Consider the following 44502-nt stretch of genomic DNA (forward strand, 5'->3'; position numbering starts at 1 on the left):
GGGCGGGTTCTGGGCAGCAAGAACTTTTTCCCGCAGGTCGGGATCGAGGAAGACGTTGCCGAAGTCATGGCTGCGTTTCTTGGCCAGTATTTCATCAGCAGCCCCGAGCGGGATTTGCCAAGTGAACTGATCGTCAATGTCGTTCATGAAGACTTTCCCACATTGATCGAAGCGATCCAGGAGCTGCGCGGTCGCGAACTGTCCATCAGTCATCGGGTTCGCGGTACAAGGGCGCGCTGGCAGCAATTGGCCGTGACCAACGCCGAACAGGCGCTGGGCGCGAGGCTGGCCAATCGTCAGCACGTTGCGGCCCGTTTCGAGGCATTGGCCGAGGTGCTGAAACTGGACGAGCCACCACAGCGTCTGGAGTGCTACGACATCAGTCATTCCAGCGGCGAGGCAACCGTTGCGTCCTGTGTAGTGTTCGGGCCGGAAGGGGCAATCAAATCGGATTACCGCCGATACAACATCGAAGGCGTGACGGCGGGTGATGATTATGCCGCCATGCACCAGGCGTTGACCCGGCGCTTCAGCAAGCTGAAGGACGGTGAGGGCAAGTTGCCGGACATTCTGTTGGTGGACGGCGGCAAAGGGCAGTTGTCGATGGCGCGCGATGTGCTCAACGAACTGGCCGTGCCGGACCTGATCCTGCTGGGTGTAGCGAAAGGTGCGACGCGCAAGGCTGGGTTCGAGACTTTGTATCTGAATGATGCCGCGCACGAATTCACGTTGCGTGGCGACTCTCCGGCGTTGCACCTGATTCAGCAGATTCGTGACGAAGCTCACCGCTTTGCGATCACTGGACACCGTGCGCGCCGTGGCAAAACCCGTCGTACGTCGACGCTGGAAGGCGTGGCAGGCGTGGGGCCGACTCGGCGCAGGGACTTGTTGAAACATTTTGGTGGATTGCAGGAGCTGTCTCGTGCAAGCATCGAAGAGATCGCCAAAGCGCCGGGGATCAGCAAAAAGCTAGCAGAGTCGATTTATGCAAACCTGCATAGTGAGTAGAATGCCCATTCACCTCGTAGCCAGTTGTGCCGATGAATATCCCTAATCTGATTACCGTTCTCCGTGTCCTGCTCATCCCGATCTTCATTTTGCTGTTCTATCTGCCTTACCAGTGGAGTTATCTGGCCTCAAGTTCGGTCTTTGCCTTCGCAGCGGCAACGGACTGGCTGGATGGTTATCTGGCGCGACGCCTGGAGCAAAGCACTCCGTTTGGAGCGTTTCTGGATCCTGTCGCTGACAAACTGATGGTTGCTGTTGCACTGGTGTTGCTGGTGCAGGAACACGGCAACCTGTGGCTCACGTTGCCGGCGGCCGTCATCATCGGTCGCGAGATCGTCGTTTCGGCGTTACGTGAGTGGATGGCCGAACTTGGTGCGCGGGCTCATGTGGCTGTATCGAACCTGGGCAAATGGAAAACCGCTGCGCAAATGCTTGCACTGGTGATCCTTCTGGCCAACCCCAAGGTTTTCAGCTTCTGGGTTTTCATCGGTTACACGTTGCTGATGGTTTCTGCAGGCCTGACCTTGTGGTCGATGGTTCAATACCTTCGGGCTGCCTGGCCGCATCTGAAGACCGATGTTGAAAAGAAATAAAACTTTTTTGAATCAAGGGGTTGACGGCGCTTCTGATTTCTATAGAATGCGCCACACCAAGCGGGAATAGCTCAGTTGGTAGAGCACGACCTTGCCAAGGTCGGGGTCGCGAGTTCGAGTCTCGTTTCCCGCTCCAAGTTTTACAGCGTTTGTTGTTGCGCTACTGACAGCAAATGTTTTTGAGGCCGAGTAGCAAAATGGTTATGCAGTGGATTGCAAATCCACCTACGCCGGTTCGATTCCGACCTCGGCCTCCACTATAAATAAGCTCCGTAGATCCATGATTTACGGAGCTTTTTTTATTGCATCGTGCTGAAAGATTTAGTCTTTAAAACGGCCTTTGCCAACTTGCTTCACGGGGGAGTGATGTATATATTTCCCCCTCTGCTGTACGGGCAGCAATCTGTCAGGATTGTGAACCGGCATCAGGGCAATGCAGTACCGCGCTACCGCCCGAATGGCGAAACTGGTAGACGCATGGGACTTAAAATCCCCCGCTCGTAAGGGCGTGCCGGTTCGATTCCGGCTTCGGGCACCATCTTGAATCAAGGGTTTGCGGGCGAAAGCTGATGCAAACCCTTGTTTGTTTCTGGGTCGCAATTTTGACATTGGTCCGCAATTCACTTCGTGGGCATGATCTCTTTACTCCGGCGATTCCGAACGTACGACTCGGTTACTACTGCAGTAATATTCCTAAATTGATCCTTGGTCTGCATGATGCTGCCAGTTCGCCCCTGGCTTCGATATTTCGCTTGGCCTCCGTCTTCCCCTGCGGAACTCTAATTAGCCACGCCACGTGGAATGGGGAGTTGCTCGCAAGCCATTCAACGGCCACCTGAAGAAGCGTCTGGAGTTCGTGCCAATTGCAGTGGTGGAAGTGCATTGCTGCCAGTTGGTCTTGCTTTTGACGTCAGGGCTCACTTGTAACAAGGGGGGTATCTTCTATAGTGCGAGCGCAGAGCACACCGCGCTCGTGCATCACGAACACTCATGGCAGATTAGGTGATGGAGTGGCTCCTGGTCGTAAGGTTGCTTGCTACGCCTGGAAAGTTTTGCTCAGCGGAATCGAGTGTCTGATCTCGAAAAGGAAAAATGTTTACAGGTGTACTACTGTCTTCTACATGGATGCAGGGCCTGAATCAAATATCAGTTGGATTGGTTCATGACAGACTACGCTACAGACAGCTAACTAGCCTGCAATCAGGAAGATCACACGGTGTGCGATAAAAGGTGGAGGCATGAAAAGGACATCACGTTTTATCGCTTTGGTGGCGCTGGCGAATGCGTGCGCAGTTTCTCTGTTGAATTTGCTTGGGGCCCAGCAGTTTGCCTCCCCGCGTCGGCAATCTGGAGCGTCCTGTCGACTGATAGCGCGACCCGTTCGGCTTTTCTACGCCGCGCGAATGGAGCGATATGCAGATTATCGGCAGAGGCGACATCAGCCTTGGCCTATCCGCAGTCACTTTTGCGCGGCGCCCGACGATCCTGAGGGAGTTCGTATCCTAATTGATCACCTTGCATTCTCTGCCGTTGGGGATGAGTTCCAGCTGCCATTTAACAGATTGTGTGCCGACATGGCGCCATTGAATCCCGATAAAGGCACCGGAATAGTCTGGTCGATGTTTGTACTGACCCCGATGCCTACAGTGTCGAACTCACCACATCATCCGTCCAGCAACGCTCTGCCGTAGCTGCTGTCATCTCGTTCATGATGGAGGTTTTATGCCAATCCTTCACGATCAAATCGCGTACTGCAAGATCTATCCCCCTGTGGGCATCGCGCGCGTAGGCAACAGCATGGCCGCCGACGGCGTTTTCATTGCTCCGGAGAAACCTGGTGGCGAGCCCCATATTTTTGGTATGCCTTCAGGTACACCTTTCAGTTATAAGGACGCGTCTGGAGCCATACGCCGGCAAGCCGCGAAGTTTCATGTCTATGCCTTCGACAGTGCGGGACGGTCGCTGGGGGAGCTGTGCGGCGAAGGTGTGGAAATCACCTGGAGCGTCGAGCTCGCCAACAAGAAGGCGGCGTGGTTCAACTTCTCGGGAGCTCACGGTGCGCTTTCGGCCTTCGAGGCTGTCGGATGGCCAGAGAATAACTTGGGTCGCAAGCTAAGGCTGCGCAACTGCGAACTTGATGGCGACGACGACTCCGGGTCGGGATTAATGGCGCTCGTCGAGGGAGGACCTTGTGGGCGCAAGTGGGTGGCCAGTATGGCGCACGCCAAAGAGTTCGAAATTCATAGTCCGGAGCGTTCTGTTTGTGGCAGTAACCGGCGACATCAGCCCGACAAGCAGAACCTGAGTTTCATCGGCAAGTTCCGCCACAATCACGATGTTTATCTTGGAGAACTTGCTACAGATGAGCAGGGGTGCCTCGTTGTAATGGGCGGTCACGGTGTTTCCGCACCGGTTGATGCACACGGCAGGGCTCTTGACGATCCCTACGAGGCCTGGATTACTCACTATGCGAACAATGATTCCTGGCACGACGATACCGCGGACGGGCCTGTCAGGGCCAAAGTGGTGCTTTGCGCAGAAGATGGGGCGCGCCATTCGGTGGAGGTTCAGGGCGCAAGTTGGGTAGTTGTCACTCCGCCTGATTTCGCGCCAGACACTCGCGACTTGGTGACGTTGTTCGACGTGATGGAGGAAGTGGCACACGACCACCCCAGGCTGTGCAACAAGACCACCCCACGCTTGCGGGACCCGGACCGGCCTGATCTTCGAAAGGATGTATGGCCGATATTTGACCGCATGGGGGGATACCGGTGGGTAAGCAAGCTCGGGCTTAGGGGGCACGGTCAGGGCCGGCCTGGCGACATCCTTCGCGGTGAGTCATACGACTTCGAGCAATTCGAGAAGGCAACGTCCGGTAAAGGGCTCTCGATGATTGGTGAAGCGGTGATGAAGGTGTTGCGCAAGCCTTCTTATCGTCGCCCAGGCATCCACATACCCAGCGACGAAGAGATGGAGGCTGCTGCCCGTATGGCCACCAGCCTCTATATGCCGCCCCTGTCCGGCGACGAAGGAACGCGCAGCGATGGTGAGTCGGGAACGTGGCTTTCCCTGACCTATTTGCAGACGAGGCGTCTGCAGGCATGGGCCGCCGGGCACGCTACCACCACAGCTGAAGGTACGGCAGCTGTCTACATCTGCAAGGACGAATCGCAAGACGAGGAGGGCAACTGTCTTCCCGATGATTCAGAACCGGAGCTACTGACTAGGGCTGTGCTCGAAGGCTGCTGCGGGGGCGCCTTCTTTCCCGGTATCGAGATCACCTCGATTGTTCGCGAAAGCCGGCTCTACTGTGAGGCTTTCCGATTCGATGACCGCGTGCTCGAAGCGGGAGACATCAGCAAATATATGGCGCTGCCATGGCAGGCGGATTTTTTTGAATGTCAGCAAAACTGGTGGCCAGCGCAACGACCAGACGACGTAATCCATGAGGATACTTTCAAAAAAGTATTCCAGGAGTTTACGCGTGCTGATACGGCCGACCTTGCGAGTGCGCTGGAGAGAATGCTTGGTGAGCGCCAACGGTGGGATCGTGGCGTCGGCACGTCGCAACCTCGGCCACCCGGTGCGTTCCTACTCTCACAAATGCTTCCGGAACCCAAGGAAGGCGAGAGCTGCTTTAGTTACTTGGACAAGGTCGCAACGATCTGGGCGAAAGCGATTCTCAGCGGTGCTACCCTCGAAGATGGGGTCAATCCGTGGCGGCAAATGTACTTGTTGCAGGAAGCCTGCGACCGATTTGCAGGTAGATGCTTTTTGCCTCGGCTACCGCAGCCGGAGGCGGTTCTGACGATCAAGGATATCCGCAAGGATCACCCTGTACTCGTGCGCGCCTATGCAATCGATTCGCTTGCGGACCTTCACGCCGTGTGGAGTGACGCAGCGCAGAGTACAAAGAATAAAGTCGCTGCGAGCCTGCAAGCGATTGTGCAGTCGTACTCCGAATATGCACAGGGCAGCCTGCAGGACTATTTCAAGACTTGTGCAGTGCGCAGTGAATGCGGTGACTCGACCACAAGCCCTGCGACCGCCGTGTCCTTCAGGCAGACACTGAATAGCTTTCCCTGGTCCACAGATGAAGTCGATAAGCGGCAACGAGGCGAGGTGCTTCGCGACAGTCTCGAATATTGGCAGTATGCCCTGGTGGAGTTCAGGGACGCGGTATTTGATGCCATGTATCTCACCCACACTGGAACCAACGGCGACAATGCAATGGTGACGGCGTGGAAGGACCTCGGCTTTGTTGAAAAGCGTCACCAGGTCTTGCGTGATGGCAGCTCGTTAGTGGTGCACGTAGAAACGGGGCGCGATAAATTTCATGGTGCGAGCTTGCGAGACTGCTTTTACTGGCTGATGAACATCCACAATCATCAGGATTTCGTCTCCAGCGCGCTGGACATGGCGAACAAGTTCCTCGACTACGCGCAATCTGTTATCGATCAGACGGGTATCTTGGACGAGAGCCACCCGGAGACATTCGTTGAGTACAGTAAGGAGACGTTCCAGGCGAAGCTGGACGAGGTATACGAGATAATGCGGTTTCGGGCACAGAACACTGATATCTACTGGCTGGCTCGCACGCAAAACCGCGATACGGAACTTCAGGTACTTCGGGACAGGGGGCCGTTCAATCAGAGCGACGGTGTGTGGTTGCGCAATATTTCCGCTGCGGGGGCAGGGGACAAGGTTCGCGCACTCCTGTTCGAAGTCTGGAGCGACGAGATCGGTAATGGCAACCCCGCCTTGCACCATGGCAATCTCTACACGAGCCTAATGCGAAGCGTCGGTATCGAAACCTACCCCTTAGCTGCTCGCGAATATGCGAATGACCCGCAGTTCCACGAATCCATGTTCGCGGGGGCGGTGTTCCAACTGGCCATCTCCCAGCATGCCGATCGCTTCCTGCCCGAGCTACTGGGTATGACGCTGTTTCTGGAGTGGGAGGTGCTTAGCTTAGTACCGAGTATCAAGCGGCGTGACTATCTGGGCATCGACAGTCACTTCTGGCAGATGCACGTGGGTATCGACAATGCCTCCAACGGTCACGGTGCCAAGGCCCGGGACGCAGTCATGCTTTACCTCGACGATGTTAGCCACGACGGCGGCGATGCGGCCGTTCAGGCACAATGGAAACGCATCTGGCGCGGATACGTGGCATTTGCTGTAGCCGGAAATGACATGTTCGGCGATGACCTTGGCGTCTCTCGTCGCCGAACGGGGAGCGCGGCTGCGCGACTTGACGAGATGATCATGCGCAAAGCGACCTATGGTTCACAGAACCACATGCAGCATCGTATCGGCCAATACCGGATCAATGACCTTTTCGACGATCCGGAGCTGTTTCGCAGCGTGCTCGCTCAGTCGAAATGGCTCGTGGCGGGGCAGCCGGACGCCAGCCAGTTTCTGCAGCACCTCACCACATTTAATGGGCCGATGTACCAGGTTTTCAATGTCGAAGATCTCGCAATCTGGCGCGACTGGATTGAATGGTTGGGGCGGGAAGGGGATACACGGACCGCCAAACGCTACTTCGAAAAAGGCGAAGCGATGGAGGCCCTGCTATACGAGATGAAGTCGATCGCTGAAGGCGTTCATGCACATACGCGCTACCTCGCGGATGGGAATGGTAGTCCGAGCATCGCAAAACTCTTCGAAGGCGACGATATGCGGGAGCTGATGCGCAAGCTCGTCGGTACGTGGGTCATCCCGGGTGACCCGTCGGCTAGCCCACTCGTTGCGGACATGCTTCGAGGCGACAAGCCGATGGGTAAGGCGCTCGACCGCCGCTTCCCCCGCATTAACAATCGCATCGGCCGACAGATCGTGATTGAGTGGGTGATTGCGGGCTGTCCCATCCCTGACGAAGGGGCTCTGGGCAAAGTGGCTGCGCCGCTCAAGACTCTGGGGCCGAGGTTGTACATACACACCCACGGCATGGGTGCCGTGCACTGATGGTCCTATGCTACTGATTGTCGGGGCGGGTTTTGCGGGACTCTCGGCCGCACTGCGGGCACGCCATTTGGGCGTTGCAGTGACTGTTGTAGCCGGCCGGGAACGAGCCTTTGATGCGCCAGAGTGCCTGAGTCTGGAGGGCGTGCGGGCACTGCACGACTGCGGCCTCGACGCCCGTCAGCTCCAGCTACCGCCAGTTCGCGAGTACATCTCACGCTGGGGTGAGTCTCCCATGCTGAGTCGTGCGCCCCCTCCCGGTATTCCGAAAAACATAATGCTGGGCAGGGTGCAGCTGTTGCGGGCGTTGCGGGCTTGCGCGACGGAAGAGGGGGTTACCTTCGTCGAGGCCGACGAACTGTATCGCGTACTCCCGACGAGACAGGGGCTGCAACTTCAGTTCACCGGACCAGTGCAAGAGCTCGTGCTTGACGCCAGTTTCGCGATCGATGCATCGGGTCGAGCAGCAGTGCTTGCGCGCAAATTAGGTGTCGGCCGTCGGACGTTCGACCACCTTGTCGCCTACGGCGTGAGGGGGCCGGTTCATGGCTTGCCCGAGGGAGTTGTCCATACGTTTTCAGTCGCGGATGGTTGGGTATTCGCTGTCTCGGATTCACCCGGCCAGGCACATGTGTGTTTCTACACCAACGGCCGCCTTGCAGGTCGGGTGACCGAGGCTAAAATCATGGAGCGAGTTCCTTACCAGATCCGCTCGCTGATGTCAGATGAGGACATGTGGCTTGCCTCGGGCGTAAGCGCGGCCAATGCGTCCACATCCCTGCTGGACGTCCCCGGTGGGACATACTGGTTAGCTTGCGGTGATGCGTTGCAGACGGTGGACCCGCTTTCCTCAAGTGGCATCACGACAGCGCTTCAGCAGGGCGCGGCGGCGGTATCCGCGGCTGTCGCTTCTTTAAGTGGGAACTTGGAGCCGATGAGGGCTTACTGGCTAGAGTCCAGAGCGCACTTCGACAGTTATGTCCGCAATCGCAACAGTTTCTATGGTTTTGGAGAGTCGGCATCATGAGTACCATCCTCGATCTCTGCTTGACTGCGAATCTATTGCACTTATCCGCATCTGGTTCGCCGTTCGTTGTAAGCATCAAGGACGGTACTTTTGGCCCGATGGAATATCTTTAAAGATACATCAGCGTCAATTTTCCCGATAGTCCAGGGTAATACAGGCGAACTCTAACAATGTATTTTCGCCCTTTGAAGAGTTTGTAGGTGATTGTTGAGTTTCGATCCTCGCCGCTATCATCGTCTCCCGCTAAGTATCGTGGGTCTCCTTTAATTTCTTCGAACAAAACAAGCAGCGAATCGGAGGCGCCCTTCGTTTCGATACGGTAACTTCTGGATTCTGTAGGTTCGATGGTGTAGTCAATCTGTTTTCCGGCGGCGAGCGCAACGGTTACTGGCTCTGCATGGGCAAGTTGTTTCAGTTTTCCCGTCAATGGTGGGTACCACTTGCGAGTCCACTCCTTATCTCCATTCGAAAGCACGCCCGGAGGAGTAAGCCCGCTGATGTCGTATTGTTGCGGTTCGTCGATTAGACCTGAATCGAACTCGTACTCCATGATTGAGTCAGGGTCCCACGTTGAACCATTGACTTGCTGCGGCGTCAATTTTTCCAATATGTTGTGATACGTAGTTGCACGGTCCCAATTGTTTGGAGGGCCTCCTAATGAGTCATAAACCGCCTGCTCATGCCATTTGATTCCCGCAAAAGGGTTTTGATGTTCATGTTCCATGCCGAGCACATGCCCGAGCTCATGAAGTGCGGTTCCACGTCCGTAGGGTGTTGTGAGGTCCCATCCATACACAGTTGTTGGCTCGGTGAGCGGCACATTCAGGAGGTCGCGACCGACTGCAGAGGCAGAAACCCCGTCGGCGGTCGAATAGCCAATTCGGACTTCGGCTTCACTCAGTTGACCAACCTCCATGAACTCAAGACCTATGCCGACCGCTTTCCAAGTCTTGAATGCATCACGTATCGCATCCGCCTGAGCTTTCGGAACCGCATAGCGAGATCCTTTGTTAAAAAAACAATAGTGAAGAACCGTTCCGTTAGCCCATTTGGTGAATGTCGCCAGAATGGCAGCTTTCCTGCGCGGGTCTACAGTCACGGAGGGGGAAAGTTGTCGCGCAGTTCGGGGTAGATTTTGGCAGAGCGGTTTAGACGTGTTCTGTGTTTTTTTCGGGGTGGACGACTTGGATCTTGGTGCACGGGCCATAGGACTTTCCTTATCAAGATGATTGGGACAGGTCTGTACCGCTTTTCTGACTCCCCGACTCTCGAGGCACAGCGTCAGATTATTTAAAGGCCAGGAAAAGCCCCCAAAAAATGTGCAACTGTTGACAGGCAGGCTTGAGAAATCTCGCTTGCAAAAATAACACTTGCATTGAATCTATAGACTGGGCGGCAGAGCGGTGCTGGACATAGTTGCTATAGGAGTTATTACTGATTTTGCTAAAGGCCTTATCCAGTTGTTCGGATTAGCTGGTCTGGAATGGCTTGATTTGGCTGGATTGGCAGAGCGCGGACGTCTACCCAGGGGAGGCAATGTTGCACAATGCAGATCGGGGATGATTTATTAAGATGTCTTCGTCTTTATCGATGCGGCGGTTGATTTTGAAAGGTAGGCTGCACTTCAGTGGGCGTTTGCCGAAGAATTTATCTTATAAATGTCTGTTGAGGCGCTGGCGTGGTCTAGAATCATTGAGTTGGATCAATTACTGGAGTGTGAAATGGATGAAGAAGTTAGTCTAAATGAGAAAGTAGTGTCGTTGGCGCGCCTTAAGATTGAGGTGGACTTGCTTAAGCGTGATGGGCGGGACCATGTCAGGTACACCCTTCTGGAGAGTAAATACAATGAAAACTATAAAGAGCTTTCTTTGGTGGTGGATTGCCTGAAAGAAAAGCTTAAGTTGGAAGTTGTCCGCATTCAAGGCGGGGTGGCCGAGGAGGAAGTGGCTGAAGGGTGTCGAAGGGATTCAGAAAAAGTATTATTGCAGGAGAACAGGTTGGCTAATGTTGAGGGTAGGCTTGATAGCATAGATGAAAGTCTTAAAAAACTGCTGGATTTGGATTCTACTGCTAAGGCTTCCGGAAAATATAAATTAAATTGGGCAGGCTGGTGGAGTTTGACTCCTGAGGATAGGTTTTTGGCATTTTTGTATTTATTGCCTGCTATTATTGTTCTTCTGCTTTTGTGTTCTGCTATTTATAGAGTGTTGCTTGCAGACTCTGTTGATATTAGTGTTGAACTAAATATTGCCGAGCTGATAGGTGGGTCGTTAGTCGGTTTGGGAGCAACACTGGCGGGTGGTGCATATGCGATGAAAGTATATAAAGACACGAAAGCTGAGTAAGTCTGACCTTGACCTCTTCTTTTTCCAAGATTTCAAAGGCTGATTTTTTTTGGGGGCGCTTGGTCTGGGAAGTCGAGCAGTTGCGGACTTATGCCGAACTGCCGTACCAGGCCCGGATGAAATATCAGCTCCGCGCGCTCGGCGACCATATGACTCATATCTCACTGAGTCCGCGCAATCACTTCAGCCCGCTGACTTCTCTAGTTTCTCACTGCTGGGGTAGTTTGTTGTCACTTACTGAAAAGGGCCGACTGAACCGGCCCATTTTTTCGTGCTCAGACAAACGCCTGCCCGGCAAATCCTCTCGGCAAGCGCTGAAGGCCAGCCATCGCGGTCAGTCGCTCGATCCACTCCGAGCGCCAACTGGATGCATGGTGCGTTGCTTTTGCATGGCGAGAGAGCCGGCGCGCAGCATTACGTTGGTCTTTGCGTGCGTTTTTATAAGCATCTGTGTTGCGGCAGCTGCGGCATTTGACGCGATTGAGCTCGGGGCTGGCACTGAGGTTGTTACCCTTGTGACCACAGGCCAGATGCCCGTCGACTTTGAAGTGAATGACCATGAGACGCCTCCTTGGTGACGTGTAGAGGTTTGACCTCTCAGCACCAAGGACGTTCTTTTTTGCAGCATTGCGCCAATCAGCGGATCACCTGAAACGTGGCAGCGGCCGATCTACGGGTTTGAGCGACGACAGGGTGCTGCGAATCAGCGGAGCATCCTTTTCGATGTCGTTCAAACGATCGCGAATGCGCAGGGCGGTCGGGTGCCCGCCTTGATGATCGACCCAGTCGGCGATCTCTTTGCAGGCCGCGGCGAGGCGTGCCTCCCGGGCATCGAGCAAGGTGAGGAGAGTGGTGATGGACTCTCTTTCGGACATGGAACACCTCCGTTCAACAAACCGCTCTGTGGCAGCAAAAAGCCCGCGAAGCGCGAGCTCTCTGCCGTTGGGGCGCTGCTCCTTCAGCTGGTTTGAGTATAGACCCGTAAATGACAGCTATCAGCCCGAAGACTCGCTGACCGTCACCCGCGAGCTGGCGGCGTTAAGCCGCAGGCATTCTCGCCGGGCGTCCTCTTCCAGATCGTAGCCATCCCCGATGAAGCCGCCGGTACGCGTGTCATTGATGCGATACCAGCCAGTGGCTTCGGCAGGTTCATGGAGACTTTCTCCAGCGCGGCGACCGTGAATGATGATCTTGTTGCAACGCTTCACGACGAATATGTCTTCCATGGCGTCACCGCAGTTGATTCGTGTCAGATCAACTATAGAAGCCCTGACAAATCGTGCAAAAAATAGGCAGGTCAGTTCGTCGGTTGCAGACGCTCAGGTCAGGGTGGTCATCCGTTCCAGGAACATGGCCAGTGCAACTTCCTCGGCGCGCAGCCCCTTGCGCACCCGAGGTCGTGGCAGCTCGGCCAGCGCGCCCAGCATGAAATGCTCCACCACGGCCGGGTGGATATAACATTTACGGCACACCGCCGGCGTGTTGCCCAGTTGCCGCGCCACACCCTTGACCATCTCCACCACATGCCGCCTGGCTTCGGTTTCCGACTCCCATTGCAACTCCCGCAACACTGCCAGGGCGAGGGCGCTGCCGGCCCAGGTCCGGTAGTCCTTGGCGGTGAAGTCCGCACCGGTCAGGGTTTGCAGGTAGGTGTTGACGTCTGAAGAGCTGACGGTGTGCCGCTCGCCATGTTCATCCAGATACTGGAACAGATTCTGCCCCGGGATTTCCAGGCAGCGCTTGATGATCCGCGCCAGGCGTCGGTCCTTTACCGTGATCTGATGTTCGACACCGCTTTTGCCGCGAAACTGGAACAGGATCGCGCTGCCGTTGACCTCGACATGTCGGCTGCGCAGGGTGGTCAGTCCGTACGACCGGTTGTCCCGCGCGTATTGGGTATTGCCGACGCGGATCAGCGTGGCATCGAGCAAAGTGATCACCGTGGCCATGACTTTGTCGCGACTGAACCCTGGCGCCGCCAACAGTGTTTCCAGTTGTTTGCGCAACTTCGGCAGCGCGATGCCGAACTCGCGCAGTCGCGAGTATTTGTCGGCATCACGGACCTCGCGCCAGCGCGGGTGATAACGGTACTGTTTGCGCCCGCGAGCATCGCGACCGGTGGCTTGCAGGTGGCCGCGAGGGTCTGCGCAGATCCAGACATCGGTGTAGGCCGGTGGCACGGCCAGCGCATTGATGCGTTTGATTTCGTCAGAGTCACTGATGCGCTGACCAGCTGTGTCGAAGTAGCAGAACTTGCCGCGCAGCTTTTTGCGGGTGAGCCCGGGCTGGGTGTCATCGACGTAATGCAGGTCCGAAGGTAACACATCGGTCAGCGCGGTATCGGGCATGGCGGGAATCCGTGGCGGCAATCAGGCTGTTACAGCGATTGACCGCATGCCATGACAGTCGTGCCGACCGATTCAAGCCAGAACCGCGACAGCCTTGATCTGTGCCCACAATTGTTGACCCGCATGCACGCCCAACTGATCCCGCGAATACCGGGTGATTCTTGCCAGCAGAGGCGTGCCGCCCGCATCAAGGCGGATCAGCACATGAGCGGCATTGTCGGCAGGCATTTCGCTGGCCACCGTGACCGGCAGGCGATTGAGGATGCTGCTGTGCTCAGTGTTTTGCAGGGTCAGGCTGATATCGCGAGCCTGCACTTTGCAGCGCAGCGTCTGACCGACTTCCATGGGGGAGTGGGTCACGCGAATGCTCAGTAACGTGTCGGGCAATTGCAGGCAGAGCAATTGGTAGTTGTGATCGTAGGAGATAACCTGCCCCTCGATCACCACTCCGGCGTCATCGCCCATTGCCAGTGGCAGATCCAGGCGAGCGAGGGTTTCGCCGATCGGACCGCTGGCCAGCGCTTTGCCGTTGTCGAGCAGCACCAGGTGGTCGGCCAGGCGCGCGACTTCGTCCTGGGCATGACTGACATACAGAACCGGGATATCAAGTTCGTCGTGCAGCCGTTGCAGGTAAGGCAGGATTTCGCTTTTGCGCTGACTGTCGAGGGCCGCGAGCGGCTCGTCCATCAGCAACAGTTTCGGACTGGTCAAGAGCGCCCGAGCGATGCCGACACGCTGACGTTCACCACCGGATAAATGCTGCGGATGACGCTCCAGTAAATGGCCGATTCCCAACAGTTCGGTGGCCTGTGCCATGTCGACCCGGCGTTGATTCCTGGCAATCCGTTTGAGGCCGAATTGCAGGTTGGCCAGTACCGAGAGGTGCGGAAACAGGCTCGCTTCCTGAAAGACATAGCCGAGCGCACGTTTGTGCGGCGGGACGAAAATGCCTTTCTCGCTGTCCTGCCAAATTTCGTCGTTGATTTGCACAAAGGCGTACGAAGCCCGTTCCAGTCCGGCAATGCAACGCAGGCAGGTGGTCTTGCCTGAGCCCGATTGTCCGAACAATGCGGTCACGCCACGACCGGGCAGGTGCAGGTCAACATCCAGGCCGAAGCCGGAGTAAGCGAGTTTCAAGCGTGCTTCAATCATCGATCAACTCCAGCCTGCGCGCGACTTGCGGCTGGAATAGAGCGCCAGCAACACCAGAAACGAAAACACCAGCATCGCACCGGCGAGCCAATGTGCTTGTGAGTATTCCATGGCTTCGACGTGGTCGTAGATTTGTACCGAGACCACCCGGGTCTTGTCGGGAATATTGCCGCCGATCATCAGTACAACGCCGAATTCGCCGACGGTATGGGCGAAGCCCAGGATCGCCGCCGTAATGAAACCGGGACGTGCGAGCGGCAGGATGACGCTGAAAAAAGTGTCCCAGGGATTGGCGCGCAAGGTGGCCGCCACTTCCAGGGGGCGAGTGCCGATGGCGGAAAAAGCGTTTTGCAACGGCTGCACCACAAAGGGCATGGAATAGAGCACCGAGCCGATGACCAGTCCGGTGAAACTGAACGTCAGTGTGCCGAGCCCCAGCCACTGGGTGAAATGCCCAAGAAAGCCATTGGGCCCGAGCGCGAGCAACAGATAAAAACCGATGACGGTCGGCGGCAGTACCAGAGGCAGGGCGACAATTGCCCCGATAGGGCCGCGCAACCAGGATTGGCTGCGCGACAGCCACAGGGCAATCGGAGTGCCTATGACCAGCAGGATCGCGGTGGTCAGGGACGCCAGTTTCAGGGTCAGCCAGATCGCCGCGAAATCGGCACTCGTCAGCGACATTTACAGCTGATAACCGTAGGACTTGATCACCGCAGCGGCTTTTGGGCCTTTGAGGTATTCAACCAGCGCCTTGGCAGCGGCGTTGTCTTTGCCTTTGTTCAGGATGACGGCGTCCTGTTTGATCGGGTCGTGCATGCTCGCCGGAACGATCCACGCCGAGCCGCTGCTGACCTTGCCGTCCTTGTAGATCTGCGAGAGAGCAACGAAGCCCAGTTCAGCGTTGCCGGTGGACACGAACTGATAAGCCTGAGTGATGTTCTGGCCTTCGACGATTTTGGCTTTGGTTGCATCAGTCAATTTCAGCTTTTCCAGCACCTGGGTGGCAGCCAGGCCGTAAGGCGCAGCTTTCGGGTTGGCGATGGACAGGTGTTGGTATTCGTTTTTCTTCAGAACGTCGCCTTTGGCGTCGACGTAACCTTCTTTGGCCGACCATAGCGCCAGCGTGCCGATGGCGTAGGTGAAGCGCGAGCCCTTGACGGTGTCACCTTCTTTTTCCAGTTTCTCAGGGGTGGTGTCGTCAGCCGAGAGGAACACTTCGAACGGCGCGCCGTTCTTGATCTGGGTGTAGAACTGTCCGGTGGCGCCATAGGCCGCGACCAGTTTGTGCCCGGTGTCTTTTTCGAAATCGGCGGCGATCGCCTGGATCGGTGCAGTGAAGTTGGCCGCGACGGCGACTTGCACTTCGTCGGCCTGAGCGGCGCCGATGGCGAATACCGCGAGCAGGGCAGGGGCAAAACGTGAGGCACGAATGGTCATGAACAGCTCCGTTGTTGGCAAGTGCAGTGGGCAGTTATTGTTGGAGGGGTAGACTGCGCCGATGCGAGGGGGTGAATCGCTATATAGCTGAATATATAGCGAAATGCCTCTAAACGGAAAGTGCTGGTTTCAGGCGGGCAGGTGAGGGCATGAAATCCCTCAGTCTGCCGTGCTTTTACCGAGCCAGTTTCGCGAGCGCTCCTTCGGCGAGTTGGCGAGTCAATTCAGCACTGCTCAACTCCTTGCCCAACGTAAACGCCTGACCGGCCCAGAGATTGCTGAAGTCAGCCTCATCCTTGGCGCGCAATGGCATCAGGGCACCGCCGGCCAAGGGAAACGCCGGCGCTTTGTCCGACATTGGCCCCACTTCACGCATCACTCGATTCAGAATTCCCCGTGCCGGACGTCCGGTGAACAGGTTGGTGATAGCGGTCTCACTGTCTTTCGCCGTGCGCAGCGCCTTGTGATGAGAGGCACTGACTTTGGCCTCTGGTGTAAACAGATAAGCCGTTCCGACCTGAGCAGCAGATGCTCCGAGCATGAACGCCGCTGCAACGCCTCGCGCATCGGCGATCGCACCGGCAGCAATCACCGGCACTTTGACCGCGTCGACGATTTGCGGAACGAGGGCAAAGGTTCCGACCTGGCTGCTCAGGTCATCGCTGAGGAACATGCCCCGATGGCCTCCGGCTTCGTAGCCCATGGCGATGATTGCATCGCAACCGTTCTGTTCCAGCCAGATGGCTTCATCGACGTTGGTTGCCGAAGACAGGATTTTCGCACCGGTGGCCTTGACCCGGTTCAGCAGGGACTTTTCCGGCAGGCCGAAGTGGAAACTCACCACCTCAGGGCGAAACTCTTCCAGCACTTCGCAAGCCGCCACATCAAATGGTGCTCGGTTGGATACCGGCGTCGGCGCATCGAAGTCGGCACCCAGTTCGCGGTAGTAGGGCTCCAGCAGATTCTTCCAGTCCCGCGCCCGCTGTTCATCGGCGGCCGGTGGCTGGTGGCAGAAGAAGTTGACGTTGAAAGGTTTGTCAGTGCCCTGGCGGATGGCCTTCAGTTCTTCGCGCAATTGCTCGATGCTCAACATCGCTGCCGGCATTGATCCCAAACCGCCCGCGTTGCACACGGCAATGACCATCGACGAGTTGGTGGCACCGGCCATCGGGCCCTGGATGATCGGCAATTCGATGCCGAGCAGGTCAAGAATGCGCGTATCTGGCCATTGGTTCATGGAAAAGACTCCGAAGGACAAAGCAGGGCAGGGAAGCTGAAGCCGGTTTTTTTACCAGCAAAACCGGGTGCAGGGCCAGCCGAGATTTGTAGCCTCGCGGGATTCGGGTCAGCGTCGATGAAGTCCACCGCCCCCTCCGCCGAATGAATGGTTCATGAACTGCGAAGAGTTGTGGAAGTTGTTCAGACGCTGATTGCCAACGTTACGCGCCGCGGAGTCGCGATTGAGGTTCTGTAACTGAGCATTGTTGTTGGCCGGTGCGCGGGTTGCGCCCCCCTTGACCATCGACTGCCAGCCATCATCGGTTTTCTTGTAGACGTTGCCGTCATGCCCGGCGTAAAAATTGTCGCCAACCCGCGCGGCGCCGCTGTTGCGTCCGTGAATCCCGCCGTATTGCGTGGTATTGCCGGTGTTCGGGTTGTAAACGGCGCCACGATTGGCCGTTACCTGAGTGCCATTGCGAGCGTTGCCTGCCGTCACCCGGCCCCCGGCGATTGCACCTCCGTTCGGTCCGACCACTTCACCGCTGCGGCCGGCTGCATAGTTGCCGGTGTAGACATTGTGTACCGCCCCACGCTGGCCGGCGGTCGCAATCCCGGTCCGTGAGTTGTAGGAGGAACCGACCTGACCGGCCCAGCGGTTGCCGGTCCAGGCGTTGTAGCCTGCGCCATAGCGGCTGACGGTCGCCCGATCACCCCATTGCCGGTAGATGTTGCCGGTAGTACCGGCCCAGCCGCCCGGGCCCCAGGCCACGGCGCCGCCGTGATAGCCGTAGGCTGCGCCGCCCCAGGCCAGCGGCGCCGGATACAGGTGCGGCCCCCACGCGTAACCCCATCCGTAATTGCCCCACCATGGATAGGCGCCCCATCCCCAACCCATGGCGGCAGTGCTGCCGCCCCAGCTCCAGCCGAACCCGAAGCCGAAGGTCCAGCCAGTCCACGGCGTGTAGCGAATCGCGACGCCAAAGCCATAAGTCACCGGCGGTCCGTACCAGACGCTGCCAACCCATGGCGTGTACGGATAGCCGGTGCCGTAGACCACAACGCCGGTCGCCGGATCCAGCGTCGAGCCCTGATAGCCCGGGGTATAGCCGACGACGACCGTGTCACCACTGGACTCATAGACTTTGACGTAAGTGAGGTAGTGCATCGGCGAGTTCGGCGGAATCGAATAAATCACCGCTGGCACTGAGCTGGCGACGGTCCATGGCCCGGTCACTGCCGTGGCGACGAACCAGATGCCGTTCTCCACGGCGTACCAACTGTTGTTGTCGACCCGGATGATCGGCGTGGCGCTGTTGATCACATATTGAAGCGGGGTCCCGCTGATGGCTTTGAGTTGAGGCTCACCGTCAAATTGTGGCGCCGTCATTTTTACCGCGCTTTTCTTGATTGCCGAGGTCTGCGGAATGGTGGCGGCAATGGCTGCTTCCTTGGATTGAGACGTGCCCGCGACCGAGGCTTTGACGTTTTCTTTCGGACTGTCGTCGGGGATGTTGGCGAAGTCTGCTGGCAGTTTGTCCGCCGGGGTAAATGTCCACGGGCCGTTCATGTCACCGGCGCGGAACCAGCGGCCGGAGATCAGCACATAACTGTTCTGGTCGCCGATTTCCTTGAAGATGTGCCCGGTGGTGTTGCTGACATACAGCAATTGCGTTCCCTGGATCGGCTGCCACTGTGGCGCACCGTCGGTGACGATCAGTTCGGTCGGGGTCGTGGCCACGAAGATCTTTGGCTGCGGCGGCTTGGCCAGGCTCGGCACTTTGTCCTTCGGATCGCTTTGCCCGGTGAGCAGATCCACCTGCCGGCTCTCGATCGCCGCTTTCTTGGCTTTCTCCAGATCCGCTGGAGGCGATGAGAGCAGGGCGTAGGGCCCCGACAATTGATCGGCAACCATCCAGCCATCGAACACATGCAGATAATGTTTGCCCTGGGCGTCCTTGAGCAGCAGAGGACGGGTGTTGATCACCCGTTGCAATCCGGTGCCGTCGACCTGGCGATACGCAGCCTCACCGTCGATATAGACAAGCAAGGCCGGCACGTCCGAGCTGAGGATGGTCGGTGGCGTGTTTTCCAGGGGCGCGGTGTCGGCTTTCTGTTCGGCGGTCAGTACGCCAACGGCGGCCTCCAATTGATCGAGTGAAATGGTTTTCTTGCGCTTGGCCGCATCGTTTTGCAGTGTCGTGATCCACATCTCTGCCTGGCTGGCGTCTGCAGGGAAATCAGCCTTGATGATTTTGTATTGGTCGAGCATGACCCAGCGAGTGGCCTTGTCGACCAGCGTGTGAGCGCTGAACTGGACGATGCCATAAGTCGACTTGCCGTCGGCGCCGGCGGCCTCGACGGCGGCGCGGGCCTGCAAGGTGTAGCCATCCCAGCTGTCGAGCTGCGGCTGATACACGGTGAGTTTTGATTTGTCGCTGGTGATGACTTGCGGCCATGTCGGCTCAACGGCAGTGGCGTCTGCCGTCTTGGCCGCAGGCGCCGCCCAAGCGGTATTGAATGCCAACAGACAGAGCATCAGCCAGGCAAGAAAAGGGCGGGCGCGGGACATTGTCAGCTCCATCGACAAGGGCTTCTCGGGGATAAGTGGAAGCCGTCGAAAGAGCATAGCCGGCCGATCCGGAATCATCCGGCGGTTTCAGCGATTGGCGGAAGGTCGAGTGGGGCAAAATGTTGCGATGTGCTATTTGAATGCCACGAGACCCTGAATTCATTCCCTGAGAGGCAATCATGTTCAACGGCATTCTGATCGACAAAGACGACAGCGGTTATCGCGCCAGCCTGCAGAAAATCGACGAGCTGCAGTTGCCCGAAGGCGATGTGACGGTGCGCGTCGCGTACAGCACGCTCAACTTCAAGGACGGGCTGGCGATTACCGGCAGCAGCCCGGTAGTGCGCAAGTTTCCGATGGTTCCGGGGATCGACCTGGCCGGCACAGTCGAAGTCAGCTCGCATCCAGACTATAAGGTCGGCGATCAGGTGCTGCTCAATGGTTGGGGCGTGGGTGAAAATCACTGGGGCGGTCTGGCCCAGAAAGCGCGGCTTAACGGCGACTGGCTGATTCCACTGCCCAAGGCGTTTTCCGCCGCGCAAGCCATGGCCATTGGCACGGCGGGCTACACGGCGATGCTGTGCATCATGGCGCTGGAGCGTAATGGCGTGACGCCGGAGCAGGGCGAAGTATTGGTCACGGGTGCCAATGGTGGGGTCGGCAGCTTTGCAATCGCCTTGTTGCACAAGCTTGGCTATCGCGTGGTGGCGTCCACCGGGCGGGTGTCGGAGCATGAATATCTGCAGCAATTGGGCGCCAGCGAAGTCATCGATCGGGCGACCTTGTCCGAACCCGGCAAGCCACTGGCGAAGGAGCGTTGGGCAGCGGTCATCGATTCGGTCGGCAGCCACACATTGGCCAACGCCTGCGCCAGCACCCGCGCCGAAGGTACTGTCGCGGCATGCGGTCTGGCTCAGGGCATGGATTTCCCGGCGTCGGTGGCGCCTTTCATCTTGCGTGGTGTGACGCTGGCCGGAATCAACAGCGTGACCCAGCCAAAGGCGCGTCGGATAGAAGCCTGGGAGCGTCTGGCCAAGGATCTGGATTTCGCCCTGTTGCCTCTGATCAGTCACGAAATCGGCCTCAGTGAAGCCATTGAAGCGGCCCCAAAGTTGCTCGCCGGGCAGCTGCGCGGACGGGTTGTCGTGGACGTCAATCGCTGACACATTAAGCGCCATCGCGGACCTGCCGGGCCGCACTTCAAAAAAGGGAGTGGCACTTCGATGGATCTACAACAACAGCACGTTGAGTCGTTCACGGTTTCAGGCTTGCGCGTTCGAACCACCAACGCCGCAGAACACAAGGCCGAGACCGCGAAAATCGGCCCGATGTGGGGGCAATTCTTCGGCAAGAACCTGGCGGAGGCCATTCCCGGCAAGCTGACCGAGTCGCCGATTTACGGGGTGTACTCGGCCTATGAATCGGATGCTTCGGGGGCATTCGATGTGACGGCGGGTGTTGCCGTCGTCAATCCGCAGACGGATTTCGAAACCATTCGGATCGAAAGCGGCGAGTATCTGGTGTTCCAGGGACATGGCGCATTGCCCGATGCGGTCATTGCCACTTGGGGCCGGATCTGGAAGCACTTCGAAGCCAATCCGCAGATTCAGCGACGTTACGCCACTGACTTCGAGGCCTATTTCGGCCCCGAGTCAGTGTCGATTTACATCGGCATCCGCTAAGGCTGCGTTTCCCGGGACAACAACTCACGCTTGCGCTCCACGCCCCAGCGATAGCCCGAAAGGTTGCCGTCGCTGCGGACCACGCGATGGCAAGGGATCGCCACCGCAAGGCTGTTGGCGCCGCAAGCCTGAGCCACGGCCCGAACCGCTTTTGGCGAGCCGATGCGCTGGGCGATGTCGGCATAACTGGCGGTGCTGCCAACCGGTATTTCGCGCAGCGCCTGCCAGACCCGTTCCTGAAACGCGGTGCCCCGTACATCCAGTGGCAGATCGAGACCGATTGCCGGCGCTTCGATGAAGCCGACGACGTGGGCGATCAGTTGTTCGAACTCGGCGTCGGCTCCGATCAGGTTGGCCCGGCGAAACTGATCCTGCAGGTCGCAGACCAGTTGATGGGGATCGTCCCCCAACAGAATCGCGCAAATTCCTCGATCACTCTGTGCCACCAGAATAGCGCCGAGCGAGCATTGGCCGACCGCAAAACGAATGTCGTTGTTTTGCCCGGCGGCCCGGAAGTCGCCGGGTTTCATGCCCAGCAACTGGTCAGCGGCTTCATAGAAACGGCTGTTGGAGTTGAAGCCGGCGTCGTACAACGCGTCGGTCACCGAGTCGCCATCCGCCAACCGTTGCCGCACTCTGCGTGAACGGTGCGCCGCGGCGTACCCTTTGGGCGTCAGGCCGGTGGCGGCTTTGAATACCCGATGGAAATGGAATGAGCTCAGGCCGGCGGCATCCGCCAGTTCGTTGAGCGCTGGCAGGGTTTCCGCGGTTTCGATCTGTCGGCACGCAGCGGCTACCGTTGCGGCATGTTGCGCGGCCACGTCGCTTTGATCCTTGCTCGCCCGTTTGCTGGGGCGATAACCCGCTGCTTCGGCCTCTTCGGCGGTGTCGAAGAATTCGACATTCTGCGGCTTAGGCAAACGCGCCAGGCTGCTAGGACGGCAATAGATGCCGGTGGTTTTCACGGCGTAGACAAATTGACCGTCGGCCCGTGGGTCGCGGGCGACGACGGCGGACCAGCGTGGATCGTCTTCAATGTTCAGCGGGGTCGAAAGCGTTTTCATGATGGAGAGTCCGTTGACCTGTTGAATTTCAGGTTAACCAGTGCCGCCAACCGTAACACTCCGGCCCTTGCGGTCAAACTTTGCGCGGTTATCCGGCGGTGCGAAACGTCAGGTTGAAACGCTGTTCGCCCAACTGCGGATGTCGGCCGTACTTGATCGGCAGGACGCCGTGGTAGCGCAGCCGATCAACGCCACCCCAGATCACCATGTCGCCGTGCAGCAGTGGAATGCGCTGGCTCCTGTCGCTGCGGGCGAAACCACCGAACAGGAACATGGCGGGCAAACCCAATGACAGAGAAACGATCGGTGCGGTGTAGGAATGTTCGTCCTTGTCCTGATGCAAAGACATTTTCGCGCCGGGGACATAACGATTGATCAGGCAGGAGTCCGGTATGAAATCGGAAAATCCGACTTGCTTCGCCGCTGTCTGCGCCAGGTCGCGAAAGACTTCGGGCATCTCCGGCCAAGGCTGGTGGCTGAGAGGGTCATCGACCGAGTAACGGTAACCGCTGCGGTCGGTGATCCAGCCAAGCGCTCCGCAACTGCTGGTGGCTACTGACATGCTGAAGCCGCCGGGTGTCATCATGTGTCGCAACGGGGCGCGTTCGATGACCGATTTCAGAGCCGGCAATAATTGTTCGATACGGGGAAGGGCGAAGCCGCGCAGCACCCAGGATTGTTCGCCGATCTGCTCAGCGCGTCGGGGCTGCTCGGATTCGGTGTCGGCGAACAGATCGAAGTGGGTGTGCATGATGGTCAGGTAGCGTCGTGAAAAATGATGCCCAGAGTATGCCGTTTTCCGCTGTGCAGGCGGCTGACGCCGTGGCGCATGGTGACCCGATAGTCGCCGCGCACGCCTTTGACCGGGCGTTGGTTGACGGCAAAGATCAGCGCGTCGCCTTTCTTCAGGTCCATCACCAGTGGGCGAGACTGCATTCTCGGGCGTTGTTCGGTCAGGACGAACTCACCGCCGCTGAAGTCCTCGCCAGGTTCTGACAGAAGAATCGCCACTTGCAGCGGGAAGACGTGTTCGCCGTACAGGTCCTGATGCAAACAGTTGTAGTCCTGTGGGCCGTATTGCAGCAAGAGCGGGGTTGGCCGCAGTTGACCGGCGGCATGGCAGCGCGCAAGAAACTCGCTGTGCAGGGGTGGAAAGCGTTGCGGCAAGCCCATCCGTTCATGCCAGCGATTGGCCAGGGGAACAAGGCGCGGATAAAGCGCATTGCGCAGGCGCTCCACCAATGGAGGCAACGGGTAGCGCAGATACTTGTATTCGCCGCGACCGAAACCGTGGCGGGCCATGATCACCTGTGAGCGGAACGGTTCGCTTTGCGGGTACAGCGCACTCAGGCGATCACAGGTTTGCGGGCGCAACAGCGAACGGATGATGGCGCAGCCGTCCTGATCCAGCTGTTGTTCCAGTACGACCCAGTCGAGCGCGTCGAGGGGAGAGTCGGGTGACATCGGCATACTGATTCCTTGGCTTGCGTCCAGGTGATCAGTCTAGGCAGCCCGCCAGGCCGGAACACTCCGGCGCTTGCGGTCGAATTGTCACCCGCGTCTTACAACGCCTTGCTGACGCTGATGTCGCTGATCACGTCTTCGCTCTAGCCGTGCAGGGCATTCAGCGCAGCCTTGGCTTCTTCCGGCGTGCCGTTTTCCAGCTGGGCGAATTCGAAGCGGCGTTCGCCGTTCAGTTTGTACTTGATGACGTATTTGGTCGTTTGGGCCACGGTCATGCTTACCTGATTGCGTTAAGGGAGCCGATCAGCTGAGTTTCGAGCTGGAGCGACGGATGATCTTGATCGAGTGCGTCAGGGTCGGCTTGCGGGTCACACTGATCGCACGGCGGTTGACGGTGTCGATGGTGATGTTCCAGAACCCGGTGCTCGGCGCGGTAATGCGAGCCGGAAAGGTGTCGAACGCGCCGCCGTGATAGGTATGACGGCCGCCGTTCTTGAAGCTGCGGAAGTTGGCGTCGTTCATCAGACGGATGTTGCAGGTTTGTGAGCACTGGATGACGACGATGTCGTCTTCGTTGAGGTGCTCGCGCTGGTGAATAAATTTCATGGGCGCCTCCAGAAGGGCTTTTTCTACAAAATCAAAACGATAGCAGGGTCGATTGGCGCAGTTTATCAGCCCGGACAGGTTATTATCCGGCCGTCGGGCGCCGCTTTGACAATTAAAAACAGTTATTCGCGATTTCATGTGCGTTAAATGCAATGAGCCTCGGAGAAAAACGGCATTCACGCTGTCCGAGGGTCTTTATAGGAGATTCTGTATGAAGTGGGGTGTTGTCTTTGTGCCGTTGGCATTGGCGATGGGTGGTTGCGCAAGTGTTTCGGAAATCAATGAAACACTGCCGACCATGAGCGTCATTTCCGGCAAGAAACCCCACGAGTACGCACAGTGTCTGGCCGACAAGCTGGCGCAAAGCCGCGGGGCCCTGCAAATGGAGCCGCACAAGGACGGGGTTCGGGTGATCGTGCCAGGGAAGTTGTCGTCCGGCCCGGCAGCGGTGTTTGACATTGAGGACCGCTCCGGCGGCAGCAGCATCAAGTTGCACGAGCGCATGTCCAACGTGCCGATACGTCCAAGGGATGTGCGCAATGCCGCCACGGTGTGCATTTCCGGCTGATAAACTGTCAGTCATCGGTATTGATGCCGTCCAGGTCACGCCTGGGCGGCATTGTCATTTCTGGAGATGTGCATGAAGCGAGAACAGGTGCGCGAGCGCCATAAAGAGGGGCTGATCGCGGCCACCCATGTGATTCAGAACCCGGCGAATTCGGGTGAATGGATCGTGTTTTTCAAGAAGAGCGCCGGGCGCAGTTATTTTCTGGTGGATGAAAACGACGAAGTCGAATCATTTGGCCGTCTGGATGACCTGATTGAGGTCGTTCGCGGGTTGGGGATCAAGTTCGCCGAAATTCACATGTAAAACCTACTTGCAGACCACCACGACACTACGGTTCTTGTAGTTGCCGACATCGATACCTAGCGTTTTGTCGCTTTCCTTGGACGCCGGTGTGCCATCGGTTCCGACGATGCGATAGCCGGTGCCGGCGCAGGAGGCGTCAGCCTTTTCATAACAGGTTGCCCAGGAGTTGGCCTCGCCGGAGCAATCGATACTCAACCCTTGTTCGCCGTTGTCCAGATAAGTGGGTTGAGAGCTGGCGCAGCCGGCCAGGGCCAGAAGTGCTAACAGGGGCAGCATGCTGTGCAGCGTACGGGTGTTCATGGCGATGTCGTCTTCGGAAGGAGAGGGCTAGACGCTATGACAGCGCCGGCATGAAAAGGTTATAGCGATTGGCCACATCTTCATGTTCAAAAAAAGCCCCGCACTATGGCAGGGCTCTGGATGCGTTACAGCTGATCAGTCCTGATCCTTGCCGCGACGCTTCGGTGCAGGAGGCGTGTAATCAAGCACCGCGGCTACCTCAATCGCCATCGCTTCAGTGGGCAATGGACCGGACACATCTTCGCCGTTGGCGGCGGTGATATGCCACTGGCCATCTTTTGCCTTGGCGACGGTGTACCCGTTGATGATTTTTGCTGCGGACATCTAGCGGCCTCGTTGGCTGGTTCAAAGGCGTCATGATAACGGGAAACGGGCGGACGGGCGCGGGTCGATGCGGTGTTCCTGAATCTTTGGGCTACGCTGAATGCGCAGCTTCTGCGTGCGGATTGAACTATCCGCCAGAATATTTCTCTATGTTGACATCGGTTAGCCAGTGCGGGGCATTGTAAGGTGCACGCCGCCTGATTAGACTGCGCCGAAACTCGTACACACAGCCCTTTCAAGGACTTATATGATCAAGAAATGCTTGTTCCCAGCAGCCGGTTACGGTACTCGCTTCCTTCCAGCGACTAAAGCCATGCCCAAAGAAATGCTGCCGGTGGTAAACAAGCCACTGATCCAGTACGGCGTCGAAGAAGCTCTGGATGCTGGTCTGACTGAGATCTCCATCGTGACCGGCCGTGGCAAGCGTGCCCTGGAAGACCACTTCGACATCAGCTATGAGCTGGAAAACCAGATCAAGGGCACCGACAAAGAGAAATACCTGGTCGGTATCCGCAAGCTGTTGGACGAGTGCTCGTTCTCCTACACCCGTCAGACTGAAATGAAAGGCCTGGGTCATGCGATCCTGACCGGTCGTCCGCTGATCGGCGATGAGCCGTTTGCCGTGGTGCTGGCGGACGACCTGTGCGTCAACCTCGAAGGCGACGGCGTACTGACCCAGATGGTCAAGCTGTACAAGCAGTTCCGCTGCTCGATCATCGCCATCCAGGAAGTCGATCCGGCAGAAACCAGCAAGTATGGCGTCATTGCCGGCGAGATGATCCGTGACGACATCTACCGCGTACACAGCATGGTCGAGAAGCCAAAGCCGGAAGACGCGCCGTCCAACCTGGCGATCATTGGTCGTTACATCCTGACCCCGGACATCTTCGACCTGATCGAACAGACCGAGCCAGGCAAGGGTGGTGAAATCCAGATCACCGACGCCCTGATGAAGCAAGCCCAGAACGGCTGCGTAATGGCCTACAAGTTCAAGGGCAAGCGTTTCGACTGCGGTGGTGCCGAGGGTTACATCGAGGCAACCAACTTCTGCTTCGAAAACTTCTACAAGACTGGCAAGGCCTACTGATAGCGCCTGATCTGTCTGTACGAAAAAGCCACCTTCGGGTGGCTTTTTCATTTTTCGCCCCTATATCGGCAGGAGTGCTTGCCCAGCGGACGACGCCGGGTATGCTGATCGCCTGCCGAGGAGATAGAAATGGCCTACGATTTTGACCTTTATGTGATTGGTGCCGGTTCCGGTGGTGTGCGGGCTGCGCGTTTTGCTGCCGGTTTCGGTGCAAAAGTGGCGGTGGCCGAGAGCCGTTATCTGGGCGGCACCTGCGTCAATGTCGGCTGTGTGCCGAAAAAACTGCTGGTGTACGGCGCGCATTTCGCCGAAGACTTTGAACAGTCGTCCGGTTTCGGCTGGAGCTTGGGTGAGGCGAATTTCGATTGGGCGACCCTGATCGCCAACAAGGATCGCGAGATCAATCGCCTGAACGGCATTTATCGCAATCTGCTGGTCAACAGTGGCGTGACCCTGCACGAAGCGCACGCGAAGATCGTTGGCCCGCATGAGGTCGAGGTCAATGGTGAGCGTTTCACCGCGAAAAATATTCTGATCGCCACGGGCGGCTGGCCGCAGATTCCAGAAATCCCGGGGCATGAGCATGCCATCAGCTCCAATCAGGCGTTTTTCCTGAAAGAGCTGCCCAAGCGTGTCCTGGTCGTCGGCGGCGGTTACATTGCGGTCGAATTTGCCGGAATCTTCCATGGTCTGGGTGCGGAGACCACGTTGCTGTATCGCGGTGATCTGTTCCTGCGCGGCTTCGACGGCTCGGTGCGCAAGCATCTGCAGGAAGAGTTGACCAAGCGCGGCATGAATCTGCAGTTCAATGCCGACATCGAGCGGATCGACAAGCAAGCGGATGGCAGCCTGAAGGCGACCCTCAAGGATGGTCGTGTACTGGAAGCGGACTGCGTGTTCTACGCCACCGGTCGGCGTCCGATGCTGGACAATCTCGGGCTGGAAAATACCGAGGTGCAGCTGGACGACAAGGGCTTCATCAAGGTTGACGAGCAATATCAGACCACCGAACCGTCAATTCTTGCGCTGGGCGATGTCATAGGTCGCGTTCAACTGACGCCGGTGGCGCTGGCTGAAGGCATGGCGGTGGCGCGACGTCTGTTCAAGCCAGAGCAATACCGTCCGGTGGATTACAAGATGATCCCGACGGCAGTGTTCAGTCTGCCGAACATCGGCACCGTCGGCCTGACCGAAGAAGAGGCGCGGGAGGCGGGTCACGACGTGGTGATCTACGAAAGCCGTTTCCGACCGATGAAACTGACCCTGACCGAATGCCAGGAGCGCACGCTGATGAAGCTGGTGGTCGATGGCAAAACCGATAAGGTGCTGGGCTGCCACATGGTCGGGCCGGATGCCGGCGAGATCGTGCAGGGCCTGGCGATTGCTCTGAAGGCTGGCGCAACCAAGCGTGACTTCGACGACACCATCGGGGTGCACCCGACGGCGGCCGAAGAGTTTGTCACCATGCGCACGCCGGTCGGTGCTTAATCGTCCTTTGAAGTTTTTACGTCTGGCGCTGCCGCAGCGGTAGTGGCCAGGCGCAAACTGTCCTGAGCCTGGGTCAGTTGCTTTTCCAGTGACTGGTTGAGTTGGGCGTGCTCGTCGACGCTCTGCTTGAGTGTCTGGCTGTCCAGCAATGCCACGCGCAAACGTTCCTGGAGGAGGGTGCGTTCGCTGTCGACACGCGTCGCTTGCTCCAGCAGTTGATCCTGACGCTGATTGCTGTGTTTGAGCTGATCCTGCAGCAGGCTCAGTTCCCGCAGTGTGCCGCGGTTTTCGGTCAGCAAGCGTTCGTTGTCGCGGTGCAATTGAGTGATTTCATCCTGGCGCACCAGTGCGCTTTGCTGCGCCTGACGCAACTCCATCTGCAACTGCTGAACCTGACTTTCGTGACGGCTCTGTTCCTGTTCACGCTGCTCCTTGACGGCATTGCGGTAGTGCTCAAGTGCGTCGCGAGCGTGCAGGTGCTTTTCTTCCAGCGAGCGGATCTGCTCGTCCTTGTCCTGCAAGCGTAATTCGAAATCTGCCAGCGCCTGATTCAGGCCGGCATTGCGTGTCTGTTCGGTTTGCAGCATCGAGCGAGTGTCGCTCAACGCTTCGGATTCCTTGGCCAATGCAGCGCCCTGGATGTCGTGCTTTTGCTCCAGTTGCGCATGGTTCTGACGGAGCTGATTCAGCTCTGCTTCCAATGCCTGGCGTTGTTGTTCGTACTGTTCGCGAGCCTGATCAATCGGCTCCTGCGCCTGTTCTTTCAGGCGTTGCGCCAGGCGCGTGACGAGCGCCAGCAGCTCGTCATCAATCGGTTCTGCCGACGGATCAGCCGGTTCGCTGCCGTCATCCAGCTCCTTCAGATAGCGATGAATAGTGGTTTTCGATCCGGTGTTGCCCAGCTCGATGCGTACTGCGTCGATGCTTGGGTGTTCGCCACGGGCGAGGATCGCTGAGCGCGCGATCTGGACTACTGCTTTGTTAACGCCGCCACGGGCCATATGTGCTCCTACGATTACGTACTGTGGTACATGCCACCAAAGTACGCAGTGTACCATGCTGAACATAAAGTTAAATGTTTCAAGATGAACGGGCGGGATATACTGGTATTACCCCGTGTGAAGCGCCAGAATCCGCTTTTCAATCTTCAAATCAGTACATCTGCGAGAAATCAGCCCATGAGCGATCTGGATCGCTATCTGCAAGCCGCCACCCGTGACAACACCCGCCGCAGTTATCGTGCGGCCGTCGAGCATTTCGAAACGGTATGGGGCGGGTTCCTGCCCGCGACGGCTGACAGCGTCGCGCGGTATCTGGTGGCTCATGCGGGCGTGCTGTCGGTCAACACGCTGAAGTTGCGCTTGTCCGCGCTCGCGCAGTGGCACAACAGTCAGGGGTTCGCCGATCCGACCAAGACGCCGGTGGTGCGCAAAGTCTTCAAGGGCATCCGTGCGCTGCATCCCGCGCAGGAAAAACAGGCCGAGCCGTTGCAACTGCGTGATCTTGAACAGACCGTGGCCTGGCTTGAACAGGAAATGAAAGAGGCCCGAGAACAACAGGATCGGCCGTTGCTACTCAGAGCCTGTAGGGATCGAGCGCTGATTCTTCTGGGATTCTGGCGGGGTTTTCGCAGTGACGAGTTGTGCCGGGTGCAGGTCGAGCATGTGCAGGCCCACGCCGGCAGCGGCATCACCCTGTACCTGCCGCGCAGCAAGGGCGACCGGGAGAACCTCGGTCAGACCTATCAGGCCCCGGCGTTGCTGAAGCTGTGCCCGGTGCAGGCCTACATCGACTGGATCACCGAAGCGGCGCTCGTACGCGGCCCGGTGTTTCGCGCTGTCGATCGCTGGGGCAACCTGAGCGAGGAGGGCTTGCACGCTAACAGCGTGATTCCGCTGCTGCGACAGGCCCTGGAGCGCGCCGGAATCTCCGCCGAGCGCTACACCAGCCACTCGTTGCGCCGTGGCTTTGCCACCTGGGCCCATCAAAGCGGCTGGGATCTCAAGTCGTTGATGAGTTACGTGGGCTGGAAGGATATGAAGTCCGCCATGCGCTATGTTGAAGCGAGCCCCTTTCACGGGATGGCCCGGATTACGGATAAGCCGTTGTCGTCGTAGATATCGTTTTCTTCTATTAATACAGTCCGCTAATAGCGAAAACAAATCAGCAGCATCAGGTTTGCCAATGAGCCATCCGTCGAGTGAGTGGGTAGGATTCACCCATCGAATTCACAACCCTGACGGAGAGTCATCAATGCCTATCATCAACAGCCAAGTAAAACCGTTCAAAGCTACCGCGTTCAAAAACGGCGACTTCGTACAAGTCTCGGACGCTGACCTGAAAGGCAAATGGTCCGTAGTGTTCTTCTACCCAGCCGACTTCACCTTCGTTTGCCCAACCGAGCTGGAAGACCTGGCCGACAACTACGCTGCCTTCCAGAAACTGGGCGTAGAAATCTACAGCGTTTCGACCGACACCCACTTTGCCCACGCTGCCTGGCACAACACTTCGCCAGCCATCGGCAAAATCGAATACACCATGATCGGCGACCCGACCCACGTCATCTCCCGCAACTTCGACGTGCTGATCGAAGAAGCTGGTCTGGCTGACCGTGGCACCTTCGTGATCAACCCTGAAGGCCAGATCAAAATCGTTGAACTGAACGATGGCGGCGTTGGCCGTGACGCTTCCGAGCTGCTGCGCAAGATCAAGGCTGCTCAGTACGTTGCTGCTCACCCAGGCGAAGTTTGCCCAGCCAAGTGGAAAGAAGGCGAGGCCACTCTGGCTCCGTCCCTGGACCTGGTCGGCAAGATCTAAGTCTGTGACACGCAACGCAGGGCGGAACTCCGCACCTACCTAAGTAAGCTGCACCGCCCAATAGAAAAGCCCGGGCGAGATTCGCTCGGGCTTTTTTTCGCCTCAAATAAAGTCAGGAGATCGCCCGTATGTTGGACGCCAATCTTAAAGCCCAGTTGAAATCGTACCTGGAACGGGTCACCCAGCCGATCGAGATCGTTGCTTCTCTCGATGACGGTGCGAAATCCCGTGAAATGCTCGACCTGCTGAAAGACGTTGCCAGTCTTTCGCACCAGATTACTTTGATCGACAGCGGCGACGATGCACGCAAACCGTCGTTCTCGATCAACCGCCCGGGTGCCGACATCAGCCTGCGTTTCGCCGGCATCCCGATGGGCCATGAATTCACTTCGCTGGTGCTGGCCCTGCTGCAAGTCGGTGGCCACCCTTCGAAGGCCAGTGTCGAAGTGATCGAACAGATCCGCTCGCTCAAGGGCGAATTCAACTTCGAGACTTACTTCTCGCTGTCCTGCCAGAACTGCCCGGACGTGGTTCAGGCGCTGAACCTGATGGCCGTGCTGAACCCGAACATCCGCCACGTCGCCATCGACGGCGCGCTGTTCCAGGACGAAGTCAACGATCGCAAGATCATGGCTGTGCCGAGCATTTACCTGAACGGCGAAAACTTCGGCCAGGGCCGCATGGGCCTGGAAGAAATCCTCGCCAAACTCGACACCGGCGCCATCGAGCGTCAGGCCGAGAAAATCAGCGCCAAGCAGGCTTTTGATGTGTTGGTCGTCGGCGGTGGCCCGGCCGGTGCTTCGGCGGCAATCTATGCGGCACGTAAAGGTATTCGTACCGGCGTTGCGGCCGAGCGTTTCGGGGGTCAGGTGCTGGACACCATGGCCATCGAGAACTTCATTTCCGTGCAGGAAACCGAAGGCCCGAAACTGGCGACCGCGCTGGAAGAACACGTCAAGCAGTACGACGTCGACATCATGAACCTGCAGCGTGCCGACAAGCTGATCCCGGGCAAGAACGGTGAGTTGCACGAGGTTCGCTTTGCCAGCGGCGCAACCCTCAAAGCCAAGAGCGTGATTCTGGCGACCGGTGCGCGGTGGCGAGAAATGAACGTGCCGGGCGAGCAGGAATACCGCAACAAAGGCGTGGCGTACTGCCCGCACTGCGACGGTCCGCTGTTCAAAGGCAAGCGTGTGGCGGTGATTGGCGGCGGTAACTCCGGCGTCGAGGCGGCCATCGACCTGGCCGGTATCGTGTCCCACGTAACCTTGCTTGAGTTCGACGTACAACTGCGTGCCGACGCGGTCTTGCAACGCAAGCTGCACAGCCTGCCGAACGTCACCGTGATCACCAGTGCGTTGACCACTGAAGTCACCGGCGACGGGCAGAAGGTCAACGGCCTGCGTTACAAGGATCGCAACAGTGACGAGCTGCGCACTGTCGAGCTGGAAGGGATCTTCGTGCAGATCGGTCTGCTGCCTAACACCGATTGGCTCAAAGGCACCATCGAGCTGTCGCCGCGTGGCGAGATCATCGTCGACAACCGTGGTGAAACCTCGATCCCCGGCATCTTCGCTGCCGGTGACGTGACCACCGTGCCGTACAAGCAGATCGTGATTGCGGTAGGCGAGGGCGCCAAGGCTTCCCTCAGCGCCTTCGATCACCTGATCCGCACTTCAGCGCCGGCGTAAATCCCGGGCCTGAAAAAGAAAAACCCCATCAGCGATGATGGGGTTTTTTATTTCTTCAACGTCCTCTCCCCAAGGAAAGAGGTTTCAGCGCTTACAGCGGCGCCGGCTGAATGATCTCGACCCAGTAGCCATCCGGGTCCTTGATGAACGCCAGGCTTTTCATGCGGCCATCGGTCAGGCGCTTCTGGAAGTCGCAGCCCAGTTCTTCGAAACGTGCGCAGGCGGCGACGATGTCCGGCACCGAAATGCAGATGTGGCCAAAACCGCGCGGATCGGTGTTGCCATTGTGGTAGGCGAAGTTCGCGTCGTTTTCAGTGCCGTGGTTATGGGTCAGCTCGAGGATGCCGGGAATCGACTTCATCCACTCGGTGCGCGCAGCGGCGTCGGCCGGGATCTGCGATTTGTCGACCAGCGCGAGGAAGTACAGGCTGAATTCCGCTTCCGGGAAGTCACGTTTTTCCACCAGCGAGAAGCCCAGTACGCGGGTGTAGAAATCCAGCGACTTGGTGATGTCCTTCACGCGCAGCATGGTGTGGTTGAAGACGAAATTGCGGGTTGCGCTGTCCGGGGTGGCGGTCACGCCAGGGAAAGTGTTCAGTTCTTGCAGGCTCATGAGCCCTCCGTAACAAATTGGGGCGAGTGAATGGGCGCAATGATACGCATGCCTTGCGGCATCGCCAAACCGAAAGCGCGGGCTTGCCCTGCAGGCGGGCGGGCCTCAGACTTTACGGCTCAATCCGCGAGTGCCTCTGGTAATGATCCGACCGTTCAAATCGCTGTTCGTTTTCTTCGGCTTGTCCCTCATCGCGGCTGCGGCCTGCGCTGAGGCGCCGAGCATTACCTGGCCCGCCGGCTGGCAAGTCGAAGCGCTGCCCGAAACCGCACCGGAGGTTTCCCGTCAGCGGGCGGTGAAGACTGATGCCGATGGCAATCAGGTCATGGTGATGGAGTTGACGATGACGCGTGTGGAAACGGGTCATCAGGTCAATTTGCAAGGCGTGTTGCTGGAGATGCGCAAGTCGGTACAGAAAGACTTTTTCCAGGGCGGCTATCAGAGCGTTTGCAACAAGGTTCATGCAAGCACGCTCGGTTCACTGGCGGCCCTTGAGACCACTTGTACTGTCACCGAAAACGGCCGTCATGTGCTGTCACAAACATTGGTTGCCGCAGTAGAGGCAGACAAAGCCTATGTACTTTCCTATGCCGGGCAGGCCGAGGTTTACAAGGCCAGTGCGGATGAAATAGTGGCGGCGAGAAACAGCTTGAAATTTTAGTCAGCTGTTCGGTGGTCCGTGGGGCGTTAGATACCTGAAGTGATTAAATACAAAGTTGATCGCCCGGCAATGACGCAACATCCGGAAGCATAGTTCCAGTGCAAGACGGTGTTTGGCTCTCAACTTTCGCAACAAGAAATTGTTGCATTTGTTAGATATCGTCCAAAAAAAAGCCCTGCAAATGCAGGGCTTTTATGTTTGCGAGGGATTAACCGCGCAACCAGGAATCAACGGTGGCTGCACCGTATTGTTCCTTCCAGGCCTTCAGCCCGCGATGGTTGCCGCCCTTGGTCTCGATCAGCTCGCCGGTGTGCGGGTTCTGATAGACCTTGACCACGCGAGCACGGCGGGTTTTAGGTGCCGCGGCCTGTTGCAGGCCGGATTTTGCCGGATTCGGATCGAGGATGGCGATGATGTCGCGCAGGCCTTTGCCGTAGGTTTTCATCAGCCCCTGGAGCTTTTCTTCGAATTCGATTTCTTTCTTGAGCCCGGCATCGTTCTTCAGCGACTCCAGCTGCTTGAGCTGTTCTTGAAGGGCCTTTTCGGCTGCGCGAAATTCAGCGAGTCTGGACAATATCTTTACTCCAATAGTGTGTTTGGCTGATACCAACCGCAAACAAAGCTATAAGCCAAGAGCCTTGAAGCGACTCGGTGATAGTGGCTCACCTGCCAATCTAGCAACAGGTAAGAAAAATTGTAGTAGTTAATGCGTCAAGAGTAAATCATGACTTTTTCTTTATGTAAAAACAGCGATGTCTTGTATCAATTTGGTGCGATCGCTCTGAGCCCGCCGGTTTTATCGCGTTTAGTTAATGGTGAGTTAATGCATCGATGAAGTCTGCGGCCGGCATCGGTTTGCCAAACAGATAGCCTTGCAGAAAGTTGACGTGGTGCGCGGTCAGGTAATCTGCCTGGGTCTGTGTTTCCACGCCTTCGGCTACCGTGCCAAGGTCCAGTTTGTCGGACAGTTCGATGATGCTGTCCAGAATGTGGCGGGACAGGGCGTCCTTATCAATCATGGCGACAAATGTCTGGTCGATCTTCAGGAAGTCGACATTGAATGTTCTCAAGTAACCCAGGCTCGAATGACCGGTGCCGAAGTCGTCGATGGCGATTTTCACGCCCATGGCGCGCAGTTGTGCAAACAGTTGATGGGTGATGTCGGTGGGCTCGATCAACTCGCGCTCGGTCAACTCCAGCACCAGACTGATGCTGCCGGGGGCGAATGCCGCCAGAAACTCGCGGCAATCTTCCAGCAACTCCAGATCCTGGCAGTGACTGGCCGTAATGTTGATGCCGATGTGAAAAGGCGCCACAAAGGAAGACGACAGCGGCCCGAGTGCAACGGCGGTCTGTTGCATCAATGAACGGGTCATCGGCACGATCAGCCCGGAGTGTTCGGCAAACGGTATGAACAGGTCCGGACGCACCAGGCCTTCTTTGGGATGCTTCCAGCGCATCAACACTTCAGTGCCTGACCATTGTTTGCTGTCGCCATGCACTACCGGTTGAAAGTACGGAATGAATTCCCCCGCTTCCAGTGCGCGAAGCATTTCGTGACTCGGCGACGTAGAGCGTCTTTGCATGCTGTAGCCGATCGCGCCGGACACCGCGCCAAAAAACATCAGCAGGCTGAACAACGGCGGGTACTCGTTGCTCATGTACCGCCAGGTTTCACCTTCAGGGAAACCGGCCGACACCGTGAAAGCGTAGTGCGATGAGTTCAAGGTACTTTGCGCAACCGGCAACTCGGGCAGAGGGCCTTGGTGCACTTTGCCGTCGGCGGAAAGCCAGGTGTTGCCCACTTGCAGCAACAGCAATGTCTGCCGTCCGATCAGCCGCAGAATATTGCTCAAGTGATAACCGTCCAGCGTGGTCAGTGCGCCACCACGACCGTCGCTCAGCCGATACACCAGCAGCGCGGTGTCAGGCGTGACCGGGTTGCCGTTCATGAGCCACAACTTGCCCTGGGCATAATCGCCGGGATTGACCGCTTCTTTGAAGTCGCCGAACAGCGAACTGCAGTAGAGGTTGTTGTCCCACACCAGGTTGGTCGAGCGAACGAACGGGCGGCGGGTCACCTGTTCGCGCAAGGCCAGTTTGACGTTTTCGCACGTCTGGCCTGCCAGCGGCAGCAAATCACGCGCGGCCTGGGCGGTGTTGTCGAGCATCAGTTCGAATTGGCGCAGGGCTTCGTTGGCGGTTTCCCGGGAGCTCTGCTGGAGTGTGCGTTCGGCCTGCATGTGGAGAATGACGCTGCCGATAATGATCGGAAGCGCGCCACAAAGCAGTGTCACGATGATTCGGGTGCTGCGTTTGCGGCGGGGCCGGGCGGTCAGCGGCATGGGCGCATCCTGTCGCGATGAAATGGGATTCTCGATTGCAGACGGGGCAACGGGGCACCTTCCGGAAAGCGTTTGCTCTGTGCCCATGATAGATGGCCGATGGCGCTTGTGCCGCTCATCGGTAATCCAGCCGTGTCGCCAGCTGGATAAAGGCCAGGGCGGCGGGTGAAGCCTGACGTTGGTCAAGCACGGCCAGACCGACTTGTCGTTGCACGGTGGGTGACAGCGGTCGCTTCACGTAGCGCGGATCCGCCTCAACCGGCAGAGAACCCTCGGCCACGACCGTAATGGCATCGCCCCGGCCCACGGTGTCGAGGGTGCTCAGCAACTGCGAGCAGCGGTAGCGGATATTCGGGCTCAACTTTGCCGCGTTGAACATCCGCGACACCAACTCCGAGGAACCCGCCTCGGTCAGCACGAACGGGTCGTTGCACAGCGCCTTCAGGGTCAACGCATCACGAGTCGCCAGCGGATGATCGAGAGGGAGCAGGGCGACCATCTGATCTTCCACCAGGGCAAACGTGTCGAATCGATCTTCAGGCAGGACCACGAAACCGATATCGATCCGCCGCTCCTCAAGCCACTGGACCACTTGCCGATCCGGCCCTTCGTCGATGTGCACCTCGATGCCCGGATGCGCCTCGCGGTAATGCCGAAGAATGCTCGGCAGCAACCTGATCGATGACGTCGGGCCGAACGAGCCGATACGCAACGTGCCGCGTTTCATGCCCCGCGCATCGGCGGCTTCCTGGCGCAGTGTGTTGGCCAGCCCGAGCATGGCCCGTGCGCGCAACAGCAATTGTTCGCCAATGTCGCTGAGCTCCACGTGTGATTGATGCCGGCGCAGCAATTCGACGCCCAGTTCCTGCTCCAGCGACTTCAAGGCGTGGGACACCGCCGACTGTGAAATCCCCAGGCGATGAGCGGCGAGGGTGAAGCCGCGTAGCTCGGCCACCAGCGAAAAGATCTCGAGTTGGGTCAGGGTCATGAGTAAAGACTCATTTTACGATGATGTTGAATCAGTCGAATGATACGTCATTCGTCAGTTTCATCGTCGGGAGTGTTATGAACAGTCATGAATCCATTCGTCCGGTTGCCTCGGACATGCCGGTCTATCTGAACCTCGCCATGGTCAGCATGATCTGGGGCGGGACTTGGGTGGCCGGACGGTTTCTGGCCGGCAGCCTGAGCCCAATGCTTGCTGCCAGTCTTCGGTTCTTGCTGGCCAGCGTCGCGCTGCTTGGATTTTTGTGGCTGGCGCGGATTCCCTTCGCACGGCCGACGGCGGGGCAATGGCTGCAACTGGCATCGCTGGGGTTCTTCGGGATTTTCTTCTACAACCTGTGCTTCTTTTACGGCTTGCAATACATCAATGCATCGCGGGCCTCTTTGATCGTTGCGTTGAATCCGGCGGTGATTGGCCTGGCGTCATGGTTGCTGTTCAAGGAGCGCCTGAGTCGATTGAAAGTCATCGGCATCCTGGTTTGCATCGGTGGTGCGGGTGTAGTGATCGTCAGTCGCAATCCGCAATTGCTGGCCGCAACGCCAGACGCCTGGATCGGCGATCTGCTGATTCTTGGCTGCGTGTTGAGCTGGGGTGTTTATTCGCTGTTCTCCCGCCGCCTCAACCAGAGCATCGGCCCATTGCAGACGGTGACCTTTTCGATTTTGCTCGGCACGCTGATGCTCTGGGCACTGGCTGCCGTTCGCGGCGAAGTGAGCGGGGCGGCGGTGGCCAGTCTGGGGATGACGCAATGGCTGAGCCTGATCTATCTCGGGGTGCTGGGCTCGGCGCTGGCCTACATTGGCTATTACGATGGCATCCGCAAAATTGGCGCGACCCGCTCCGGCGTATTCATTGCGCTCAACCCGCTGACCGCCGTGCTGGCCGGTGCAATCCTGCTGGGCGAGCAACTGACGATGCCGATGTGCCTTGGCGGCGTGCTGATTCTGGCGGGCATCTGGCTGTGCAACAAACCCCTTGCACCGGGCCGAAAAAAGCGGATTTTATAGAGAGGGCAGACAACCCTATTTACGCTGTGTAGAATCGGGTTACGCATACAATAATAATCGTCTTCTGGCAGCAGAAGCCTCGCCCGCAAGAGCCTTGGGTCGACAATGAAGATATTCGGGTTTCAACTGATCTACGGTGACTTCCTCGCCCGCAGTGTGCGTGGCATCTCCTGTGCGCCACCCACCGGTCTCAGCATTACTGACAAATAACTCTGGTTAATTGATAAGAATGATGAGGCGCCAACCATGGCAGATTTATACGAAAACCCAATGGGCCTGATGGGCTTCGAGTTCATCGAGTTCGCATCGCCGACTCCTGGCACCCTGGAGCCGATCTTCGAGATCATGGGCTTCACCAAGGTCGCGACCCACCGTTCCAAAAACGTGCACCTGTATCGCCAGGGCGCGATCAACCTGATCCTCAACAACGAACCCCACAGCGTTGCTTCGTACTTCGCGGCTGAACACGGCCCGTCGGTGTGTGGCATGGCGTTCCGGGTCAAGGATTCGCAAAAAGCCTACAAACGCGCTCTGGAACTCGGCGCTCAGCCGATCCACATCGAAACCGGTCCGATGGAGTTGAACCTGCCGGCAATCAAAGGCATTGGCGGTGCGCCGCTGTACCTGATCGACCGTTTCGGCGAAGGCAGCTCGATCTATGACATCGACTTCGTGTTCATCGAAGGTGTTGACCGCAACCCGGTCGGTGCCGGCCTGAAGATCATCGATCACCTGACCCACAACGTGTATCGCGGTCGCATGGCCTACTGGGCAAACTTCTACGAGAAACTGTTCAACTTCCGCGAGATCCGTTACTTCGACATCAAGGGCGAATACACCGGCCTGACCTCGAAAGCGATGACCGCGCCGGACGGCATGATCCGCATCCCGCTCAACGAAGAATCGTCGAAGGGCGCCGGGCAGATCGAAGAGTTCCTGATGCAGTTCAACGGCGAAGGCATCCAGCACGTCGCCTTCCTGACCGACGACCTGGTCAAGACCTGGGATCAGTTGAAGAAGATCGGCATGCGCTTCATGACCGCGCCGCCGGACACCTACTACGAAATGCTCGAAGGCCGCCTGCCGAACCACGGCGAGCCGGTCGATCAGCTGCAATCGCGCGGCATCCTGCTGGATGGTGCGTCGGATAAGGAAGACAAGCGTCTGCTGCTGCAAATCTTCTCGGAAACCCTGATGGGCCCGGTGTTCTTCGAATTCATCCAGCGCAAAGGCGACGATGGCTTCGGCGAAGGCAACTTCAAGGCACTGTTCGAATCGATCGAGCGTGACCAGGTGCGTCGTGGCGTACTCGCTACCGAGTAATCTGCGGATGTAAAAAAGCCCGGCCTGCAATGTTGCAGGCCGGGCTTTTTATTGCGCGTCTTACGGGCGCCGCTGGCGCATCAGATGCTTGAACCCTTCAAACACCAGCACCACCACCGCCAGCCAGATCGGGATGTAGGTCAGCCATTCACCGGGTTTGATGCTCTCGCCGAGCAGCAGCGCCACACCGAGCAGCAACACTGGCTCCACGTAACTCAACAAGCCGAACAGGCTGAACGGCAGCAAGCGGCTGGCGATGATGTACACCACCAGCGCCGACGCACTGATCAGACCGAGCAGCGGAATCAGCCACGCCAGCGCCGGATACTGATCGAAAACGCCAAAACCCTGTTCGCCGCCGCGCACAAACCAGTACGCCACCGGCAGCATCAGCGTCATGTCGACCCACAAACCGCCGAGGTTGTCGGTCTTGAGGTATTTGCGCAGCACGAAATACAACGGGTAACCGACGACGACCACCAGCGTCGCCCAGGAAAACCCACCGACCTGATACAACTCGTTCAACACCCCGAGGCTGGCAAAAAACACCGCGACTTTTTGCAGGTACGACAGGCTTTCGCCATAAGCGATGCGCCCGGTCAGCACCATGGCCAGCGGCAGCAGGAAGTAGCCCAGCGATACATCGAGGCTGTAGCCATTGAGCGGTGCCCACATGAACAACCACAACTGCACACCCAGCAACGCAGCCGAAACGATCAGGCCACCGATCAACTTCGGCAGCGCTGGGATCCGGCGCAGCAACTCCAGCACCCGCCGCCATTCGCCGGACAACAACATGAACACGGTCATGCAGGGCACGGTCAGCAGCATCCGCCAACCGAAGATTTCCACGCCGCTCAACGGGGTGAGCAACGAGGTGTAGTAATACATGACGGCAAACAGCGTCGATGCTGTCACCGATAGAGCAATGCCTTTAGACAAACTGTCCTCGCGGGGGTGATGGTGAAACGGGGCGCGCAGGATACGTGGTTTTTGTGCTGAATATTGGCCGAGTGATCAATATTTCCAACAATCAAAAGCTCCCTCACCCCAGCCCTCTCCCGGAGGGAGAGGGAGCCGACCGAGGTGTCTTAAGAAATCCGTCGACCTGAAAAGGCCAGTCGATTATGGATTCACCACGAAAGCTTCAGGCAAAAGCTTAGCTTCAATGTTCCCCAATCGGTTCCCTCTCCCTCCGGGAGAGGGTTAGGGTGAGGGCAGCGATCTCAAGCCTGGCGCGGTTTCCGGCCCGACACAAAATGGCTCACATCATTAAACCCCGGCGTAGACGCATGCCCCGGCGTCACCAGCGAATCGATAAACGCCTCATCCTCAGCCGTGATCTTCACCGCCTGCGCCTTGGTGTACGCATCCCACTGTTCTTCAGTACGCGGCCCGACAATCGCCGAGGTCACTGCGCCGTTGTTCAGCACCCAGGCAATCGCAAACTCGACAATCCCGACCCCACGCTCTTTTGTGTATTGCTGAATCTGCTGGGCAATGCGCAACGACTCCACGCGCCATTCAGTCTCCAGAATCCGTTTGTCCTGGCGCCCGGCACGGCTGTTGGCGTCCGGGGTCACGTCCGGTGCGTACTTGCCGCTGAGCACGCCACGGGCCAGCGGGCTGTAAGGCACGACGCCGAGGCCATAAGTCTGGGCGGCGGTGATCTGTTCGGTTTCAGCCTGACGGTTGACGATGTTGTACAGCGGCTGGCTGATCACCGGGCGATCGACACCCAGTTTGTCCGCCACGCGAATCACCTCGGCAATCCGCCAGCCGCGATAGTTCGACAGGCCCCAATAACGGATCTTGCCTTGGCGGATCAGGTCGCCAATCGCCGAGATCGTCACTTCCAGCGGCGTGTTGTGGTCTTCGCGGTGCAGGTAATAGATGTCGAGGTAGTCGGTGCCGAGCCGGGTCAGGCTGGCCTCCAGACCATTGAAGATGTGCTTGCGGCTCAAACCGCTGCGGTTCGGCACACCGTCCACCGGGCCGAAACCGACCTTGGTCGCCAGCACCCATTCATGCCGATGACGGGCGATGGCTTCGCCGACGATCTCTTCCGAGCGGCCGTTGGTGTAGACGTCCGCGGTGTCGATGAAATTGATGCCCTGATCCCACGCCTTGTCGATGATGCGCAGCGACTCTTCCGCGCAGGTCTGTTCGCCGAACATCATCGTGCCGAGGGTGAGGGTGGACACCTGCAACCCCGAGTGACCCAGTGTGCGATAGCTCATGCCGAAATCCTTTTGTCGGTGGGAAAGCTTCCATCAAATACCAGAAGCGCCCGGTACGGCAAAGTGAATTTATCGGCGCAACGCCTCGCAACGCTCGCGTAAAAACGCCTGCAACACCTTCACCCGTTCCGACACCTGCACCCGGTGCGGGCACAACAGATTGAACGGTACGCTCTCGCCGTGCCAGTCATCGAACAGCGTCACCAGCCGCCCGGCGCGCACGTCTTCGGCGACGTCGAGCCAGGCCTTGTAGGCGATGCCGTGCCCGGCGAGCGCCCAGCGGCGGGCGACTTCGCCGTCGTCGCTGAGGTAGTCGCCGCGTACTTCGACCTCAACTGTTTCGTCGTCGCGATGGAAGCGCCAGGTGTTATAGGGCCGACCGTTGCGCAGGTAGAGCAGGGCGCTGTGCTCGCTCAATTCGGCAGGATTTTGCGGTGTACCGTGGCGCTCCAGATACGCAGGGCTGGCGCAGGCGACACGACGATGCTCAGGCAGGATCGGCAACGCCACCAGCGTCGAATCACTCGGCACGCCAAAGCGCAGCGCCACATCCACTGTCTCGCGAAACAGGTCCGCATGTCGGTCGTTGAGCAGCAATTGCAGTTGAATGTGCGGGTGCTCGCGCTTGAAATCGTCCAGCCACGGCAGCAGCACGTTGCGCCCGAAGTCCGACGGCGCCGCCAGTTGCAGCACGCCGCTCAGGCCTTCGGTCTGCTGCTTCAACGCCTGCTCGCCCTCGGCTAGCGTGGCTAATGCCAGACGCACGCTTTCCAGATAGCGCCGGCCTTCTTCGGTCAGGCGCATGCTGCGGGTCGAGCGGGCGAAGAGGCGGATGCCGAGGCGGGTTTCCAGGCGTTTCAAGGCGATGCTGGCGGCGGCCGGCGTCAGCTCAAGCGCCCGGGCGGCGGCGGAAATGCTGCCGGAGTCGGCGGTGCGGACGAAGATCTCAAGATCCAGAATCGAGCTCATTGGTAAAAATCCTTTAAAGATCCTTGGCGTTTTGCGGGATTTTTCCGGGATTGGCAAGCGCAGATACTGGAATCCTGAATAACCGCAGGAGACAGACATGACGTGGACATTCGATCATCTCGCCTTCAACACCGCTGATGGGCAGACGCTGCAGGACGCTTTCGGCGGGTTATTGGGATTGACGCCGGGGCGTCGGCCGCCGTTTCCGTTTCCCGGGCGCTGGTTGTATCAGGATGGGCAGGCGTTGGTGCATGTGATTGAGCAGCCTGCGCCGGGCGAGACTGCTTTGAGTCATATTGCGTTTCGTACCGATGAAGATGCAGCGGTGATTTTGAAGCGGGTGCAAGGCAGTGGGTTGCCGTATCAGGTGGCGCAGGTGCCGGAGGATGGGATCTGGCAGATTTTTGTGCAGATGCCGGGCGGGTTGGTGCTGGAACTGGATGCGAAAACGGGGATCTTGTGAGCGTTTAATCGTGGCGTTTAAAGGACACGTCCAGACACGCACCGCAGGCTACACAACCTTGCGCCGTTGCCTACGACTAAGCCAGAATCCGCCGGCTTGTGCGCTTGGGGGCCGGGTTTTATCGTTGTCCCGTCGCTGAAAAATAGCGATGGGGTTTGGTAGCCCGGTTCTGACTTGTTGCGCAACTCACCGTATTCGGACGCTTATCCGTCCGTGCTTTTATGGTGGCCATGCGTGGGGCGCTTTCGAGCGCGCCGGTTCTCCAAGTCACCGGTCTACCAACCCGTGTATGGCCACCACCTCTTCGTTTGGTAGCGAAGTTTGATGGCTCCATTTTTCTGATTTGGAGATTCAAACGTGATCAAACCAACACCCAACCCACCCGAAGTCGATTCAACGTCCCCCTACGAAACCCTCGACTCCAAGAAATTCCACGAAGCCGCCGAACGCGCCCTCGATCACTACCTCAATCCGTTCCACCCCAGAAAGCCGCTGCTCAAACCCAACACCCGCTACCTCATCGCTCCCGGTATCCCAAGCGAAGAACTGTTGGCCGACGCCTGCGAAACCCTGACCTCCGCCAAAACCATGGCCAGCGATTTCGCCGGGATGATCGATGCGCCGCAGCGGCACGTCCTGCTGGGGATTGGGCAACTGATCATGCTGGCGGAACTGGCGGTCAATCGGGTGCTGGATAATCTGGAACTGAAGACTGAAACTCCCCTTTAGCTAGATCGTTCCCACGCTCCGCGTGGGAATGCAGCCCGGGACGCTCCGCGTCCCTTCCAGAGCTGGAACGCGGAGCGTCCCT

The 44502-nt window shown here is 58.0% G+C and carries 44 protein-coding genes and 3 tRNA genes; 22 read left to right on the forward strand and 25 right to left on the reverse strand.

Annotated features, from left to right (window positions below; genetic code table 11):
- The 7 genes from AC3WRD_RS28410 to AC3WRD_RS28440 all read left to right on the forward strand — a co-directional run.
- Positions 1-1008, forward strand: a 1008-nt coding sequence (locus tag AC3WRD_RS28410) for an excinuclease ABC subunit UvrC (protein WP_102650878.1), incomplete at its 5' end; no start/stop codon positions are given.
- Positions 1009-1040: 32 nt separating this feature from the next.
- Positions 1041-1601, forward strand: coding sequence for a CDP-diacylglycerol--glycerol-3-phosphate 3-phosphatidyltransferase (gene pgsA / locus AC3WRD_RS28415; protein ID WP_085730785.1), 561 nt, complete (start codon positions 1041-1043; stop codon positions 1599-1601).
- 60 nt (positions 1602-1661) lie between these two features.
- A tRNA-Gly gene (locus AC3WRD_RS28420) sits at positions 1662-1737 on the forward strand.
- 47 nt (positions 1738-1784) lie between these two features.
- Positions 1785-1858, forward strand: a tRNA-Cys gene (locus AC3WRD_RS28425).
- 194 nt (positions 1859-2052) lie between these two features.
- Positions 2053-2139: transfer RNA gene (locus tag AC3WRD_RS28430), tRNA-Leu, on the forward strand.
- A 1184-nt stretch (positions 2140-3323) separates the two neighbouring features.
- Positions 3324-7571 (forward strand): LodA/GoxA family CTQ-dependent oxidase, encoded by a 4248-nt coding sequence (locus tag AC3WRD_RS28435; protein WP_102622249.1) that lies wholly within the window; start codon positions 3324-3326, stop codon positions 7569-7571.
- A gap of 7 nt (positions 7572-7578) precedes the next feature.
- Positions 7579-8595: an NAD(P)/FAD-dependent oxidoreductase gene (locus AC3WRD_RS28440; RefSeq protein WP_102622248.1), complete on the forward strand. Its 1017-nt coding sequence runs from the start codon at positions 7579-7581 to the stop codon at positions 8593-8595.
- A 109-nt stretch (positions 8596-8704) separates the two neighbouring features.
- Here AC3WRD_RS28440 and AC3WRD_RS28445 read toward each other — a convergent pair whose 3' ends face one another.
- On the reverse strand, positions 8705-9802 hold the full coding sequence (locus AC3WRD_RS28445; RefSeq protein ID WP_173861311.1) for a zinc metalloprotease: 1098 nt from the start codon (positions 9800-9802) through the stop codon (positions 8705-8707).
- A gap of 514 nt (positions 9803-10316) precedes the next feature.
- Between AC3WRD_RS28445 and AC3WRD_RS28450 the strand changes: the two genes are divergently transcribed.
- Positions 10317-10940, forward strand: coding sequence for a hypothetical protein (locus AC3WRD_RS28450; protein ID WP_102622247.1), 624 nt, complete (start codon positions 10317-10319; stop codon positions 10938-10940).
- A gap of 275 nt (positions 10941-11215) precedes the next feature.
- Here the strand turns inward: AC3WRD_RS28450 and AC3WRD_RS28455 are convergent, their stop codons facing one another.
- The 9 genes from AC3WRD_RS28455 to AC3WRD_RS28495 all read right to left on the reverse strand — a co-directional run bounded on the left by AC3WRD_RS28455 (position 11216) and on the right by AC3WRD_RS28495 (position 19670).
- The gene (locus AC3WRD_RS28455) at positions 11216-11500 is read right to left on the reverse strand and encodes a hypothetical protein (RefSeq protein WP_102622246.1); all 285 of its coding nucleotides are present in this window, start codon (positions 11498-11500) and stop codon (positions 11216-11218) included.
- Positions 11501-11584: 84 nt separating this feature from the next.
- A complete protein-coding gene (locus tag AC3WRD_RS28460) occupies positions 11585-11815 on the reverse strand; it encodes a hypothetical protein (protein ID WP_085730787.1) in 231 nt (76 codons plus the stop codon).
- 120 nt (positions 11816-11935) lie between these two features.
- Positions 11936-12166: a hypothetical protein gene (locus tag AC3WRD_RS28465; protein WP_102622245.1), complete on the reverse strand. Its 231-nt coding sequence runs from the start codon at positions 12164-12166 to the stop codon at positions 11936-11938.
- Between the two features lie 93 nt (positions 12167-12259).
- A complete protein-coding gene (locus AC3WRD_RS28470; protein WP_102622244.1) occupies positions 12260-13288 on the reverse strand; it encodes a DNA topoisomerase IB in 1029 nt (342 codons plus the stop codon).
- A gap of 72 nt (positions 13289-13360) precedes the next feature.
- A complete protein-coding gene (modC, locus tag AC3WRD_RS28475; protein ID WP_102622243.1) occupies positions 13361-14440 on the reverse strand; it encodes a molybdenum ABC transporter ATP-binding protein in 1080 nt (359 codons plus the stop codon).
- A gap of 3 nt (positions 14441-14443) precedes the next feature.
- The gene (gene modB / locus AC3WRD_RS28480) at positions 14444-15124 is read right to left on the reverse strand and encodes a molybdate ABC transporter permease subunit (RefSeq protein WP_096821551.1); all 681 of its coding nucleotides are present in this window, start codon (positions 15122-15124) and stop codon (positions 14444-14446) included.
- Positions 15125-15880: a molybdate ABC transporter substrate-binding protein gene (modA, locus tag AC3WRD_RS28485; protein ID WP_096821549.1), complete on the reverse strand. Its 756-nt coding sequence runs from the start codon at positions 15878-15880 to the stop codon at positions 15125-15127.
- Positions 15881-16055: 175 nt separating this feature from the next.
- Positions 16056-17117 carry an NAD(P)H-dependent flavin oxidoreductase gene (locus AC3WRD_RS28490; protein ID WP_102622242.1) on the reverse strand — a complete coding sequence of 354 codons (1062 nt, stop codon included), beginning with the start codon at positions 17115-17117 and terminating at the stop codon, positions 16056-16058.
- Between the two features lie 108 nt (positions 17118-17225).
- Positions 17226-19670: an autotransporter gene (locus AC3WRD_RS28495; protein ID WP_102622241.1), complete on the reverse strand. Its 2445-nt coding sequence runs from the start codon at positions 19668-19670 to the stop codon at positions 17226-17228.
- A gap of 179 nt (positions 19671-19849) precedes the next feature.
- On the opposite strand from AC3WRD_RS28495, the gene acuI reads away from it, so the two are divergent.
- Entirely contained in the window at positions 19850-20833 is a 984-nt protein-coding gene (acuI, locus tag AC3WRD_RS28500; RefSeq protein WP_102622240.1) for an acrylyl-CoA reductase (NADPH), read from the forward strand.
- Positions 20834-20893: 60 nt separating this feature from the next.
- On the forward strand, positions 20894-21352 hold the full coding sequence (locus AC3WRD_RS28505) for a GyrI-like domain-containing protein (RefSeq protein WP_102622239.1): 459 nt from the start codon (positions 20894-20896) through the stop codon (positions 21350-21352).
- On the opposite strand, the gene ada is transcribed toward AC3WRD_RS28505, so the two are convergent.
- From ada to AC3WRD_RS28530, 5 genes are all read right to left on the reverse strand, one after another.
- On the reverse strand, positions 21349-22416 hold the full coding sequence (gene ada / locus AC3WRD_RS28510; protein WP_096821541.1) for a bifunctional DNA-binding transcriptional regulator/O6-methylguanine-DNA methyltransferase Ada: 1068 nt from the start codon (positions 22414-22416) through the stop codon (positions 21349-21351). The genes AC3WRD_RS28505 and ada overlap by 4 nt on opposite strands.
- An 88-nt stretch (positions 22417-22504) precedes the next feature.
- Positions 22505-23167 carry a DNA oxidative demethylase AlkB gene (alkB, locus tag AC3WRD_RS28515; RefSeq protein ID WP_102622238.1) on the reverse strand — a complete coding sequence of 221 codons (663 nt, stop codon included), beginning with the start codon at positions 23165-23167 and terminating at the stop codon, positions 22505-22507.
- Between the two features lie 5 nt (positions 23168-23172).
- Positions 23173-23886: a 2OG-Fe(II) oxygenase gene (locus AC3WRD_RS28520; protein ID WP_102622237.1), complete on the reverse strand. Its 714-nt coding sequence runs from the start codon at positions 23884-23886 to the stop codon at positions 23173-23175.
- 137 nt (positions 23887-24023) lie between these two features.
- Positions 24024-24155: a hypothetical protein gene (locus tag AC3WRD_RS28525; protein ID WP_256580577.1), complete on the reverse strand. Its 132-nt coding sequence runs from the start codon at positions 24153-24155 to the stop codon at positions 24024-24026.
- Positions 24156-24183: 28 nt separating this feature from the next.
- On the reverse strand, positions 24184-24486 hold the full coding sequence (locus AC3WRD_RS28530) for a DUF1883 domain-containing protein (protein ID WP_007958929.1): 303 nt from the start codon (positions 24484-24486) through the stop codon (positions 24184-24186).
- Between the two features lie 211 nt (positions 24487-24697).
- Between AC3WRD_RS28530 and AC3WRD_RS28535 the strand changes: the two genes are divergently transcribed.
- Together AC3WRD_RS28535 and AC3WRD_RS28540 are read left to right on the forward strand one after the other, a co-directional pair.
- A complete protein-coding gene (locus AC3WRD_RS28535; protein ID WP_096821537.1) occupies positions 24698-25054 on the forward strand; it encodes a hypothetical protein in 357 nt (118 codons plus the stop codon).
- Between the two features lie 72 nt (positions 25055-25126).
- Positions 25127-25357, forward strand: a complete 231-nt coding sequence (locus AC3WRD_RS28540) for a hypothetical protein (RefSeq protein WP_096821535.1) — start codon at positions 25127-25129, stop codon at positions 25355-25357.
- A gap of 3 nt (positions 25358-25360) precedes the next feature.
- On the opposite strand, the gene AC3WRD_RS28545 is transcribed toward AC3WRD_RS28540, so the two are convergent.
- Together AC3WRD_RS28545 and AC3WRD_RS28550 are read right to left on the reverse strand one after the other, a co-directional pair.
- Positions 25361-25642, reverse strand: a complete 282-nt coding sequence (locus tag AC3WRD_RS28545) for a hypothetical protein (protein ID WP_173861313.1) — start codon at positions 25640-25642, stop codon at positions 25361-25363.
- Positions 25643-25792: 150 nt separating this feature from the next.
- On the reverse strand, positions 25793-25981 hold the full coding sequence (locus tag AC3WRD_RS28550) for a hypothetical protein (RefSeq protein ID WP_096821531.1): 189 nt from the start codon (positions 25979-25981) through the stop codon (positions 25793-25795).
- A gap of 247 nt (positions 25982-26228) precedes the next feature.
- Here AC3WRD_RS28550 and galU point away from each other — a divergent pair, with 247 nt between their 5' ends.
- A complete protein-coding gene (gene galU / locus AC3WRD_RS28555) occupies positions 26229-27068 on the forward strand; it encodes a UTP--glucose-1-phosphate uridylyltransferase GalU (RefSeq protein ID WP_085710029.1) in 840 nt (279 codons plus the stop codon).
- 129 nt (positions 27069-27197) lie between these two features.
- On the forward strand, positions 27198-28556 hold the full coding sequence (gene gorA / locus AC3WRD_RS28560) for a glutathione-disulfide reductase (RefSeq protein WP_102622235.1): 1359 nt from the start codon (positions 27198-27200) through the stop codon (positions 28554-28556).
- On the opposite strand, the gene AC3WRD_RS28565 is transcribed toward gorA, so the two are convergent.
- Complete coding sequence (locus tag AC3WRD_RS28565; protein ID WP_102622234.1) at positions 28553-29557, reverse strand: DNA-binding protein; 1005 nt, start codon at positions 29555-29557, stop codon at positions 28553-28555. The two genes, gorA and AC3WRD_RS28565, sit on opposite strands and share 4 nt — an antisense overlap.
- Positions 29558-29734: 177 nt before the next feature.
- Between AC3WRD_RS28565 and AC3WRD_RS28570 the strand changes: the two genes are divergently transcribed.
- The 3 genes from AC3WRD_RS28570 (at position 29735) to ahpF (ending at position 33064) form a co-directional block, all read left to right on the forward strand.
- Positions 29735-30673 carry a site-specific integrase gene (locus AC3WRD_RS28570; protein WP_102622233.1) on the forward strand — a complete coding sequence of 313 codons (939 nt, stop codon included), beginning with the start codon at positions 29735-29737 and terminating at the stop codon, positions 30671-30673.
- Between the two features lie 136 nt (positions 30674-30809).
- Complete coding sequence (gene ahpC, locus AC3WRD_RS28575; RefSeq protein WP_003224621.1) at positions 30810-31373, forward strand: alkyl hydroperoxide reductase subunit C; 564 nt, start codon at positions 30810-30812, stop codon at positions 31371-31373.
- Positions 31374-31501: 128 nt separating this feature from the next.
- Positions 31502-33064 carry an alkyl hydroperoxide reductase subunit F gene (ahpF, locus tag AC3WRD_RS28580; protein ID WP_096821525.1) on the forward strand — a complete coding sequence of 521 codons (1563 nt, stop codon included), beginning with the start codon at positions 31502-31504 and terminating at the stop codon, positions 33062-33064.
- A gap of 91 nt (positions 33065-33155) precedes the next feature.
- Here the strand turns inward: ahpF and gloA are convergent, their stop codons facing one another.
- Positions 33156-33677 (reverse strand): lactoylglutathione lyase, encoded by a 522-nt coding sequence (gene gloA / locus AC3WRD_RS28585; RefSeq protein ID WP_102622232.1) that lies wholly within the window; start codon positions 33675-33677, stop codon positions 33156-33158.
- 142 nt (positions 33678-33819) lie between these two features.
- Between gloA and AC3WRD_RS28590 the strand changes: the two genes are divergently transcribed.
- Complete coding sequence (locus AC3WRD_RS28590; RefSeq protein WP_102622231.1) at positions 33820-34338, forward strand: DUF4946 domain-containing protein; 519 nt, start codon at positions 33820-33822, stop codon at positions 34336-34338.
- A gap of 208 nt (positions 34339-34546) precedes the next feature.
- Here AC3WRD_RS28590 and AC3WRD_RS28595 read toward each other — a convergent pair whose 3' ends face one another.
- The 3 genes from AC3WRD_RS28595 to AC3WRD_RS28605 form a co-directional block, all read right to left on the reverse strand.
- A complete protein-coding gene (locus tag AC3WRD_RS28595) occupies positions 34547-34912 on the reverse strand; it encodes a histone-like nucleoid-structuring protein, MvaT/MvaU family (protein ID WP_096821522.1) in 366 nt (121 codons plus the stop codon).
- A gap of 235 nt (positions 34913-35147) precedes the next feature.
- Positions 35148-36683, reverse strand: coding sequence for an EAL domain-containing protein (locus tag AC3WRD_RS28600; RefSeq protein WP_102622230.1), 1536 nt, complete (start codon positions 36681-36683; stop codon positions 35148-35150).
- 115 nt (positions 36684-36798) lie between these two features.
- The gene (locus AC3WRD_RS28605) at positions 36799-37671 is read right to left on the reverse strand and encodes a LysR family transcriptional regulator (protein ID WP_102622229.1); all 873 of its coding nucleotides are present in this window, start codon (positions 37669-37671) and stop codon (positions 36799-36801) included.
- Between the two features lie 77 nt (positions 37672-37748).
- Between AC3WRD_RS28605 and AC3WRD_RS28610 the strand changes: the two genes are divergently transcribed.
- Both AC3WRD_RS28610 and hppD read left to right on the forward strand, forming a co-directional pair.
- A complete protein-coding gene (locus tag AC3WRD_RS28610) occupies positions 37749-38696 on the forward strand; it encodes a DMT family transporter (RefSeq protein ID WP_102622228.1) in 948 nt (315 codons plus the stop codon).
- A gap of 246 nt (positions 38697-38942) precedes the next feature.
- A complete protein-coding gene (gene hppD, locus AC3WRD_RS28615; protein ID WP_096821515.1) occupies positions 38943-40019 on the forward strand; it encodes a 4-hydroxyphenylpyruvate dioxygenase in 1077 nt (358 codons plus the stop codon).
- A gap of 60 nt (positions 40020-40079) precedes the next feature.
- Here hppD and rarD read toward each other — a convergent pair whose 3' ends face one another.
- From rarD to AC3WRD_RS28630, 3 genes are all read right to left on the reverse strand, one after another.
- Positions 40080-40961, reverse strand: a complete 882-nt coding sequence (gene rarD / locus AC3WRD_RS28620; RefSeq protein ID WP_096821514.1) for an EamA family transporter RarD — start codon at positions 40959-40961, stop codon at positions 40080-40082.
- Positions 40962-41245: 284 nt separating this feature from the next.
- Complete coding sequence (locus tag AC3WRD_RS28625; RefSeq protein WP_102622227.1) at positions 41246-42259, reverse strand: aldo/keto reductase; 1014 nt, start codon at positions 42257-42259, stop codon at positions 41246-41248.
- A 69-nt stretch (positions 42260-42328) separates the two neighbouring features.
- Positions 42329-43228, reverse strand: a complete 900-nt coding sequence (locus AC3WRD_RS28630; RefSeq protein WP_102622226.1) for a LysR family transcriptional regulator — start codon at positions 43226-43228, stop codon at positions 42329-42331.
- A 97-nt stretch (positions 43229-43325) separates the two neighbouring features.
- Between AC3WRD_RS28630 and AC3WRD_RS28635 the strand changes: the two genes are divergently transcribed.
- Both AC3WRD_RS28635 and AC3WRD_RS28640 read left to right on the forward strand, forming a co-directional pair.
- On the forward strand, positions 43326-43691 hold the full coding sequence (locus tag AC3WRD_RS28635) for a VOC family protein (RefSeq protein ID WP_102622225.1): 366 nt from the start codon (positions 43326-43328) through the stop codon (positions 43689-43691).
- Between the two features lie 357 nt (positions 43692-44048).
- Positions 44049-44420, forward strand: a complete 372-nt coding sequence (locus AC3WRD_RS28640; RefSeq protein ID WP_102622224.1) for a DUF6124 family protein — start codon at positions 44049-44051, stop codon at positions 44418-44420.
- Positions 44421-44502: the final 82 nt, after the last annotated feature.

It is taken from the genome of Pseudomonas sp. FW215-R2 (genome assembly GCF_058789255.1).

Bases quoted from the DNA above. Each gene is read 5' to 3' on its own strand.
- pgsA (WP_085730785.1), top strand. From the start codon at position 1,041: ATGAATATCCCTAATCTGATTACCGTTCTCCGTGTCCTGCTCATCCCG.
- AC3WRD_RS28435 (WP_102622249.1), top strand. From the start codon at position 3,324: ATGCCAATCCTTCACGATCAAATCGCGTACTGCAAGATCTATCCCCCT.
- AC3WRD_RS28440 (WP_102622248.1), top strand. From the start codon at position 7,579: ATGCTACTGATTGTCGGGGCGGGTTTTGCGGGACTCTCGGCCGCACTG.
- AC3WRD_RS28445 (WP_173861311.1), bottom strand. From the start codon at position 9,802: ATGGCCCGTGCACCAAGATCCAAGTCGTCCACCCCGAAAAAAACACAG.
- AC3WRD_RS28450 (WP_102622247.1), top strand. From the start codon at position 10,317: ATGGATGAAGAAGTTAGTCTAAATGAGAAAGTAGTGTCGTTGGCGCGC.
- AC3WRD_RS28455 (WP_102622246.1), bottom strand. From the start codon at position 11,500: ATGGTCATTCACTTCAAAGTCGACGGGCATCTGGCCTGTGGTCACAAG.
- AC3WRD_RS28460 (WP_085730787.1), bottom strand. From the start codon at position 11,815: ATGTCCGAAAGAGAGTCCATCACCACTCTCCTCACCTTGCTCGATGCC.
- AC3WRD_RS28465 (WP_102622245.1), bottom strand. From the start codon at position 12,166: ATGGAAGACATATTCGTCGTGAAGCGTTGCAACAAGATCATCATTCAC.
- AC3WRD_RS28470 (WP_102622244.1), bottom strand. From the start codon at position 13,288: ATGCCCGATACCGCGCTGACCGATGTGTTACCTTCGGACCTGCATTAC.
- modC (WP_102622243.1), bottom strand. From the start codon at position 14,440: ATGATTGAAGCACGCTTGAAACTCGCTTACTCCGGCTTCGGCCTGGAT.
- modB (WP_096821551.1), bottom strand. From the start codon at position 15,124: ATGTCGCTGACGAGTGCCGATTTCGCGGCGATCTGGCTGACCCTGAAA.
- modA (WP_096821549.1), bottom strand. From the start codon at position 15,880: ATGACCATTCGTGCCTCACGTTTTGCCCCTGCCCTGCTCGCGGTATTC.
- AC3WRD_RS28490 (WP_102622242.1), bottom strand. From the start codon at position 17,117: ATGAACCAATGGCCAGATACGCGCATTCTTGACCTGCTCGGCATCGAA.
- AC3WRD_RS28495 (WP_102622241.1), bottom strand. From the start codon at position 19,670: ATGTCCCGCGCCCGCCCTTTTCTTGCCTGGCTGATGCTCTGTCTGTTG.
- acuI (WP_102622240.1), top strand. From the start codon at position 19,850: ATGTTCAACGGCATTCTGATCGACAAAGACGACAGCGGTTATCGCGCC.
- AC3WRD_RS28505 (WP_102622239.1), top strand. From the start codon at position 20,894: ATGGATCTACAACAACAGCACGTTGAGTCGTTCACGGTTTCAGGCTTG.
- ada (WP_096821541.1), bottom strand. From the start codon at position 22,416: ATGAAAACGCTTTCGACCCCGCTGAACATTGAAGACGATCCACGCTGG.
- alkB (WP_102622238.1), bottom strand. From the start codon at position 23,167: ATGCACACCCACTTCGATCTGTTCGCCGACACCGAATCCGAGCAGCCC.
- AC3WRD_RS28520 (WP_102622237.1), bottom strand. From the start codon at position 23,886: ATGCCGATGTCACCCGACTCTCCCCTCGACGCGCTCGACTGGGTCGTA.
- AC3WRD_RS28525 (WP_256580577.1), bottom strand. From the start codon at position 24,155: ATGACCGTGGCCCAAACGACCAAATACGTCATCAAGTACAAACTGAAC.
- AC3WRD_RS28530 (WP_007958929.1), bottom strand. From the start codon at position 24,486: ATGAAATTTATTCACCAGCGCGAGCACCTCAACGAAGACGACATCGTC.
- AC3WRD_RS28535 (WP_096821537.1), top strand. From the start codon at position 24,698: ATGAAGTGGGGTGTTGTCTTTGTGCCGTTGGCATTGGCGATGGGTGGT.
- AC3WRD_RS28540 (WP_096821535.1), top strand. From the start codon at position 25,127: ATGAAGCGAGAACAGGTGCGCGAGCGCCATAAAGAGGGGCTGATCGCG.
- AC3WRD_RS28550 (WP_096821531.1), bottom strand. From the start codon at position 25,981: ATGTCCGCAGCAAAAATCATCAACGGGTACACCGTCGCCAAGGCAAAA.
- galU (WP_085710029.1), top strand. From the start codon at position 26,229: ATGATCAAGAAATGCTTGTTCCCAGCAGCCGGTTACGGTACTCGCTTC.
- gorA (WP_102622235.1), top strand. From the start codon at position 27,198: ATGGCCTACGATTTTGACCTTTATGTGATTGGTGCCGGTTCCGGTGGT.
- AC3WRD_RS28565 (WP_102622234.1), bottom strand. From the start codon at position 29,557: ATGGCCCGTGGCGGCGTTAACAAAGCAGTAGTCCAGATCGCGCGCTCA.
- AC3WRD_RS28570 (WP_102622233.1), top strand. From the start codon at position 29,735: ATGAGCGATCTGGATCGCTATCTGCAAGCCGCCACCCGTGACAACACC.
- ahpC (WP_003224621.1), top strand. From the start codon at position 30,810: ATGCCTATCATCAACAGCCAAGTAAAACCGTTCAAAGCTACCGCGTTC.
- ahpF (WP_096821525.1), top strand. From the start codon at position 31,502: ATGTTGGACGCCAATCTTAAAGCCCAGTTGAAATCGTACCTGGAACGG.
- gloA (WP_102622232.1), bottom strand. From the start codon at position 33,677: ATGAGCCTGCAAGAACTGAACACTTTCCCTGGCGTGACCGCCACCCCG.
- AC3WRD_RS28590 (WP_102622231.1), top strand. From the start codon at position 33,820: ATGATCCGACCGTTCAAATCGCTGTTCGTTTTCTTCGGCTTGTCCCTC.
- AC3WRD_RS28600 (WP_102622230.1), bottom strand. From the start codon at position 36,683: ATGCCGCTGACCGCCCGGCCCCGCCGCAAACGCAGCACCCGAATCATC.
- AC3WRD_RS28605 (WP_102622229.1), bottom strand. From the start codon at position 37,671: ATGACCCTGACCCAACTCGAGATCTTTTCGCTGGTGGCCGAGCTACGC.
- AC3WRD_RS28610 (WP_102622228.1), top strand. From the start codon at position 37,749: ATGAACAGTCATGAATCCATTCGTCCGGTTGCCTCGGACATGCCGGTC.
- hppD (WP_096821515.1), top strand. From the start codon at position 38,943: ATGGCAGATTTATACGAAAACCCAATGGGCCTGATGGGCTTCGAGTTC.
- AC3WRD_RS28625 (WP_102622227.1), bottom strand. From the start codon at position 42,259: ATGAGCTATCGCACACTGGGTCACTCGGGGTTGCAGGTGTCCACCCTC.
- AC3WRD_RS28630 (WP_102622226.1), bottom strand. From the start codon at position 43,228: ATGAGCTCGATTCTGGATCTTGAGATCTTCGTCCGCACCGCCGACTCC.
- AC3WRD_RS28635 (WP_102622225.1), top strand. From the start codon at position 43,326: ATGACGTGGACATTCGATCATCTCGCCTTCAACACCGCTGATGGGCAG.